The following is a 55,597-nucleotide window of genomic DNA, read 5'->3' as shown; positions in this document are numbered from 1 at the left end:
CCCCAGACCGAGGCCGATTCCGACGAGCAGCACGATCAGGGCCTGTCCGAGGGCGTCACGGACGAGGGAGGGCGTGCTGGCACCGAGCGCCTTGAGCACCGCGATGTCACCCTTGCGCTGCATGGTCCAGACCGTGAAGAACGCTCCGATCACGAGCCCCGAGATGCCGAACAGCATCGCCACCATGAGCAGCAGCGAGCCGATCTCGGAGCGGAACGCGCTCAGGGCCATGAGGGATGTGAGCGGGGATTCGGACACCGTCGTGGCGGCGGCGTCGGCGGCATCCCAGTCCGGGCTCCCGGTGACCGCGAGGACGGTCGCGTGGGCATCGGGGCTGCCGGTGGCGGCGGAGTACGCCTGCCAGTCGTGCAGGGTCATCTGCACCACCGGGGTGTGGCTGTACCAGCCGTCGCCTCCGACGGTCTCGACGGTATAGGCGGTGCCGGCGATCGTGACGTCATCGCCCGTCTCCACGCCGAGCGCCTCCGCGGCCGGGTCGGACAGCCCGAGGCGCCCGTCGGCCGTGGGCGTGGTGGCGTCGAACCCCGGCTGGACGCCGAACAGGGCGATCGCCGCGCGGGTGTCGCCGGCCTCACCACGGGTCTGGCTGATCCCGACGGGCTGCGCCGCGGTGACCCCGTCGGTCGCCGCCCACTGCGCCGCCTGGTCCTCGGTGACGGCGGAGTCGGCGAAACTCGCTCCGGATTCGCCGGCCGCCGGGGCGGAGAAGACGATCCGGTCGGCGGGGAGCCCGAGCACGGCCGAGATGTTCTGGGTGGCGAGACCGCCGGTCAGCCCGCTGAGGAAGCCGACCAGGACGGTGATGAGGGCGACGACGGAGCCGATCAGGATGAACCGGCCTCGGGCGAAGCGGAGATCGCGGAGCGCGACGAACATGGTGAGTGCCTTTCCTGCCGCCGGATGCGGCGACCGTTCCACTCTCGTCTCACACGTCCGCGGCGTCATCGGCCGGCCGGATGCCGTGTCGCGACCGGGATGACGACGCACCGATCCTCCTTTCGGACGATGACGCCCCGGCGAGCGCGGCGTAGTGTTCAGCTCATGGCGCACCGTGCATCGACCCCCGTCTTCGTGGGTCTGCGCACCGGTCTGCACGTGCTGTTCTTCGCCCTCACGGGAGTGGTCATCGCGCGCGCGATCCTCGCCCCGACCGAGGCCAGCAGTGCGGCGATCGTGCTCGCGGTGGTCCTCGCGGCGACCTATGCGCTCGGCCCCGCGCTGACGCGGGGCGCTCGGGCGCAGACCCCGTTGCGCTTCGTCTGGCTGGCCGCGCTGACCGTCGAGTGGGCGGTGCTCCTGTGGCTGATCCCGGATGCCGCCTACCTGGTGTTCCCTCTGTTCTTCCTCTTCCTCCACCTCCTCGGACGACGCTGGGGGACGGTGGCGATCCTGGCGGCGACGTCCGCGGCGATCTGCGCCCTGGGATTCCACGGCGGATGGACCGTGGGCGGAGTGGTCGGTCCCCTCGTCGGCGCCGGTGTCGCGCTGCTGATCGGGCTCGGCTACCAGGCGCTCGCCCGCGAAGCCGCACAGCGGGAGGCCCTCGTGCGAGAACTCCTCCACACGCAGAGCCAGCTCGCCGCGACCGAGCACGAATCGGGGGTCCTCGCCGAGCGTGCCCGCCTCGCCCGCGAGATCCACGACACCCTCGCGCAGGGGCTCTCCAGCATCCAGATGCTGCTCCATGCGGCCGAGCGGGCCGATCTCGGAAGACCGGGCATCGAACACATCCGGCTCGCGCGCGAGACCGCCGCCGCGAACCTCGTCGAGGCGCGCCGCTTCATCCGCGAGCTCACCCCGCCCCAACTCGACGACCAGACGCTCGGCGGCGCACTCCGTCGGCTCGCGGGCACCCAGTGGGCCCGCCAGGGGCTCGACGTGCAGGTGCGGGTGTCCGACACGCTCACCCTCCCGATGCATCTGCAGACCGCGCTGCTGCGCATCGCCCAGGGCGCGATCGCGAACGTCATCCAGCACGCCGGGGCCACCACCGCGACCATCGCGATCGCGATCGAGGCGGACCGGCTGCACTTCACCGTCGCGGATGACGGCCGCGGGTTCGATCCGCAGGACTCCGCGAAGGATGCCGCGGAGAAGTCCGATTCGTTCGGTCTGCAGGCCACGGCGGAGCGCGTGGAACAGCTCGGCGGAACGCTCACGATCGACTCCCCGCCCGGACAGGGGACGACCCTCGCCGTCGATCTCCGACTGACGGAGCCCGCATGATCCGACTCGTGATCGCCGACGATCATCCCATCGTGCGCGCGGGGCTCACCGCGCTGTTCAGCCTGGAGCCGGACCTCGAGATCGTCGCGGAGGCGAGCACCCCGGCGCAGGCCGTCGCCCTCGCCGAGGAGCTGAATCCGGACGTCGTACTGATGGATCTGCAGTTCGGTGCCGCCGAAGCCGTCTCCGGTGCCGACGCCACGCGGCGCATCCGGGCGCTCGATGCCGCCCCCTATGTGCTCGTGCTCACGAACTACGACTCGGATGCCGACATCCTCAGCGCGGTCGAGGCCGGGGCCAGCGGCTACCTGCTGAAGGATGCCCCGCCCCACGAGCTGATCGCCGCGGTCCGCGCCGCCGCCGCGGGCGAGAGCGCCCTCGCCCCCGTCATCGCCTCCCGGCTCCTCGACCGTCTGCGTGCCCCGCAGATCAGCCTGAGCGGACGCGAGATCGAGGTGCTCGAGCTGGTCGCGGCGGGGAGGTCGAACACCGAGGTCGCCGACGCGCTGTTCATCAGCGAGACGACCGTGAAGTCGCACCTCGCGCACATCTTCTCCAAGCTCGACGTGAGCTCCCGCACCGCGGCCGTCTCCGCCGCCCGCCGACGCGGCATCCTCCGGTAGGACGGCGCGCCCCGCCGGTGGCGAGGCCCTCGCACCGCCCTCCGTGTCCGTGAGGTCCGCGGTGATCGCTAGAGTCGGGAGGCCGGGGCGTGCCGTGAGGCGGCCCCGCGAGAGGGGGTTCGGGTGAAGAGCGACATCGTGGGGTTCCTGCGCCGACTGGCGAAGCGGGTGTGGGCGCGCGCGGCGCTCGTCACCCTGATCTCGATCGCCTTCGTCCTCGCGGCGGGGTGGGTGAGCAGCCTGATCCCGTTCCGATTCGTGATCGACCTGGGCCAGGACTCGGTCGGCTCCATCCTGCAGATCATCGCCAGTTCGATGCTCGCCGTGACGACCTTCTCGATCACGGCGATGGTCACCGCGTACTCCTCCGCCACCACCACCGCCACGCCGCGGGCCACGCAGCTGCTGGTGGAGGATCCGACATCGCAGAATGCGCTGTCGACCTTCGTGGGCGGCTTCACGTTCTCGCTCGTGGGCATCATCGCGCTGTCCACCGGGTACTACGGCGAGCAGGGCCGCACGATCCTGTTCCTGGGCACGCTGGCGATGGTGGCGGTGCTCGTCGTGACGCTGCTGCGGTGGATCGCGCACCTCTCGACGTTCGGACGCATGGCCGACATCATCGATCGCGTCGAAGCGGCGGCGTCGACGACGTTGTGCGCGTACGCGGCCGCCCCGTCTCTGGGCGCCCGCGCCGCGACCGAGGCGTCCGCGCTCACGGGAGAGCCCATCCGCTCGCGGGAATCGGGCTACGTGACCTTCGTCGACGTCGCCGCTCTCGAACGGATCGCGGGCGAGCGCGAGATCCACGTCGCGGCCCTCGCCGGCCGATTCACCGACACGGTCGCACCGCTCGCCCTCGTGCGCGGCGGCGCGGCCGTCGACGATGCGACGCGTGAGGCGATCGTGGGCGCCTTCCGCGTCGAGCCGCACCGCACCTACGAGCAGGATCCCCGACTCGGGGTGATCGCCCTCGCCGAGATCGGGAGCCGCGCCCTGTCGCCGGCGACGAATGATCCCGGTACGGCGATCGAGATCCTCGGCTCCCTGCAGCGGGTCCTGTCCCAGGCCCTGCGTACCGAGCCGGAGCGGGAGGTGCGCTATCCGCACGTCTGGATCAGGCCCGTCGCGCTCGACGATCTCGTCGTCGACGCCTTCCGCCCGATCGCCCGCGACGCCGCGGGAGCCGTCGAGGTGCAGATCCGCCTGCAGAAGTGTCTCGCCTCGCTGGCCGGCGCGGCCCCCGAGCGTTCGGGCGTGTTCCGGAAAGCGGCCGAGCAGGCCCAGCGCCGTGCCCTTCGAGAACTCCCCGAAGAGGATGCCGCCCACCTGACCCGCGTGCACGACGGGCTCTGGGCATGAGGGCGGAGTGCCGAGCGATGAGGACACCGGCTCGATGACGCGAATCGCCGCACCTCACGACGATCGCGCGCACGCGCCGCGCCCGTTGCTCGCCCACGCGGCGGTGAACGCCCGCCCCGCGGCGCTGATCTTCCGGGTGCTCGCGGCCGCCCTGATCCTGACCGGCATCCTCCGCAACGCCGGGGTGGTGGCCGGATCGCCCGACGCCTCGACCCTGTTGTTCTACACGATGATCAGCAACATCCTCTGCCTCGCCTGGATGCTGCTCCTCGTCCTCCGCACCGCCCGTGATCTGCGGGGACTCGGCGCTCGCGGCACCTCCACGCCGAGTCCGCGAGGGAGCGGGACGGTGATGATGGCGATCACCGTGACCATGCTCATCTACCTGGTCGTCCTGGTGCCGACGCGGTTCCGCCAGGGGGACACCGATGTGTTCTCCCTCACCGACAATCTCATCCACATCGTCACGCCCTGCCTGGTGATCGCCGACTGGCTGCTCTTCGTCCCGAAGGGCACGTTCCGCGCGGTCGATCCGCTCCTGTGGACCCTGATCCCCTACGCCTACCTGGTCTTCGCCTTCGGGTACGGGGCGCTGGGCGGCGAGTTCACGCCGGGCCACACGTATCCGTATCCGTTCATGAACGTCGACGCGCTCGGGGTGAGCGGCGTCGCGCTGTGGATCGTCGCCCTGTCCGCCGCCCTCGTGGCGGTCGGGTACGTCTTCGTCCTCGTCGACCGGCTGCTCGGCGCTGTGGGAGATCGGGCCGACCGGCGGCGAGCACAGTAGTCGCCGGCCCTCGGGCCCGCCACCCCGGGCGGACGATCAGCGCTCGCCCCGTACACTCGTCCGATGCCCGAGAATCCGAGCGACCCGACCGACAGCTTCGTGCGCGTCCGCGGCGCCAACGAGAACAACCTCCGCAACGTCGATGTCGATGTGCCCCGCGACCGGATCGTCGCGTTCACCGGGGTCTCCGGATCGGGCAAGTCGTCTCTCGCGTTCGGCACCATCTTCACCGAGGCCCAGCGCCGGTACCTCGAGTCGGTCGCCCCGTACGCGCGACGGCTGATCCAGCAGGGGCACGACCCGCACGTCGACTCCATCTCGGGCCTGCCACCGGCCGTGGCGCTCCAGCAGCGTCGCGGCGCGCCCAGCTCGCGATCGAGCGTCGGCACCGTCACCACCCTGTCGAACTCCCTCCGGATGCTGTTCTCCCGCGCCGGGACCTTCCCCGAGGGCTTCACCACGCGACTGGATTCCGATGCGTTCTCGCCGAACACCGCGGCCGGCGCGTGCCCGCAGTGCCACGGCATCGGGGTCTCGCACGAGGTCACGGAGGACTCGCTCGTCCCCGACCCCTCGCTCAGCATCCGCGACGGGGCGATCGCGGCGTGGCCGGGTGCCTGGCAGGCGAAGAATCTGCGCGACATCACGATCGCACTCGGCTACGACGTGGATCGCCCCTGGCGCGAGCTCCCGCAGGCCGACCGCGACTGGATCCTCTTCACCGACGACCAGCCCGTCGTGCAGATCACGCCGCAGCGAGACCGCGTGGCCAAGCCGTACAACGGCATGTTCTGGAGCGCGAAGAAGTACGTCTTCCACACGCTCGCCGACTCGAAGAGCGCGATGATGCGCGCCAAGGTGCTGCAGTTCGTGCGCTCCGGCCCGTGCCCGCTCTGCCACGGCACCGGGCTGCGGCGGGAGGCCCTGGCGGTGACGTTCGCCGGCCGGACGATCGCCGAGCTCAACGCGCTCCCGATGACCGAGCTCGCCGACGTCATCCGCCCCACCACGCAGCTCACCGACGCCGCACCCGCCCTGCCGACCACGCTCTCCGGCGAGCGCACCGACGTCGCCGTCGCCCTCACGACGGATCTGCTGGCGCGCATCACGGTGCTCACGGACCTCGGCCTCGGCTACCTGGGGCTCGGCCGCGTCACCACGACGCTGTCTCCCGGAGAGATGCAGCGGCTGCGCCTGGCGACCCAGCTGCGGTCCGGTCTCTTCGGCGTCATCTACGTTCTCGACGAGCCTTCCGCCGGACTGCATCCCGCCGACGCGGAGCCGCTGCTCGAGGTCCTGGAGCAGCTCAAGCGTTCCGGCAACTCGGTGTTCGTGGTGGAGCACAACATGGACGTCGTGCGGCACGCCGACTGGATCGTCGATGTGGGGCCGGGCGCGGGTGAAAGCGGCGGCGACGTGCTCTACAGCGGAGCGGTGGAGGGTCTCGCGGACGTCGAGGCCTCGGTCACGCGTCCGTTCCTGTTCCCCGAGAGCGTCACATCCACGGCGGAGCGCCGCGGCATCCGACCTCCGACCGGGTGGCTGAACGTCGAGGGCATCACGCTGCACAACCTCGACGACGTCGACGCGGCCGTTCCGCTGGGCTGCTTCGTCGCCGTCACGGGAGTCTCGGGCTCGGGCAAGTCCACGCTGGTGAGCCGGGTGCTCCGCGAGGTCGTGCATGCGCATCTGCATTCCGACGGTGATGCGGGCTCCGACGATCCCGAAGACGACGCGTCGGATGCGGCGGGCGAGGATGCCGGGCCCGCCGAGGCGACGGTTCCCGACGCCCGAGCCGACGTCCTGACCTTCCGGCGCGCGACGGGGCTGGAGCAGATCGACCGGCTCGTGCGCGTGGATCAGAAGCCGATCGGCCGCACGCCGCGGTCGAACCTCGCCACCTACACGGGGCTGTTCGACGCGGTCCGCGCCGCCTTCGCGAAGACCGACCTCGCCCGCGAGCGCGGGTACTCCGCGGGCCGCTTCTCGTTCAACGTCGCCGGCGGGCGCTGCGAGACCTGCCTGGGCGAGGGGTTCGTGTCGGTGGAGCTGTTGTTCCTTCCGGGCAGCTACGGGCGGTGCCCCGCCTGCCATGGCGCGCGCTACAACGCCGAGACGCTCGACGTGACGTACGACGGCAAGACGATCGCCGACGTCCTCGCCCTCACGGTCGAGCAGGCGGCCGAGTTCCTCACCTCCGTGCCGGCGGCGGTGCGCAGTCTCCAGGCCCTGCTCGACGTCGGCCTCGGGTACCTGCGTCTCGGTCAGCCCGCCACGGAACTGTCCGGAGGCGAGGCGCAGCGCATCAAGCTGGCGACCGAGCTGCAGAGGGCGCGCCGCGGGCACACGCTCTACCTGCTCGACGAGCCGACCACGGGCCTGCACCCCGCCGATGTGCGGCGGCTCCTCGCCCAGCTGCATGCCCTCGTCGACGCCGGCGACACGGTCGTGGTGGTCGAACACGAGATGGACGTCGTCGCGGCCGCGGACTGGGTCATCGACCTCGGGCCGTCGGGAGGAGACGCCGGCGGTCGCATCGTCGCCGCCGGCACCCCCGACGACATCGCCAAGGATGCCGCGAGCCGCACCGCGCCGTATCTGGCCGCGCGTCTGTCCCGCTGACCCGGGGCGGATGCCGCCTCGCTTGTGGAGCTGCTCCGCCGCGGTCAGCTCGCCCGAAGAAGCGAGAAAGCGAAGATGCTCGGTGCCCCTTCGAGATCGAACAGCACCTCGACTCCGGTGCGCGTGGTGGTCACGTCGAACGCGATGGTCTCGTTCAGGCACGCCACGGGCTCCGAGACGGTCTCCCCGTCGGCCTCCCCGGCGGTGACCGTGATCTGCCCCTCGCCGCGGCAGGCGATCTGGGCCCGATAGGAGCCGGGTTCGAGCGACTGGTAGGTGTTCCTCTCGTGCGCCGAGGTGTTCTCGCTCAGCCACCCGGAGAGGCTGAAGGCCCACTCCGGGGTGTCGGAGTTCGGTACGGCGGTGTCCGCCCACGACGCGATGTCCTCCGCGGGAACGGGGAGCATGGCCTCATCCGCCTCCGCGGCGGCCCCGGGGGTCGCGGTCGGCGAGGCGGGGGCGCTCGAGGCCGACGGAGAGGGGGTGGCGGTGCCCTCGGAATCGGCGGGTTCGCCGCTGCATCCGGCGAGGAGAATGCCCGCCGCCAGGAGGACTCCGGCTGTCATCACTCTGTGGGTACGCATGGCTCCACGCTACGTGCCGGGCGCCGGGAGGACCACCGTGCGGCCCGATCGGGGCCGCTGCTACGCTGATGCCGCGCCGGACCGTCCGGTACGAATGCCCTCGGGCGCTCTGTCCCAAGAAGGATGCCCGTGACCGACGAATCCGCGACCCGCGCCCCTCTCTCTCGCCGCACACTCCTGCGCGCCACGGCATGGTCCGTACCCGTGATCGCCGCCACCGTCGCCGCGCCCGCCCAGGCCGCCAGCCTGCCCGCGATCGACGCGACCGGAGTGGCACTCACGTTCACCGGACCCGAGTTCAGTTCGGAATTCCGGCTGAGCGGCCAGGTCGCGCTTCCTTCTGCTCCCGCGACCGCCGTCCTCGTGTCGGCGACGATCACCTGGGAGGGCACGGGAGGCAACGCCGGCGCCGAGGGGTTGTACCTGTATCGCGGCAACATCGTCGGCGGTGACGCCGGCATCCTCGGTTGGAACCTCACGCAGGGCGCGGCGGATGATTCGCTGCACACGACCTTCGTCTTCCAGACCACCCTGCCCGCGGGGACGAGCCAGGCGACCACAGTCTCGAGCTATGACGGCAGCACGCTGTCCGGCTTCATGTACGGAGCCGAGACCCCGAACGGCGGGTCCGCGTTCTGGGACGGCATCGTCACGATCAGGTTCTCGGCGCCCGGCTACGGCGACGCCGTCCTGACCGTCCCCTACGTCCAGGCTCCCGTCGGCTGACGTCGGCTCCCCCCGCAGGGCTAGCTGAACAGAACGATCGCGTAGGCCGCGAACGCCGCCAGGTGCGCGGCACCGTGCATCGCGGTGACCCGCTGGGCGGCGAACGTCGTCACGGACAGCAGCAGGGTCACGCCCAGCAGGAGCAGGTTCGCGGGCGACTCCGCGAGGACCACGGTCTGGCCCGTGAACATCCCGATCAGCAGCACGGCCGGAATCGTCAGGCCGACCGTCGAGACCAGGGCTCCGTGGCAGAGGTTGTTGACCCGCTGCGCCTCACCCCCCAGAGCGGCGCGGACCGCCGTGATCGACTCGGGGAGGAACACGATCGCGGCGATGAGCACCCCGGCGAGCGCGGGCGGTGCGCCGAGGCGTCCGAGTCCGTCGTCGAGCAGGGCGGCCATGTCGTGCGACAGCAGCACGATGGGGATCACGGTGACCACGAGCAGGACGAGGCGGGTCACGACCTCCCTGCGGTGCGCGGCGAGGATCGCGCGGATGCCGGGAGACCGGGTCGCGGGCGCGTCGGCATCCGCTTTCCGCGGGGCGAGTCGCCGATCGACCTCGGTGAAGTCACCCGCCTGCGCGCCCATCTGCCGGAAGAGGAAGAACGCGTACAGCACGAGCGTCAGCACCACCACGGGAATCGCCTGCGCGAGCGTGAACGAGCCGTTCTCCCCGATCAGCGCGGGGAGCCCGAAGGCGAGAGCGATCAGGATCACGAGCATCGCGAGGTAGGCGGAGGTGCCGGTGCGGTTGTGCGCCATCCCCCGATGCCGGAGCCCGCCCAGCAGCAGGGCGAGTCCGATCACGAGGTTCAGGATGATCATGGCGACGGCCATCACGGAGTCACGGGCGATCGTCGCGTGCTCTCCCGGTCCGAGCATCACGGCGGAGATCAGGATGACCTCGATCAGCACGATCGACAGCGTGAGCACCAGGGAGCCGTAGGGATCGCCCAGGCGATGGGCGAGGGCTTCGGCCTGCTTCACGACGCCGAAGGCGCACACCAGGATCACGCCGATGATGACACCGAGGGCGATGATCAGGAGAGGAGCGGGCACCGGAGCCACGAGCAGGGGGTGGGCGAGCAGCAGCGCTCCGAATGCTCCCCATCCCAGGATGATCCGCACCAGGTCGGACCGCTCGATCAGGCTCTTCTGCTTCACGTGTGACATCGACGGACTCCTTCGGGGGCCGTCCCCCGCCTGAATTCGACGTCCGGGTCGTCCCGTCCGCAGCGTCACACCAGGATATCCGGCTCGCCCCGCTTGCCGACCGGCCCCTCTTCGTACGAGCGGCCCCCTTGTATGCGTTCACAGAGGGGCCGCTCGCGCACAAAGGGGCCGGTCGGCAAGGAGAGCGGCGCCGGAGCTACTCGCGCTGCAGCGCGGTCAGCGCCTGCACGACCAGCTCGTGATCCTCCGCCGAGGGCAGCCCGGACACCGTCGCGACGGCGACGACACCCACGCCGATCACACGCACCGGCACGGCTCCTCCGGCGACGGCGTACTCGGCGGCATCGAGCCAGCCCGGCTCGAACATGTCACGGCCACCGGCGGCGACGCGCGCCTCGAGGAGAGCCGTGCTCGTCTCGAAGCGCAGCGCGGTGGCCGCCTTCCGGCGCACCCACTCGTCGTTGTCGGCGGTCGCGCCGGGCATCGAGGCGTGGAAGAGGATCCCGGATGCCGTGCGCACATCGATCGCCACCGGATGCAGTTCCTCCAGCGCCCGCTCCGCGATGGCGCTGCCCAGACGCCAGGCGTCGCCTCGATCGAAGCGGGGCAGATCGAGGGCGAAGTGTTCGGCCTCCAGCCGGATCAGCCAGGCGTCAGCGCTCATCGTTCATCCCATCGTCGTGGTGGTCGGATGCCGGGGGCCTCACAGCACGTCCTCGATCGCCCCGAAGGTCCGGTCGGGATCCTCCAGGTGCATGTCGTGGTGGATGCCGGCGAGGCGGCGGATCTGCCAGCCCTCGCGTTCCAGGCCGGCGGCCATGTCATCCGGCAGCACCGCCGGGGACTCGTCGGAGAGGACGATGGTCGACGGGACCGCCGGGGGCGCCACGGCGACCGGATGGAACGCCACCTCGCGGAAGACGCCGGTCGCCATCCGCGCGTCGAACTGCTGCCGGCTGCGCGTCAGGAGTTCCCGGATACCCGGGTCGTACGCCGCTTGCTGCGCCGCACTGCGCCGCGCCTGCCGCAGCCCCATGATGCCGAGCGAGAGAGGAGGAATCGCCCAGAACACCCGGCCCTCGAAGCCGCTCGTGGGAAGCGCGAGCCCGAATCCGGGGTCGAGGTAGATCGCACGCTTCGGCTGAAGTCGGGCGACGGCGCGGACGAGGACCGCACCCCCGAGTGAGTGGCCGACGACGCTGTGCAGACCCACCGGGAGGGCCGCGGCGACGTCGTCCGCGAGATCGTCGAGTCCGTAGGAGGAGGCACGGTCGCTCTCGCCGTGCCCGCGAAGATCGACCGTGGTCACGGTGTATCGACCGCTGGCCAGCATCCTCTCGATCAGCGGCTGCCACGTCTGCCCCGACGCGCCGAGACCGTGGATCAGGCCGACGGAGAGGGTACCGGAACCGGTCGTGGTGGAGTGCAGGCGCATCTGCTCATTCTGCTCGGTTTCGACGAGCACGGCCACGGGGAACGAGAGAGAGCCGGACCCATTGGGTCCGGCTCTCTGATCTCGCTGTGCGCGAGGGGGGACTTGAACCCCCACGTCCATAAGGACACTGGCACCTGAAGCCAGCGCGTCTACCATTCCGCCACTCGCGCGAGTGTTTCGCTCCGAGGAACTCAACTTTTCGAGTTTATCACGCGTTTTCGGCCCCGCCGCACACCCGAAACCGGGGGTCGGCGGCGTTCCCCCAGGTCACCTGGCTACGATGGGCCTACCAGTCGGCATGCCAGAGGAGCCCCGTGGGACTACTTGACAGCTTCGAGAAAGGTCTCGAACGCGCAGTGAACAGCGCCTTCGCGAAGACCTTCCGCAGCGGCATCCAGCCCGTGGAGATCGCTTCGGCGCTGCGCCGTGAAGCCGATACGAAGGCCGCGGTCGTGAGCCGCGACCGCATCATCGCCCCCAACAACTTCGTCGTCCGGTTGAGCCCCGACGACGCCGAGCGCATGCGCGGACTCGGCAGCGCGCTCACCGATGAGCTGCACACCCTGCTCACGAAGCACTCCAAGGCGCAGGGCTACAGCTTCTCCGGGCCGCTGTCGATCTCGCTCGAGGCCGACGAGAAGGTCGCCACCGGCACCGTGCAGGTGAGCTCGGGTTCGGTCGAAGGCCGCGTCAGCTGGCAGGCCGTGGTGGATGTCGACGGCCGCCGCCACACCCTCACCCGCGCCCGCACCGTGATCGGCCGCGGCACGGATGCCGACATCACGATCGGGGATGCCGGTTCGAGCCGCAAGCACGCCGAGATCCTGTGGGACGGCGAGCGCGCGATGATGCGCGACATGGGCTCCACCAACGGCACCAAGGTCGACGGCCAGAAGCTCCGCGAGGCCGCCCTGCCCTCCGACACCACGATCACGATCGGTCGCACCGACCTGGTCTTCCGGATCGTCCCCGTCGCGACGCCGCCGCGGCCGACGGATGACTCGACCCGCGCGTTCGGAGCGATGCCGTGAGTGAACTCGTCCTTCTCCTGCTGCGCATCGGCTTCCTGCTGATCCTGTGGTTCTTCGTGTTCGGCGTCGTCTACTCCCTGCGGGCCGACCTGTTCGGCGTGAAGGTGCGCAAGCTGCCCGCCGAAGCCGCCGCCGGAGCCTCCGCCGGTGCGGGCTCCGCGACCGCAGCCCCCGCGGCCGCTCCCTCCCGCCCGGCATCCGCCAAGGCGTCGACGGGACCGGCGACGGTCGCCACCGCCAAGCGCCTGGTGATCACCTCGGGCCCCAAGGCCGGCCTCGACCTCCCCCTCACGGCGGATTCCCTCACGATCGGCCGTTCGAGCGAGTCGGCGCTGGTGATCCGCGACGACTACACCTCCAGCCACCACGCCCGTCTGATGCTGCGCGGCGACACCTGGGCGATCCAGGATCTCGACTCCACCAACGGCACCTTCGTCGCCGGCCAGCGCGTGACCGGTCCGCCGGTCGCCCTCGCCCTCGGCACGCCCATCAAGGTGGGCGCCACGACCTTCGAGCTGCGAGCCTGACCCCGGCATGGTCTTCGAGGGCTCGAGCGCCGCGATCTCCCACACCGGGAAGATCCGCTCCAACAACCAGGACTCCGGGTATTCCGGGGCGAACCTGTTCGCCGTCGCCGACGGCATGGGCGGTCATGCCGGCGGCGACGTCGCCTCCACCATCGCGATCGAGCGCCTCGAGCCGCTCGACCAGGGGTACGCGTCCACCGACGACGCGCAGGCCTCGCTGCAGGCCGCGGTCACCACGGCCGCCGGCGATCTGATCCGCGCCGCCAAGGAGCGCCCCGAGCTCGCCGGCCTCGGCACCACCGTCAGCGCGATCATCATGGTCGACGACTACGCGGTGATCGGCCACATCGGCGACTCGCGCATCTATCTCTTCCGCGACGATGCGCTCACGCAGATCACCGCTGACCACACGTTCGTGCAGCGCCTGGTCGACTCGGGCCGCATCACCCCGGAGGAAGCGCGGTACCACCCGCGGCGCTCGGTGCTGATGCGGGTGCTCAGCGACATGGACTCCGACCCGGAGCTCGACATGTTCGTCATGCCGACCCAGCCGGGCGATCGCTGGCTGCTGTGCTCCGACGGGCTCTCCGGCGTGGTGGACGAGATCCGCATCACGAAGGCGATGCGTCTGGGCCTGGCTCCGGGTCGCACGGCCGACAACCTGCTCAAGCAGGCGCTCGACGGCGGCGCCCCCGACAACGTGACGATCGTGCTGGTCGACGTGGGCGGGCAGCATCCGCTCTCCTCCGGCACCGCCACGATCGTCGGCGCGGCCTCGAACCCCTCCGGTCTGCTGGTGCCGTCCGCCCGCCCGCAGCGCTCCGGCTGGCTGCACCCGGTGCGCCAGGCCGCCAACGAGCCCAGCCACTTCGAACCGGCCGCCGAGTACCTCGAGGAGCTCATCGAGGAAGACCGCCGACGCGCCAAGCGCCGTCGGCTCGGCTGGATCGCCAGCATCCTGGTCGTCATCGCGATGCTCGCCTTCGCGGCCTTCGCGGCCTACAGCTGGACGCAGACGCGCTATTTCATCGGCGCCGACGACGACAGCGTGGTGATCTTCCAGGGCGTGCAGCAGAACATCGGCCCGATCACCCTGTCGACCTCGGTGCAGGACACCGACATCCTGCTGGCGAACCTCCCCGAATATCAGCGGGCGTCGGTCGAGCGCACCATCTCGGCGCGCTCGCTGTCGGATGCGATGGCCATCGTCGACCGCCTGCGTGCGGGAGCCGACGCGAACGCCGTGCCCACGCCCCTGCCGACGCCGCTCGCGACCGAGACGCCGATCCCGGTCGAGACGCCGACGCCGGCCGAGACCCCCGCGGGCGGTGAGGGATGAGCACCGACGTCTCCGCCGACACCAGCGTGATCACCGCGCTCAAGCGCCTCCGGATGCCGCAGACGCAGCGCAACCGCGAGTTCTGGCTGCTGCTGTTCGCCTGCGCCATCAGCGGCGCCTCCCTGTCGCTCGTACAGCTCGGCGCGCTCGGGCTGATCGATCCCGTGATCCTCGCGATCGGCGGCGGGCTCGCCGTGCTCGCCTTCGCCCTGCACATCGTGCTGCGGCTCGTGGCCTCGGACGCCGATCCCTTCGTGCTGCCCATCGCCACGCTGCTGAGCGGTCTCGGCATCTCGATGATCTACCGCATCGACATCGCGAAGAGCCTGACCGGGTGGGATGCCTATTCCACCAAGCAGCTCGCCTGGACCGCCCTCTCGCTGGCCGGCGCGATCGCGGTCGTCATCCTGCTGCGCAACTACCGTGTGCTGTTCCGCTACACGTACATCTTCGGTCTCCTCGGCATCGTGCTGCTGTTGCTGCCCTTCGTCCCGGGGCTGCGCATCGACGACGCGAACGCCGCGGTCTGGGTGTCACTCGGCGGCCTGTTCGCGTTCCAGCCGGGTGAGCTCGCGAAGATCAGTCTCGCGATCTTCTTCGCCGGCTACCTCGTGCGCACCCGCGAGAGCCTCACCTCGGTCGGCACCCGTTTCCTCGGCATGACCTGGCCGCGCATGCGCGAACTCGGCCCGGTGCTCGTGGTCTGGGTCATCTCGCTGGGCATCATCGTGCTGCAGCGCGACCTGGGCACCGGAACGCTGATCTTCGGCATGTTCGTCGCGATGCTGTACGTCGCGACCGGCAAGACCAGCTGGGTCGTGATCGGACTCACGCTCGTGGTCGCCGGTGTCGCCGTGGCGACGCAGATCCTCAGCTACGTGCGCGGCCGCTTCATCAACTGGCTGTTCCTGTTCGACCCCTCGCAGGTCGACCCCGACGGCGCGGGTTATCAGCCCATGCAGGGGCTCTTCGGCCTCGCGCACGGCGGTCTGATGGGAACCGGCTGGGGACAGGGCCGCCCCGAAGTGACCCCGCTCGCGCACAGCGACTACATCATCACCAGTCTCGGCGAGGAGATCGGCCTGATCGGCCTCTTCGCCATCCTGTGCCTTTACATGGTCTTCGTGAGCCGAGGCGTGCGCATCGGTCTCGCCGGTCAGGACGACTTCGGCAAGCTGCTCGCCACCGGGCTCTCGTTCACGATCGCCCTGCAGGTGTTCATCATGGTCGGCGGCGTCACCCGCGTGATCCCCCTCACCGGTCTGACGACGCCGTTCCTCGCCGCCGGCGGCTCGTCCCTGATCGCCAACTGGCTCATCGTGGCGCTGCTGCTGCGCATCTCCGACGGCGTCCGCCGCCAACCGAGGGTGGTGATCGGATGACCCGGGAACTGCGCCGACTGAGCGTCGTGATGCTCTTCATGTTCATCGCGCTGTTCGCTTCCGCGAGCTGGATCCAGGTCGTCGAGTCCGACGCCCTCGCCCAGAACAGCAACAACACCCGCACCCGTCTCGACAGCTACGAGATCCAGCGCGGCTCGATCATCGTCGACGGCGTGACCATCGCCACCTCGGTGCCGGCCGACGACCGCTTCCGGTTCCAGCGGGTGTACGAGGATGCGGCGATGTGGGCCCCGGTCACCGGCTACTTCAACGCGCCCCTCGATTCGCGCACCGGCATCGAGAAGGCCATGAACGCCGACCTCTCCGGCACAGGCTCCAACGCCTTCCTGGCCGAGATCGAGCGCATCATCTCGGGTCAGCCGCAGAGCGGCTTCAGCGTGGAGCTCTCGCTCGACTCCGCCGCGCAGCGCGCCGCGTACGAGGCGCTCGACGGCCTGAAGGGCGCGGTCCTGGCCATCGAGCCGAAGACCGGCCGCATCCTCGCGATGGTGTCGACGCCCGGCTTCGACACGAATCTGCTCGCGACGCACGATGCCGACGCCGCGAACTCGGTGTACGACCAGCTCGTCGCCGACCCCGCGAAGCCCCTGTCGAACCGCGCGATCGAGGGCGACCTGAACCCGCCCGGGTCGACCTTCAAGATCCTGGTCGCCGCCGCGGCCTTCGCCAGCGGCGACTTCACGCCCGACTCGGCGCTCCCGAACCCCGCGTCGTACACGCTGCCGGGGTCGTCCAACCGCGTCTCGAACGCCTCGGGCACCACCTGCGGCGCCGGCTCGACGGTCACGATCGCCGACGCCGTGCGGCTGAGCTGCAACATCCCGATGGCCGAGCTCGCCGTCGAGCTCGGCGACGACGCGATCCGCGAGATGGCGGAGAAGTTCGGCTTCAACCGGAGCTTCGAGACGCCGCTCGCCTCCACGCCCTCCAGCTACCCGCGTGCCCTCGACGACGCGCAGACCGCGCTCACCGGTTTCGGCCAGGGCCAGGTCACCGCGACGCCGCTGCAGATCGCCATGGTCGCCGCCGGGATCGCGAACGACGGCGTGGTCATGAACCCCCACATGGTGGATGCCGTGATCGGCGAGGACCTCTCCGTGATCCGTGCTTTCGAGAACAGCGAGTTCGGCCGCGCGATGGAGAAGGACGTGGCCGATGAGGTCACCTCGGCCATGGTGGCGAGCGTCTCAACGGGCGCCGCGCAGGGTGCAAGAATAGACGGGGTCGACGTGGCCGGGAAGACCGGTACCGCGGAGAACGGAAACAGGCCGCACACGTTGTGGTTCACCGGTTTCGCGCCGGCGGATGACCCCACGGTTGCAGTAGCAGTCGTCGTCGAAGACGGCGGCGGTCAGGGACAATCAGGATCCGGCGACACGATCGCCGCTCCGATTGCGAAGAAGGTCATTGAGGCGGTGCTAGGCAGATGAGGCCGACGCAGGGTGTGTCGTTCGGTGGTCGCTACGAGCTGCTGTCGCGTATTGCGATCGGCGGCATGGGCGAGGTGTGGGAGGCGACGGATCACGTCATCGGGCGTACCGTCGCGATCAAGATCCTCAAGGACGAATACATGGGGGACCCCGGGTTTCTCGAGCGATTCCGTGCGGAGGCGCGCCACGCGGCGCTCGTCAACCACGAGGGGATCGCCAGCGTCTTCGACTACGGCGAGGAGAACGGCAGCGCCTTCCTCGTCATGGAGCTCGTGCCGGGTGAGGCCCTGTCGACCGTGCTCGAGCGCGATGGCGCGCTGAGCGCCGACAAGACGCTCGACATCGTCGCCCAGACGGCATCCGCGCTGCAGGCCGCGCACGCCGCAGGGCTCGTCCACCGTGACATCAAGCCCGGGAACCTGCTCATCACGCCCGACGGGCGTGTGAAGATCACCGACTTCGGCATCGCCCGCATCGCCGACCAGGTGCCGCTGACGGCCACCGGTCAGGTCATGGGCACGGTGCAGTACCTGTCGCCGGAGCAGGCCTCCGGTCACCCGGCATCCCCGGCCACCGACACCTACTCGCTCGGCATCGTCGCGTACGAGTGCCTGGCGGGGAAGCGCCCGTTCACGGGCGAGTCGCAGGTCGCGATCGCGATGGCGCAGATCAACGAGCAGCCTCCGCCGCTGCCGCCGACCGTGCCGATCCCCGTGCAGAACCTGGTCATGGCGATGATCGCCAAGAAGCCGGCCGACCGGCCGTCCTCCTCCGCGACCGTCGCCCGCGCCGCGCAGGCGCTGCGCCGCGGTGACCTGAACTCCGCCGCGATCGCGGTTCCCGCGATCGCCACCGGAGGTGTCGTCGGCGACGACGACGCGACGCGCATCCTGACGGCCGGCACCGACAACGGGGCGACCCGCATCCTGCCGACCACCGCGCAGCTGCCGACGGATGCCGACGGCGACGCGGAGGAGAAGCAGAAGAAGAAGCGCAGCCCATGGACCTGGCCGCTGATCGCCCTCATCGCGCTGCTCGCGATCGCCATCGGCGGTGCCGTGTTCGCGCTGCTGAATCCCGGCGACGACCCCGCACCCGTGGAGACCACCACGCAGACCACTCCGCCGGTGGAGACGCCGACGGAGACGCCGACCCCCGAGCCCGAGCCGGTCGACGTGGACGCCCTCGGCCTGGTCGGCATGACCTGCGACGCCGCTCTCCAGGCCGCCCGTGACGCCGGACTCGTGCCGAACTGCGTCACCGGCGCGACCACCGCTCCCTCGGCAGACCTGGTCGGTGCGGTCGAGCGCGTCGAGCCGCGAGGCTCGGTCGACCCGGGCGCGGAGATCACGCTCACGCTCTACGCCGATCAGACCGCGGTGGGCAAGCCGCAGAACCCGCCGACGTTCGCGGGCCCGTTCGTCGAGGGCGGCCCGGCCACCGTGAACTGGACGGCCTTCACCTGCCCCTCGGGCACCGGCAGCCTGAGCGCCTACGAGGTCACGATCACGAACGCGACGTTCGCCGGCGGGAACACCGTGTCGAACTTCGATCCGAACACCCGCACGAGCCCGATCACGATCGATGCCGGCAAGGCCGGCCAGGTCGTCACGGCCACGTACCGGGCGTTCTGCGGTGAGCGTCCCTCCGAGATGTCGAATCAGGGTCAGTCCGAGGCGATCACCGCCGCCGACCCCGGCGACGGCGGCACCGACCCGGGCGACGGGGGCGACGGAGCGCAAGGGTAGCCTTAGTCCAGTGCAGTCGTCGGTCGTTCCAGGGGGGTAGTCAGTGTCGGAGGAGCCACGCATTCTCGCGGGCAGGTACCGCGTCGGCGAGCTCATCGGGCACGGCGGCATGGCCAAGGTGTACCGCGGCCAGGACCTGACCCTGGGCCGCGCCGTCGCGATCAAGATCCTCGACCCCGACCTCGCTCGCGACACCGCCTTCCGCACCCGGTTCCGGCTGGAAGCCCAGGCGGCGTCGCGCATGTCGCATCCCTCGATCGTGCGCGTCTACGACGCGGGCGACCCGTCCACGGCTGATGATCCCTCGGGCGAGCCGCCGTACATCGTGATGGAGCTCATCAGCGGTCGCCTGCTGAAGGACATCATCGCGGGAGGCCCCGTGCCGCTGGATGACGCGGTCCGCTACGTCGACGGCATCCTCGAAGCCCTCGACTACTCGCACCGTGCCGGGGTCGTGCACCGCGACATCAAGCCGGGCAACGTCATGGTCACCGAGAAGGGCCAGGTGAAGGTCATGGACTTCGGCATCGCGCGTGCGGTGTCCGACTCGTCCTCGACCGTGGCCGAGACCACTCAGATCATCGGCACCGCCGCCTACTTCTCGCCGGAGCAGGCGAAGGGTGAGCCGGTCGATGCCCGCGCCGATCTCTACTCGACCGGTGTGGTGCTCTACGAGCTGCTCACGGGACGTCAGCCGTTCCGCGGCGAATCCCCCGTGGCGGTCGCCTACCAGCACGTGAGCGAGACGCCGCTGGCGCCGACCGAGGTCAACGAGGATGTCCCCGGCGCTCTCGACCCCATCGTGCTGCGCGCTCTGGCGAAAGACCCGTATCAGCGGTATCCGGATGCCGCGCACTTCCGCGCGGCCCTGTCCGGCGCCGTCACCGGCAGCGCGCCGAGCCGCAAGCAGCTGGGTGCGCTCACCAGCGAGCTGTACGGGCCGAGTCCGCGACAGGCGCAGGAGACGGCCCGCTCACTGCGGCAGCTGAGCAGCGACACGACCATGACGCGCACGCAGTCCGGTCCCCCGGTCGCGTGGATCTGGGCAGGCGTCGCTCTGCTCGCGGTTCTCCTGGTGTCGGTGCTCTTCTGGGTCGTCACGATCAGCATGCGTCCGCCCGAGGTGCCGAGCACCTCGCGCGTCGTCCCGGATCTCGTGAACGTGTCGTCGGAGCGTGCGCAGACGGACCTGGCCGATCTCGACCTGTCCGCGAACCTCGTCATCGAATCGAGCACGTCCATCACCGAGGGCAATGTCATCCGCACGGATCCCGAGGGCGGCGTCACGGTCGACGAGGGGACCGCCGTCACGGTCTACGTGTCCTCGGGCGTCGAGACCGTCACGGTGCCGATGCTGGAGGGCATGTCGCTCGTCGACGCCAGGAAGGCTCTGACGAGCGCCGGGCTCGAGCTGGGCACCGTGATCCAACGCAACGACAAGGGGTTGAAGGCCGACACCGTCATCTCGGCGAGCGAGGAGGCCGACGACGAGGTCGCTCCGCAGACCGTGGTCAACCTGATCGTCGCGAGCGGCAAGGTCACGCTCACCGACCTGGTCGGATGGACCGTCGAAGCGGCCACGGAGAACCTCGGCACGCTCGGCCTCACGGCGGCCCCGGTGGAGACGACCGACTGCGCGGCCACCACACCGCCGACCGTGTCGTCGATGTCGATGGCCCCCGGCGACGTGCCGGTCGGGTCCACTGTCGAGCTGCGGTACTGCACCGGCAGTTGACGCCGGGCGCCTCTCGGCGGAACCGAGAGTGGCGACGCCGCTCAGCGTGCGAGCGGATGCAGGGCCTCGGAGCGCGCGACCGCCTGCGTGTCCCCCACGGACGCGAGCCAGTTCGCGAGCAGGCGATATCCGCCCTCGGTGAGCACGCTCTCGGGGTGGAACTGCACCCCGACGATCGGCAGATCGCGATGAGCGATGCCCATCACCGTTCCGCTCTCGGTCCGCGCGGTGACGACCAGTTGGGTGGGCAGATCGGTCTCCGCGACCGCGAGCGAGTGGTACCGGCCGACCGTGAGCGGTCGCGGAAGCCCGGTGAAGAGTCCGTCACCGGTGTGGGTCACGGTCGACACCATGCCGTGCATCAGTTCGGGGGCCTCGGTCACCGGCGCCCCGAACGCGGCGCCGATGGTCTGGTGCCCGAGGCAGACGCCGAGCAGCGGCATCCTGCTCCTCGCCGCCAGCCGGACGGCCGCGAGCGAGACACCCGCATCGGCGGGTGAACCGGGCCCCGGCGACAGCAGGACGGCGTCGACGTCGGCGACGAGCCTGGCGAGATCGTCGGCGTCGACGGCATCCGACTCGATCATCGTGACCGCCGCCCCGAGTTCCTCCAGATAGCCGACCAGCGTGTGCACGAAGCTGTCGTGGTTGTCGACCACGAGCACGCGGGTCATTCGAGGTCGACCTCGCCCGGTGTGAGGAGGGGGCTGACCCACGGGAAGACGTAGAAGAACAGCGCGTAGAGGATCGCGGTGACGAGGACCAGCACGATGAGCAGCCGGATCCACCAGGGTCCGGGCAGCAGGCGCCAGAGTGCGGAGTACATCAGTCCTCTTCCTTGCCGGTCGTCGTGGGTGTGCGGGTGATCAGGGGCGCGGGGCTGTCCACACGCTACACCGAGGGTGCGGCGGGCGGCGGCGGCGGATCGGTCAACGCCGGGGGCGGGCCCTCCGCGCGCGGCTGGAAGCTCTCGAAGACCCCGTAGGCGATGATGCGCTCGGCCAGCGAGTACAGCGGCGAGCACGCGGTGAGGGTGATGTAGCTCTCCCCCGTCTGCGCACCGGGCATCTGCGGCACATCGGCGAGCACCTCGGTCTGCGACGGCTTCACGTACTCGAGGGTGCGGAAGCGGTACGTGAACCACCCGTCGGGCGTCTCGACGACGATCGCGTCGCCGAGTTGCAGCTTGTCGAGCTGGTTGAACGGCTTGCCCCAGGTCGTCCGGTGGCCGGCCAGCGAGAAGTTGCCCGGTTCCCCCGGCATCTTCGAGTTCGCGTACACGCCGATACCCAGGGCGTCGAGCGTGCGTGCCCTGCTGGTCCCGCCGTAGATGCCGAAGTTGTAGTCGGCGCCGAAGCGGGGGATGTGCATCTGTCCGAGGTTCTCGGTGTCGGCCGGGGGCTTCGGGACCACGGGCGCGAACACGGCCGTGCCGTCGTCGGTCTCGATCAGCGGAGGGAGTTCGGGCGCCGGCGCCTGCGCCCATTCGGCGGACACCGCGGCGCCCTCCTCGTTCTTCTGCGCGGCGATGATGATGTCGCCGATCCACATCTGCCAGGCGACGAACAGCAGCACGAGCACGCCCGCCGTGAGCAGGAGCTCGCCGAGCACGCTCGCGAACGTCGCGCGGGAGCGAGGCCGGGAGCGGACGCGACGTCGCCCCCCCGGCGCGACGGATGCAGTCATGGCGGTGATCCTATCGCGCGAGGCTGAACGCCCGGCGGAGCGGATGCAGGGGATCCATCGAGGGGGCATCGAAGTCGAGCAGGTGTCGTGGGTAGACTGTCGGCATGGCCCGAGACCACAAGAGTGAAGAACCCGCTGTCGAGCGCGCAGAAGGCGAGGCGGCTCCCAACGCGGTGTGGTTCAAGCCCGTGATGGTCGGCTTCATGCTGTTGGGCCTGATCTGGATCCTCGTGTTCTACATCTCGGGCAGCACGATCCCGATCCCCGGACTCGGCAACTGGAATCTCGGGATCGGCCTGGGCATCGCCCTCATCGGCTTCCTGATGACCACCCGCTGGCGCTGACCCGCCCCCTCGTCTCGACGAAGGCCCCTCGCATCGCGAGGGGCCTTTTCTGTCGGTGGAACGTTCTCCACAGAGTTATCCACAACCTGGGGAGAATTACACCGGTGTTATTCACAGGGGTGCACAACCCTGTTAACAACGTCTGATCAGGCGAGAAGGATCAGTGGCGGGACGAAGGCGACGATGACGATCAACAGGACGACGGTCCCGGCGAGAGCGGCGATCTGCCACTTCCGCTGTTCCGGACGCTTGGTACGGGTGAGGATCAGGGCGCACAGCGCCCCCACGATCGCCCCACCGAGGTGCGCCTGCCATGCGATGCCGCCCACGAAGAACCCGAAGGCGAAGTTCACACCGAGGATCACCAGCAGGCCGGTGACGTTGGCGCCGATGTGGCGCCCGATGATCAGCAGCGCGGCCATGAGCCCGAAGATCGCGCCGGATGCCCCGACCGTGGCCGTGGTCGGGGCGAGCACCGCCACCATCACGGAGCCGCCCAGGCCGCTGATCAGGTAGAGCGAGAGATAGCGGGCGCGGCCCAGAAGTGGCTCGAGGCTCTGCCCCAGCATCCACAGCGCGAGCATGTTCAGCGCGAGGTGCACGAACCCGCCGTGCACGAACATCGCGGTGAGCAGACGCCACGGCTCGAACGGGTACAGCGAGAGGCTCGGGTAGAGATAGGGAGCGGCGAACAGGAGCTGATCGGTGATCAGCGTGCCCAGGCCGGGGATCAGCTGCAGCAGCCCGATGAACGAGGTCACCGCGAGCAGCGCGTAGGTGACGACGGGCTTGCCGCCACGCGTCGCCGTGAGGGTCGAACCGCTCCCCCAGCGCCGGGAGGCGCGCTTCTGCGCCGGGGTGCGGTTCTGGCGGTCCGCCTTCATGCACTCCGGGCAGATGACTCCGACCGCTGCCGGCGTCTGGCACTCCCCGCAGATCGTGCGCAGACAGCGCTGGCAGAGCACGAAGCTCTGCCGATCCGGATGCCGGTAACAGAAGTTGTCGCGATTCCCCGCGAACTCAGGCGTCGACATCCGGATCGGCGATGACGGGTGTCAGGCCGCGACGATGTCGATCGACTGCAGCACGACCGGCTCGATCGGGCGGTCGCCGGCAGCGGTCGGGACGGCGCCGAGCGCGTCGACGACAGCCTTCGAGGCGTCGTCCGCGACCTCGCCGAAGATCGTGTGCTTGCCCTGCAGCCACGGGGTGGGGTCGGTGGTGATGAAGAACTGCGACCCGTTGGTGCCCTCGGCCTTGCCCGTGATGGCGTTGCGGCGGAGTCCGGCGTTGGCCATCGCGAGGATGTAGGGCTTGTTGAAGTCGAGCTCGGCGTTGATCTCGTCGTCGAAGTTGTATCCGGGACCGCCGACACCCTGACCGAGCGGGTCGCCGCCCTGGATCATGAAGTTCGGGATGATGCGGTGGAAGACGACGTCCTTGTACAGGGGTCCCTCGCCGGGCTTGCCGGTGGCAGGATCCGTCCACTCCTGGGTGCCGTCGGCCAGGCCGACGAAGTTCTTGACCGTGTTCGGGGCGTGGTCGCCGAACAGGTTGATGACGATGTCACCGTGGTTGGTGTGCAGAGTTGCGACGTGGGAAGCGTGAGGCATGCGTCCATTCTCTCAGAGCTTCCGTGTGAACGCCCTGCATCTCACGCACTTCGCGCGATAAGTCAAGGGGTCAGCGATTCCCTCCCCGCATCCAGCCTCGTCTGGCAAGATGGGGAACCCGTACTCCAACCGACAGGAGAGCATCGTGAGCCTCAGCCGTAAGCGGAAGAAGCAGCTGCGCCGTCTGCAGAAGGAAGCAACCCAGCTCTGGGAGTCCCAGCAGGTGGTCGTCGGCCACGCTGCGGACGTCGCCCGCGAGGCCAGCCGTCAGCTCGGCGACCTCGGTCGCGAGCAGGTGCTTCCCGTCGTGCAGGACACCTACAACCGTCGCGTCGCCCCGGTCGTCGACCGCGGCGTGAAGATCGGCCACCACGTGGTCGACGACAAGATCGTCCCCATCGTCGGCGGTGTCGTCGGCAGCGCCCTCACGGCGTGGGACTTCGCGAACGCCAAGCGTCAGGGCATCTCGGCCCCGCCGCCCCGTGGCGCCTTCGGCAAGAAGAAGAAGACGGTGGGCCTCGGCTCGATCGTCGCGATCGTGCTCGGCGTCGCCGCCGCCGCCGGTGTGCTCTACGCCGCCTGGCAGACCCTGCGTGCCGACGACGAGCTGTGGGTCGCGGACGACCCGCTGAACGCCCCCGAGGCGTGACCGCATCAGATCTCCCCTCCACCGCCTCGCGCGATGGAGGGGATCTGCATGCCCGGGTACGCGGTGCCGCCGCTGATCGCGACCTGGCGATCGACATCATCGAGCGTCCCGAAGCACGGAGCCTGGTCGAGGCGGCCGCGCTGCTCGGCATCCCGGCATCCGGCATCGTGAAGACCCTCGTGGTCAAGCGCGCCGACGACACCTACCTGTTCGCTCTCGTCCCCGGTGGTCGGTCGATCTCCTGGCCGAAGCTGCGCGCGGTCGTCGGCGTCAACAAGCTGCGCCTCCCCGAGCCCGAGCTCGCCCTCGCGGCCACGGGCTACGAACGCGGCACGATCGTGCCCATCGGCAGCACCACCGACTGGCCCGTGTACGCCGACGAGTCGATCGTCGGGCAGCGCATCGCGATGGGTGCCGGCGCGCACGGGTACAGCCTGTTCGTCGAGGCCGACGATCTGATCGCCGCCTACGGCGCGACCGTCGCCGACATCTCGGTTCCCGAGCAGCCGCGCGACTGACGCCCGTCCGCCCCGTCGGAGCGCCGGACGAACCCCGTGCCCCTCAGCGGAGTCCGGCCATCCGCAGCGCGATGTCGACCAGCTTGACCCGCTGCAGCGCCGCGACCGACGTCAGGGGAAACCACTCGGCCATGTCGGTCGAACCCTCGGTCTCGAACGTCAGCTTCCCGCCGGTGACCTCCGCCCGGTAGACGATCCGGAGCGTGTGCAGCGGATCGTCCGCCTTCCGCACGCGCCGCGTCGCCGGGATCACCCGCGAATGGATGCCGAGCAGCTCGCCGACCTTGACCGTGTACCCGGTCTCCTCCCGCAGCTCGCGGCGGACCGCATCCTCGGGAGACTCTCCGGGCTCGATCCCTCCGCCGGGCATGGTCCACGCCACACGACGGCCTTCCGTCCAGCGCGCGAGCAGCAGCCGGTCGTCGTCATCGGTGACGACCGCGTACGCCGCGACACGCAGGTCCATGCGTCACACACTATCCGGCGGCGGAGACGGGCCCGACCGTGTGTCGGATCCTTCGGAATCGGGGCCCGCAGACGCGCCGGCATCCGTACGCTGGCCTCAGCGGACTGATCACGAGCGAGAGGACCACCACCATGGCCGACGACGGCAAGAACTTCAGCGCAGAGGAGCGCGAGGCCATGCAGGCCGCCGCGAGCGAGGCCAAGACCCGACGCTCGCGGGCGAAGAAGAGCCCCGAGGAGCAGCGCGCCGCCGGCGAAGCCGACCTTCAGGCGGCGATCGACAAGCTGTCGGACGCGGACGACCGGGCGCTCGCGACGGGTCTGCATGCGCTCGTCACGGAGGTCGCTCCCGGACTCATGCCGCGCACCTACTACGGGATGCCGGCGTGGGGGAAGGACGGCAAGGTGCTGTGCTTCTTCCAGCCCGCCGGCAAGTTCAAGGTCCGCTACGGCACGTTCGGGTTCGAGCCGATCGCGAACCTCGACGACGGCACGATGTGGCCGACCTCCTACGCGCTCCTGGAGTTGACATCGGCGAACCGGAACCTGCTCGCCGAGCGCATTCGTCTCGCGATCAGCTGAGGAACCCGGCCTTCGCTGGACGCCCCGAGACACCGGCGCCGTCGCGCAGTAGCGTGGCGTGCGTGACCACTCTCCCCTTCCCCGCATCCGTGTACGCCGCCCGCCTCGACCGGGCGACCGCCCTCGCCGCGGAGGCCGGGCTCGATGCGATCATCGTCGGCCCGGGCCCTGACCTGCAGTACCTCGTGGGAGTCGAGGGCGACACGATCGAGCGCCTCACCGCGCTCGTCCTCGGCCCGGGCCTCACGCCCACCGTCGTGGTTCCCCGGATGGAGCTCGCGAAGGTGCGCTCCGCCGCGGTCGGCGCACTCGAGCTCCCGCTCGCGGACTGGGTCGACGGCGACGACGCCTACGCCCTGGTCACGGCGGCCGTCGGCGAGGTGGCGCGGATCGGGGTGTCGGATGCGCTCCCCGCGCTGCACGTGGTTCCCCTGGGTGAGCGTCTGGGCGTGCGGCTGGAACTCGCGACGCCCGTGCTGCGCGAGAGCCGGATGATCAAGAGCGCGGAGGAGATCGCCGAACTGCGCCGCGCCGGTGCGGCCATCGACGCCGTGCACCGACGCGTACCGGAGTGGCTGCGTGCGGGACGCACCGAACGCGAGGTCGCGGGCGACATCGCCGAGGCGATCGTCGCCGAAGGACATCGGAGCGTGGAGTTCGTGATCGTCGGATCGGGGCCGAACGGCGCGGATCCGCACCACGAGGTCTCCGACCGCGTGATCGAGCGGGGCGACATCGTCGTGGTCGACATCGGCGGGGCGGTACCCAGCGGCTACAACTCCGACAGCACGCGCACCTACGTCGTCGGGGAGGCCGCACCGGAGGCCTCCGAGCGCATCGCCGTGCTGGTGCGCGCGCAGCAGGCGGCCGTCGACGCCGCGCGGCCCGGAGCGACCGCATCCGAGGTGGATGCCGCGGTACGCGGCGTCCTGATCGATGCCGGTCTGGGCGAAGCCTTCCTGCACCGCACCGGTCACGGCATCGGCGTCTCGGTGCACGAGGAGCCGTACATCGCGCCCGGCAACGACCTGGTGCTGCGCGAGGGGATGGCCTTCAGCATAGAACCCGGCATCTACTTCGCCGGATCATGGGGCGCCCGCATCGAGGACATCGTGGTGCTGACCGCCGACGGGTGCGAGCGACTCAACCTCGCCCCTCACGCCCTGACCGCGGTCTGAGCCCCCGCACGACGAACCGCCCCTCCCCGCTGATGCGAGGAGGGGCGGATCTCTCGGGAGGCCTGCCGGGGGTCAGGACTCCACGCGGCGGCGGCGGAGCACCAGCACACCGCCGGTCACGAGCAGCGCGAGCAGCAGCGCGATGAGCGTCACGGGGACGACGGCACCGGTACCGGCCAGGCCGTCACCGCCTCCGCCGCCCGCGGCCGTGACGCGCAGGGCCGCCTCGGCGCTGAGCTCGGAATCCACGCCCACCGCGATCACGGTGTGCGCGCCGACCTCGGCGGACGGGGGCACGGTGAGCTCGGTCCGGAACGCTCCGGTGCCGTCGGCCGTGACCTCGCCGAGGCGGAGCGGCTCGGAGTGCAGCGTGATCTCGACGACCTCGCCCGCCGCGAACCCGCGACCGGAGACCTCGATCGATCCTCCCTGCACCACGCTGCGGGCACCGAGCACGAGCTCGGCCTCCAGCACCGGGGTGTCGCGCACCTGGAGCGTGAGCCCGGCCGACTCGGAGCCGCGGAACGCCTCCGGATCGGAGGGCACGAACCGCGCCACGTAGGTGTGCGCACCGGAGGTCGCGATCAGCACGTCGGCCGTCGCGGTGCCGCCGGTGACGGTGGCCGATCCGACCACGGTCTCGCCCTCGACGAACTCGACCGTTCCCGCTGCCTCCGCCGGGGTGACGGTCGCGGTGAGGGCGACCGTCTCTCCGGCGACCGGGTCGTCGGTCCCCGCGGTCAGCGTGACCGCGGTGCTCTCCGGGGTCGTGGTCTCGGCGGCGACCCGGAGTGACGCCCGTGCCTCGACGTTCGAGACGTCGCCGAGCGCCACCACGGGGTGATCGCCGTCCACGGCATCCTCGGGCACCGTGATGTCGCCGCGGATCGCGCCGTCGTCATCGGCCTGCACCGTCACCGGCTCCTCATCGTCGATGCGGATCGCGACGTCCTCGCCGGGCGCGAACCCGGTGCCGGTGATCTCGACCGTGTCGCCGGGGCGTGCCTGCTCGGGAGCCGTGATGACGGGCTCGTAGGCGGGGACCGGTGCCTCGACGGTGATCTGCAGGGAGGCATCCGCGGATCGCACGCCGTCATCCGCCGTGATCGTCGCGGTGTAGGTGCCGGCCGTGGCGTAGGTGTGGCCCGATGCGACCACGCCGTCCTCCACGTCGACCGGGGACACGGCCGAGCCGTCACCCCAGTTGACCACGGCGCTGACATCTCCCGCTCCGCCGGTGACGGTCGCGAGCTCGGCGTCGAACGACTCCCCCGCGATCTGCCCGTCGACCGCGCCGGCCTCCACGCTCAACGGCGCACTGGCCGCACGGTCGCCGTCCGAGGCGATCGCGAAGATGTGCACGCGTCCGTCGTTCAGAGAACCGGGCTCGGTCGGCATCGTCAACGACTCGACGACCTTGGGGGCGCCGTCGTCATCGACATCCAGCGTGATCGGTGCCGTGGCGTAGATCGCCGTGTTCTTCGGCCCGCCCGATTCCGCGGCGGTGCCGGAGAGTCGACCCTCCGAGATCGTGAGCACGGTGTTGCCCTTGTACGGGTTGCCCGACGCCCCGACCCAGTCGCCCAGGCTGATGGTCACGGTCTGCTCGGTGCCGTCGGTGAAGTGCAGCACGGCGTCCGAGTCGCGGTTGCTCTCGGTCGCGGTGCCGATGAACGCGAGCTGCGTCGCACCGTCGCCGAGGGAGAAGCGCACGGTCTGACCCTCGCCGGTGATGTTGTCGGGCGCACCCGCGGCCACCGCCGGAAGGTCGTACGTGAGCGTGCTGCCGGGGATCGTCAGGGTCTCGCCCTGCACGAAGCCGTCGGCTGCCAGCTTGTCGCGGTAGTAGCCGTGGCCCTGCGAGTCGCAGTTCGCCGCGGTCACGCCCAGGTCGCCGATGCAGACGTTGTTGAATGCGCCGACCAGCGTCTCGTCGCGGAAGACCGTGACGGTGGTCGTGGCCTGAGCCACCGCACCGCTCGAGTCACGCGCCGTGACGACCGCCGAATACGTGCCGGGAGCCGTGAAGGTGTGCGGGGCGCTCACCTTCCAGCCGCCGAGATCATCGCGATCGAGCACCGCATCCGACACCGCGGTGCCGTCGCCGTAGTCGACCGTGACGGTGTAGCCGGCGGCATCCGTCTCGGTTCCGACGATGGTCGCGAGCTGTCCGGCGAACTCGGTGTCCACCGCCACCCGCTGCGCGGCGCCGGCCGATATCGACAGCCCGTCGGCCGCGGATGCCGAAGCGAACAGCTCGACCTCCGACAGCGACAGCGTCTCACTCGACGAGCGCAGGGTCAGCTTCACGGAGGTGAATCCGTCTGCCCCCTCGGTCGAGAACGGCCGGGTCTGGTTGTCCCACAGGAACGCCTCGCCCTCGCGGCTGTCGATCTCGGTCCACGTGGTGCCGTCGAGTGATCCCTCCAGCGTCCAGCTCGACGGAGCGTCGGCCTTGCCCGCACTCGTGAGCGTGTACTGGCCGATCGAGACGGGTCCGGACTGCGAGGTCCACACCAGTTCGGTGGAGTCGCCCGCGAACGTGACGGTCGAGTTCATGTTGTCGTCGACCAGCGATCCCACGGGAGTGCCGTCGGTCGCGGCCAGAGCACCGCGTCCGACCTTGGTCGCGTCGACCAGCGTGGTGGGAACCTCGAGCTGCTCGCCGAGGTCCTTCGCACCCCAGGTGGAGGGAGTGTCGCTCATCGTGAAGTCGAGCGTGCCGCCCGCCCGCACCAGGTCGCCGTCGAAGGTGGTCTCCGTGATCGCTTCGCCGTTGACGCTCACGCCCGCGACGTAGTCCTTGCCCTCGGATGCTCCTGGTGCGTTGATCACGAGCTCGGTGTCGCCGATCGACAGCGTCGCGCTGTCGAACAGCGGCGTGCCGATCGTGTAGTCGCCGGACCCGACCTCGAGCGGGTAGAAGCCGAGCGCCGAGAAGACGTACCAGGCCGAGAACTCGCCGTTGTCCTCATCGCCCGGGTAGCCCTGGCCGATGTCGGAGCCCACGAACAGGCGGTCCTGGATGTCGCGGATCAGTTCCTGCGCCCCGGAGGGATCGCCCGCCTCGGCGAGCACGTAGGGGATGTGGTGCGCGATCTGGTTCGACATGCCGAGCATGCCGAGACGCACGTCGCGTGCTTCGCGGGCCTCGTGGATGCCGGAGTAGTCGGCCTTCTCCCGCACCGTGAGGAACTCGTGCATCTCGTCGACCAGACCCTGACGGCCGCCGTAGAGCGCCGCGAGTCCGTCGACGTCGTGCGGTGCGTGGAACGCGAAGGTCCAGGCGCTGGCCTCGGTGAAGGCGCCGCCCCAGGCCTTGCGGTCGAACTCGGCGCCGGCTGTCCAGGTGCCGTCGGCGTTGCGCGAGGTGAACGTGCCCGCTTCGGGGTTGTACATCTCGACGTAGTGCTCGGCGCGCGCCTCGAAGTAGGTCGCCTCCTCCTGCAGCTGCGCGACGCGCTCGGCCGGGGTGTTCGGGTCTTCCGCGAGGGCCTTCGCCATCTCGGCGATGCCGAAGTCGTTGATGTATCCCTCGAGTCCCCAGGAGGCGCTCTCGTGCGTCGACGCCTCGGTGTATCCGAGGAAGATCGACTGTCCGAGACCCTTGCGCCCGACGGCGTTGGATGCCGGCAGCACGGTGGCGTTCTTGACCGCCGCGTCATAGGCCTCGAGCGCGGTGTCGGTGCTGAGGGCTCCGGCGAGGTACGCCTCGGCGAACGCGACGTCGGAGCTCGTGCCCGTCATCAGGTCGGCGTAGCCGGGGGACGACCAGCGGGCGACCCACCCGCCGTCGCGGTACTGCTGCACGAAGCCGTCGACGAGCTCCTCGGTGACCTCCGGGTACAGCATCGAGTACAGCGGCCAGGCCGTGCGATAGGTGTCCCAGAATCCGTTGTTGACGTAGATCTTGCCGTCGACGATCTTCGCGTTGGTCTGCGTGTCGCTCGCCGCGCCGCTCGTGGCCGACACCGGGCTCGCGTACTTGTACTCGGGGTCCGCCTCGGTCCCCGTGTTCTCGAACTGCGAGTTCGGGTAGAGGTTCAGGCGGTACAGGCTCGAGTACAGCGTCACCAGCTGCGTGTCGGTCGCGCCCGTGACGTCGTGCACGACGCCGAGGCGCTCGTTCCATGCGTCGCGGACCGCGGCGTGCGCCTCGTCGAACGAGACGCCGTCGAGCTCGAAGCCGTGGTTGGCCTTCGCCTGATCCTGCGAGATGAACGACGACGACAGGCGCAGCTCGACCGTGCGGTCGTCCGCGGTGTCGAACGCGGCGTAACGCGCGGAGCCGTTGCGATTCCCCTGCGTGGTCGCGCCCGATGCGGTGGGCTGGCGGTCGAAGGTGCCGTACACGAACATGCGCGTGCGACCGGGCCACCCCGACCCGCCGTCGACCCAGCCGGAGACGGTGTCGCCCGAGATCGAGAGCTTCGAGGAGTCCACGAGCTGGTCGACCAGCACGGAGCCGTCGTCGCCGGCGAACTCGAAGCGGTAGATCGCGCCGTGGTCGGTCGCGGTGACCTCGGTGCGGATGCCGTTGTCGAAGGTGACGTCGTAGATGTCCGGCCGCGCGGTCTCGTTCTCATGGTGGAACGTGAGCTTGCGGTCGTTCAGCGACGAGGTGGGGTTCGCGTTGGCGGCGGGCAGCACGGCGATCTGGTTGCGGTCTCCCATCCAGATGCTCGGCTGGTGGGAGAAGCCGATGCCGTTCAGCGCCGGCAGGTTCTGCGCGGTGTTGGCCCGCTGGTACTGGTAGATGGTCCCGACGTTGTCGGCGTTGGTCATCGGGGTGATGAAGTTGAAGCCGTTCGGCCACGCGGTCGCCGGGAGGTTGTTGCCGCGCGAGAAGCCGCCGGTCGAGTTGGTGCCGCGGCGCGTGTCGACGTACGAGACGAGGCCGTCGGAGGTGTCGAGCTCCTCCGCCGCGCCGATCGCGATGTCGTCGAGCCAGCCGCCGAATGCGGTGGCGGCGGTCGGAACCTCGACGCCCTTCACCTCGGAGCCGGGGTGGTCGTAGGAGAACAGGATGTCGCTGACCGTACGCCCGGCGAACGCGCCGAGGTCGACCGTGACCTTGTTCCACTGGTTGGGCCAGAGCACATTGGCCTGGCCCTGCTGACGCGCGTTCGCGCCGTAGCCGTAGGAGTCCACCGCGCCGCTGGTCGACAGGGCGGTGCCGTCGTCGAACGTGAGGTCGACCGCGACGAAGGTCGCGGCGTAGGTCTGCTCGCCGTCGAGCTCGGGGAAGACGAGGTACGACAGCTGGCTGTCCTCCGCGACCGCGATGTCGACGCCGTCGTAGAGCACGCTGGTCGAGGAGGCGGGGCCGGCGTCGAGGTGGCGGCCGTTGTACTGCAGCGCCTTGGTTCCCGTGAAGCCGACGCCCGTCTTGGCGGTGTCGGAGCTGGTGGGTCCGTTGCCGACCTGCAGCATCAGGTCGGCGGGCTCGGGGTCGGCACCGTCGACGGCGATGGGCTCCCACCCGGCGAGCTGCACGATGTTCGCGGTCGGGGTCCTCGTCGCCTGCACGTCGAGTCGGTAGTACAGGTGCGGTTCGCTCGGGGTGTCGAGCGTGAAGCTGCGGGTCTCCCCGCGCGCCGAGAACTGCTCGCCGGTGCGCTCGTCGATCGTCACCCAGTCGGTGCCGTTGTCGGAGGCCTGCACGCGGAAGTCGCGGGGGTCGCGCTCGGGGGCGTCGCCGCCCGAGGTGAGGGTGTAGCGCACCATCGGCTGCGGTTCGGCGAGCTCGTACTGCGCCCAGGCCGTGTTCGCGAACGCGAGCCACTTCGAGGAGGCGTTGCCGTCGGCGAGCGCGGCGGCGACCTCGTTGGGGGCGTTCTGCGCGGATGCCGTCACGGCCACGACTCCCCCGAGCACGCTGCCCGGGGTGAAGCGGCTGCCGGTGACGTTGATCGCGGCGCCGGTGCCCGTGAGCACGGGGGCGGTGTCGGCGGCCTCGAACGACGACCCGAAGGTGGTCTCGGCGGCGGCCGTCGCCGACATCGGCGTCAGCATCGCCAGGCCCACCGTGGCGGCGATACCGGCGGCGGCCCACGAGCGACGGGCGGATCGTGCGTTCCTCGGGCGGGGGACCCTCATGGTTGCTCCTCAAACTCCACTGCGGTGTGTCGTTCGTCTGCAGGAGCCGAGATCGGCCGCCGCATGACGGTATGACATCGCTGTCATATGATGAGGACGCTATCACAGAGCTGTGCGCGGGGGGAAGGATCGTCCCACAGAGCATCAGCAGACATAATGAGCTATCCCCTTCGGGGACGAGCGAGGGAACGCATGAATCGATCGGATGACGCCGCGGCGCCGCGACCGACGCTCGCACAGGTCGCCGCGCGGGCGGGCGTGAGCCTGAAGACGGCGTCGCGCGCCCTGGGCGGCGAATCGTACGTGAGCGAGAAGACCCTCGCGAGCGTGCTGGCCGCGGCGGCCGCCCTCGACTATCAGCGCAACGCCGCGGCGAGCCTGCTCGCCAGCGGACGCCTGGCCGACTCGATCGGTCTGATCACCGGCGACTTCACGAACCCGTTCTACTCCGCCCTCGCGGAGGCGATCGAAGACGAGATCCGCACCCGCGGCATGCACCTCTCGGTCGCGAACTCCCGGGAGTCCGCCGATCAGGAGCGCCGGGTCGCGCGTGATCTCGCCGATCGCCAGACCACGGCCGTCATCACGGTGTCGGCGATGGCCGATCACGCCGACTACGCGCAGCTGCAGGCCCGCGGCATCCCCGTCGTCTTCGTCGACCGCCCCCCGGAGCATCTCGACGCCGACTCGGTCGTGTTCGACAACCGGGAGGGCGGGCGCCTCGCCGCCCGGCACCTGATCGACCGGGGCCACCGCCGCATCGCCTTCATCGGCGACTACGCGTGGCTGCCGACGTACCGCCAGCGCCTGGCCGGCATGGGCGACGTGCTCGACGAAGCCGATGCGAGCTGGCGTGAGCTGCTGCGCACCGACGCGCACGATGTGGCCTCCTCACGCGCGTGCATGCGCGAGCTGCTCGCCCTCGACGAGCCTCCCACCGCCGTGGTCGCGGGGAACAACCGCATCCTGCTCGGAGTCATGGAGGAGATCTCCGGCCACGAGGAGCCGCCCGCCGTGATCGGCTTCGACGAGCCGGAGTGGGCGCGGGTGCTCGGCATCAGCGTCGTGACCGGCGACGTCGAGGCACTCGGGCGCCAGGCCGCGCGTCTCGCCGTGGCGCGTCTGGCCGACCGCACGCGCGCCTACGAGAGCGTGGTCCTCCCGATGCAGCTCCTCCCCCGCCGCTCGACCGCGGACTGACGGCCGCCTTCGGCGCTTCAGGAGGAGAACTCGCCCTCGGGCGGACGAATCCCGGCATCCGCTCCTCCCCACACGAAGACCTCCTCCCGAATCCCGTCCCGCTCCCCTAGACCAGGCTGGACTGACGCTGCTCCTGCGCGCGCAGCGCACGCTCGACCGCCTCGACGTCGCGCACCGCACCGCGATCCGCCGACGTGGCCAGGGCGGCATATGCCCGCAGCGCCAGGGACACCGGCCGCTCGCGGTGCTTCGGGCGATACCCGCCGGCGTCCAGGAGCCGGGCTCGGCGTCGGTCGAGCTCCCCGTCGTCCACCCGCAGGGCGAGGACCCGCGACGGGATGTCGATGTCGATGATGTCGCCGTCCTCCACGAGTGCGATCACTCCCCCGCCGGCCGCCTCCGGAGACACGTGACCGATCGACAGCCCCGAGGTTCCGCCCGAGAACCGGCCATCGGTGACCAGCGCGCAGACCTTGCCGAGACCGAGTCCCTTGAGGAACGACGTCGGATGCAGCATCTCCTGCATCCCCGGGCCGCCCTTCGGCCCCTCGTACCGGATCACGACCACGTCGCCCGGCTGGATCTCCTTGCCGAGGATCTTCGCGACCGCGTCCTCCTGCGACTCGCAGACCACCGCGGGGCCCGAGAACACCAGGATCGAGGGGTCGACACCGGCGGTCTTGACCACGGCACCGTCGACCGCCAGGTTGCCCCGCAGCACCGCGAGTCCGCCGTCGACCGAGTACGCGTGCTCGACCGAGCGGATGCAGCCGTGCTCGGCGTCGGTGTCGAGAGCGGCCCAGCGCTGCGACTGCGAGAACGCGGTCGAGGAGCGCACTCCTCCCGGCGCCGCGAACCAGAGGTCGTGGGCGGTCGAGGTGGCCTTCCCGCCGCGCACATCCCAGTCGTCGAGCCACGCGGCGAACGACGGGGAGTGGATGCTGCTGACCGACTCCTCGAGCAGACCGCCGCGGCGCAGCTCCCCGAGCACCGCGGGGATGCCGCCGGCCCGGTGCACGTCTTCCATGTAGTACATGCGGCCGGCTGCCGGATTCGGAGCGATCTTCGCCAGACACGGCACGCGACGGGACACGGCGTCGATCTCGTCGAGGCCGAAGTCGATGCCCGCTTCGTGCGCGGCCGCGAGCAGATGCAGGATCGTGTTGGTCGAGCCGCCCATCGCGATGTCGAGCGCCATGGCGTTCTCGAACGCGGCGAAGCTCGCGACCTCGCGGGGCAGCACGGAGGTGTCGTCCTCGTCGTAGAAGCGGTGCGTGATCTCGACGGCGACCTCCCCCGCCCGCTCGTACAGGGCACGGCGAGCGGTGTGGGTCGCGAGGACGGAGCCGTTGCCCGGCAGCGCGAGCCCGAGCGCCTCGACCAGGCAGTTCATGGAGTTCGCGGTGAACATCCCCGAGCAGGAGCCGCAGGTCGGGCAGGCGTTCTCCTCGATGCGGGCGATGTCGGCGTCGGAGATCGCGTCGTTCGCGGCCTCCGAGATCGCGTCGACCAGATCGAGCGTCCGCACGGTGCCGTCGACGAGCGTCGCCCGTCCGGCCTCCATCGGTCCCCCCGAGACGAACACGGTCGGGATGTTCAGGCGGAGCGCGGCCATCAGCATGCCCGGCGTGATCTTGTCGCAGTTCGAGATGCACACGAGAGCGTCGGCCTGATGCGCGTTGACCATGTACTCGACCGAGTCGGCGATCAGATCACGGGAGGGCAGGGAGTACAGCATCCCGCCGTGGCCCATCGCGATGCCGTCGTCGACGGCGATCGTGTTGAACTCGCGCGGGATGCCGCCCGCCGCAGAGATCGCGTCGGACACGATGCGCCCCACGGGCTGCAGGTGCGTGTGTCCGGGGACGAACTCGGTGAAGCTGTTCGCGACGGCGATGATGGGCTTGCCGAAGTCGGCGGGATCCACGCCGGCAGCGCGCAGCAGAGCGCGCGCGCCGGCCATGTTGCGGCCGTGCGTGACGGTACGGGAGCGGAGAGGCGTGGGCATCCTCCCACTCTGACCCGGTCGCGCCGCGGCCGGAAGACGGCGCTGACACTAGTAGTGGGAGCACTAGGTTTGAACGCATGGCCAGCGACGAGGAGCAGCGCAAGGAGCTGGGCGCGTTCCTCCGCGCCCGGCGCGAGCACCTCGACCGTGCGGCCTTCGGACTGCCTCCCGCGGGCCGCGGGCGCACGGTGGGGCTGCGGCGCGAGGAGATCTCGTACCTCTCCGGCGTCAGCGTCACCTGGTACACCTGGCTCGAGCAAGGGCGTGACATCAACCCCTCCCGGCAGGTGCTGGATGCCGTCGCCACCGCGTTGCACCTCACCCTCGCCGAGCACGACTATCTGCTCACGCTCGCGGGTTTCGCGCCCGCGCGCCCCGGGTCGGCATCCGCCGTGGCGACTGCTCCCGCGCACGTGCAGCGGTTCCTCGATGCGCTCGCGGACCATCCGTCCTACGCCCTCGCACCCGACTGGGGTGTGGCCGCGTGGAACCGCGCCTACGAGGCCCTGTACCCGAACATCGCCCGCATCCCGCCCGAGCAGCGCAACCTGCTGTGGCTGATCTTCACCGATCCCTCGGTGCGGATGCTGCTCGACGACTGGGATGTGACGAGTCGTCGCTTTCTGGCCGAGTTCCGCGCCGAGGTCGGTCCGCGGCTGGGTGATCCGCGCTATCGGGATCTCGTCGAGCGACTGATCGAGGCGAGCCCGGACTTCCGCGAGCGCTGGGAGAGCCACGACATCCGGGGTTTCGAGTCGCGCGAGCGGGTGTTCCAGCATCCCGAGCTCGGCCGCCTGGTCTTCGAGCACCACCAGATGCGCCCCTCGGATCAGACCGACATCCAGCTCGTGGTCTACACGCCGGACGGGGCGACCCGGGAGCGTTTCGCCCGACGGCGACGCTGACCGGATCGGCTCCGCGAGCCGTTCACGCCGCGATGAATTCCTGCCGCGCTGCCCCGCGCGTCGCGATCTCGATGGATCCGAACGTGCGGTCCGCGTTCAGGACGACGGCATCGTTCACCACGCCGTAGGCGGCGATGAGGCAGCACGCGGCGGACTCTGCCGTGCGGGCCCCGAGCGCCTGCTGGATGTCGAGGGCATCCGCTTCGGTGGGGTGGTGCCAGGCGGCGCGCAGCCCGTCCATGTCGGCGCGGAGTTCGGTGTACTCCGCCGCGGAGCGGGCGACCCGGCAGTAGTCGAGCACCTGCGGCGGACAGGTGAGGAGGAGGTCGTGAGGGCTGATCTCCCGAAGCTGGCGGGCGATCGCCGCGCTGGCTCCGGCGCGGCGCCAGATGCTGTTGTCGACGAGGTACGTGGTCATGAGGCGACGTCGACCTCGTCGCTCACCGACCCCTCCTCGCCGCCGAAGCGACGCGAGATGATGCGCTCGACCGCGACCGGCTGACGTCGCACGGCGATGAGCGTGCGCAGAGCGAGATCGACCGTCTCCCGGCTCGTCGTGCTCCCGCAGAGCTGCTTCGCCTGGCGCAGCACATCCTGATCGATGTCGATGGAGGTGACCGTCATGGCGCTTCTCATCTCTCTGATCTGTGCGGACCGCGCCCCGCGTGGAGGCACGGGCGAAGAGGCCGGCGGGGGGGACGCATGGATCGTGCTCCCACCCGCCGGCAGGGGGTCACTTCTTGAAGGCGTCCTTGACGTCTTCGCCGGCCTTCTTGACGTCGGCCTTGGCCTGGTCCGCCTGGCCCTCGGCGGCGAGCTTGTCGTTGTTCGTCACGTTGCCGATGGCCTCCTTCGCCTTGCCGGTGAGGTCCTGAGCGGCGTTCTTGATCTTGTCGTCGAGTCCCATGATGGGCTCCTTTCATGGTGGTGGTGATGGAGGGTGCGACGGCGGGATGACCCGCCGCCTTATCGCCGGGAGCTCACGCGGCCGACGATAAGTCCAGGAAGGATGTCAGCGTCGCGCCCAGGCGATCAGCCCGGCGATGCCCGCGAGTGCGGCGATGATCGCGGCCGACACGACGGCGATCGGATGACGGTCGTAGAGGTCGGCGGTGCGGCTGCCGAGCGAGCGCCCGGCGTCGGATGCGGCATCCGCGAGGTGCCCGGCGGCCGAGCCGATCCGCTCCGCTCCCGCGCCGACCTTCTCGGAGAGATCCTCCGTCAGGCTCTCGGCCTTGTCCGCCGCCTCCGACACGACGTCGTTCGCCGTGTCCAGGGCATCGTCCGCCGCGTCCTTCGCCGCGTCCCCCGCGTCGCGCGCGGTGTCGGCGAGGTTCTCGGCGGCGTCGGCGGCCTGATCCTTGAGTGTGCGATCTGCCATTTGTCAGCTCCTGTTCTTCCGTGCCTTGTCGATCGCCTTCGCGGCGGTCTTCGCGGCCTTCTCAGCGGTCTTGTGGCGGCGCTTCTTCGCCTTCGGGTCGTTCCACATCCGCACCAGCTGGTGCCGGACGGACTCCCGCTGGTCGATCTGCACCTTCGCGACCCGACTGCCCAGGATGTAGGCGGCGAACGCGACGGCACCGATGATGAGGATCTTGTTCCGCATGATGCTGCTCTCCGATCAGGGGCGACGACTCAGGAGAGTCGGCGCTGGTCGTGGGCCAGGCGGGCCCGCAGACCGGTGTGGATCGAGATGTAGGTCTCGGTGTCGCGCCCGGTCAGGGTCGCCAGGTTGGTGAGGAGGCGGTCGACGTGGTCGACGAGGACGCGCGGATCCGTGTTCTGTCGCGGGGTGACCGCGACGTGCAGCACGGGCCGACGACGGATGTCGTTCGCTGTGACGTGCGTCGAGAGGATCTCGTCCCGCGTCGCGAGCGAGTTCTTCACGGCGTCCGACACGAACGACTCGGTGACCGTGACCCGGCCGAGCGGGTTCTGCGCGCCGGAGGAGCGCAGAACGGTCTTCGACCGGCGACCCGACACGCTGGTGAGCGCGAGGATCAGCAGCACGATCACGATCACGATCGCGGCGACCGCGCCGATCCCGAGCCACGTCGCCTGGCCTCCCGCGATCTGGGTCGACGCGAAGGCCTGGTCGAACCAGGATTCGGCGCCCTTTCCCGCGGATTTCCAGATGTCGGTGGCGGTGGGCCACGACATGATCGCGATCCCCACGGCTCCCAGACCGAGGAACAGCGCGCCGATGATGAGCAACAGGATGCGGTTCAACGCACGGTTGGTGTTGTTCACAGCTCGTCTTCCTTCTCGGTCGGGGTCTCGATGCGGACGCGGGTGCGCACGGATCGGGACAGACGGTAGGTGTCCAGCGCGGCCTGAGCGGCCGACTGCACGGAACTCTTCTCCAGGGGGATGCCGGCGCCCGGGCGCACGGTGACGTCGACGCTGCGGTGACCGACGCCGACGGTGATGTTCTCCCGGGCGATCCCCGTCTCATCGGACAGGTGCTGGGCCAGCGCGCTCGCGATGACGCCGTTGTCGACGACCACGGCGCGGTCACCCGCGTCGATCACGTGCTTCGACAGGCGACCAGGGGTGATCGCCAGCACGATGAAGACCAGGCCGATCAGGGCGAGGACGACGCTGCCGGCGATGACGAGCCCGGCAGGCTGCGCGGTGGGCAGTCCGACCAGCCACCCCCATCCGGCCACGGGCCCCGCCAGGAGGGCGGGCTGCGCGGCGAGGTACAGCACGACCTCGAGCGCGATGTAGGCGAGGGCGAGGATGAGGAGGATCACGGCGACGAACACCGCGACGGTCCGGGGCGAGTGGGTCTCGCGTCGTACGACGCGACGAAGCACAGGAGTACTCATCGCACTCTTCTCCTTTCCGGGATGGTGGCGCCGGTGATGGTGAGGTTGATCCGACTGACGTCTCGTCCGAGGAGAGTCGTCAGGCGCTGCTGCAGCTGTTCCTGCAGCTGACGCGCCCGCTCGAGGACCGGCATGGTCTGCGCGATCGCGGCGGTGTCGTCGAGGTCGGGGACGGGCAGCGGGGTGGCGATCCGGACGGCGAAGCCACCCGGGTGCTCGGTGACATCGACCTTCACGTCACCACGAGGCACGCCGATCAACGTCGCGGACGCCTGCTCGGTGACCGTCCGGTACACGCGCTCTCTCACGTCGATGCGACCGGGGACGGTGGCCCCGCTGGTGGCGACCCCGGAGGGGCCGCCACCGGCGGCGAGGTGCTGGTCGGCGCGCATCAGGAGGTACGCCGCCCGGTGAAGGCGTCAGCGAGCCCGCGCACGTCGAGCTTGCCGGACGCGATGCGACCGACGATCGCCCCGATCCCCGCGAACAGGGCCATGAGGAGGAATCCCCAGAAGCCGAACAGCAGGGCGGCGAGAGCGAGGAGGGCGCCGATCAGGGCGCCGGTGGTGGTGGGACTCATGCGACTCGCGACTCCTCGTTGTCGTCGTTCTCGGCGCCGGGGACGTGCACGTCGTTGACCTCGACGTTGACCTCGACGACCTCGAGACCGACCAGGCGGCTGATGGCACCGGCGACGGCGGCGCGCACGTTTCCGGCGACCTCCTGGATGGGGGCCGGGTACTCGACCACGATGGTCAGGTCGGCCGCGGCCTGGGTCTCGCCGACCTCGACCTTGACGCCCTGCGCGAGGTCGGTGGCGTTGATGACATCGCGGATCGCACCGAAGGCACGAGCTCCGCCGCCACCGAGTGCGTACACACCGGCGACCTCGCGTGCGGCGATACCGGCGACCTTGGCGACGACGCCGTCAGCGATCGTCGTCTTGCCGGCGGCGTGCTCGTCGGCGGGGACGCGCGACGCGGAGAACGTGGAGGAACGGTCGACGCGCGATGCGGCGGGCTTCGGAGCCGCGGCCTGCTTCGGAGCGGCCTGCGCGAGCTGCGCCTCGGCGGGGGTGGAGGTGTTCTGGTCCTGGTTTGCCATGACGATTCCTATCTCGACGGAAGTGCCGGCTCGGACCCCGGAAGGGCTTCGGCCGGGAGCGTGATGTGCGCTCATGGATAGGACGTGCGTCGGCACGGATTCGTCACAAAAAAGTTCGTGAGACCCGGGACCTGTTGTTAACAGGGTTGTTAACACCTGTGGATGACGGGGAAAACACGAAGGCCCCGCCGGAGCGGGGCCTTCGTGGACTGTCTCAACACAGTGTGGAGCCTAGGAGATTCGAACTCCTGACATCCTGCTTGCAAAGCAGGCGCTCTACCAACTGAGCTAAGGCCCCGTGAGGGAATTTCTTGAATTGAAAGGGTGGGGCTACCAGGACTTGAACCTGGGACCTCTTCATTATCAGTGAAGCGCTCTAACCGCCTGAGCTATAGCCCCGTCAACCTCCGAAACTTTACCGGAAGATCGCGGATTTACCCAATCGGGTGCGGGGGCCGTCGTGGCCCCCGCACCCGACGCGGTTCAGCGGCCAGGACGGATGGTCACACTGCCCGCGGAGAGGTCGACCTCGATGGTCCGGCGCGCCCCCGCCGACTGGTCGACCTTCGCGTCGAGGGATCCGGCGCTGATGTCCTGCACGATCGTGTAGGCCACGTCCGGCACCGTCAGATCGACCGAGCCGGCGCTCACATCGAGCCGGGTCTGCGTGGGTGCCGCCCCCGTCAGCTCGACCGCGAGGTCACCGGCCGAGACGCCCAGCACCACCTCATCCACGCTGTCGAGCAGGACGTCGGCGCGACCGGCGCTCATGTCGACGGCGAGGCTCGTGGCCGCGCCCTCCACATCGAGTGCCCCCGCGCTCACGTCGATGTCGAGGGCACCGAAGTCGCCGAGCACATCGAGGCTGCCGGCGTCGAGCGTGAGCGTCGCGTCGAGCTCCGCGTCACGGAGGCTCTCGGGAAGGGTGAGCACGGCCGATTGGTCATCGCCGAACCAGCTGCCGAACCACCACCCGAAGACTCTGTCCGGGCTGCGCACTATCAGCTCGTCGCCGTCGCGGTCGAGCGTCCAGGCGGGACCGCGGTCGTTCGTGACCGACAGGCGCGCCTCCTCCACCTCGCCGAACTCGATGCGCATGTTGCCGGCATCCACGTCCAGATCGATGCCGGTGATCCCGGCCACGTCCACGCTCTGCACGGAGTCGGCCGGTTCACTCGACGACGAGATCAGGGTGCCGGTGGCCGCCGCCGCGGCCGCCCCGCCCGAGCCGAGCAGCGCGATGCCGCCGACGATCGCCGTCACGATCATGACCGCCTTCGCGCCCCCGGAGCGGGTGACGTCGCCGGAAGGGACCGGGCCGGGCACCGCGGAGGGCGGCTCCGGTACCGCGGATGCCGTCGGCGCGGGCGGCGTGTATGCCGGCGGAGGCGTGAGCGGCGTCTGTCCGCCGTTCGGGTCGTTCTGTCCGGTGGTCATCGTGCCACTCCTGTCTGTCCGTTCGGAGGCGTCGGGCCCCCGGTGTTCTCGATGTGGGCGAGAGCGGCGAGCACGCGGCGGTTGCCCGACTCGCCCTGTTCGAAGCCCAGCTTCTGGAAGATGGCGGTGATGTGCTTCTCGACACTCGCCTCCGAGAGGAACAGCAGCCCGGCGATCGCCTGATTCGACTTGCCCTCGGCGATCAGCGCGAGCACCGTGCGTTCGCGCTCGGTGAGGCGCAGCATCCGGTCGTCCCGATTGCGGCGGGTGAGCAGCTGGGCGACGACCTCGGGGTCGAGCACCGTCGCCCCCTCGGAGATGCGCTGCACCGAGACGAGGAACTCCGACACGTCGGCCACCCGGTCCTTGAGCAGGTAGCCGAGGGGCCCGCCCGGCGCCGCGATGAGGTCGGACGCGTACCGCTCCTCCACGTACTGCGAGAGGACCAGGATCGCGAGCATCGGATGCAGAGCGCGCAGGTCGAGCGCGGCGCGGATGCCCTCGTCGGTGAACGTCGGGGGCAGCCGCACGTCGAGGATGCAGAGCTCCGGTTCCGTGGCGGAGACCGCCTCGGTGAGACCGTTCGTGTCGGGCAGGGCCGCGACCACCGTGTGGCCGGCGTCCTCCAGCAGCCGCACGAGTCCCTCGCGCAGCAGGACCGAGTCCTCGCAGATCAGGATGCGCATGGCACCGTCACCTCCAGGCTGGTCGGCCCGCCGACGGGGCTGTCGAGGCGGAAGGTGCCGCCGGCGGCGAGGATGCGGTTCGTGATGCCGTCGAGTCCCCCGCCGGGTTGCACCTGCGCGCCGCCCATGCCGTTGTCCTCGACCCGCGCCCAGAGGGTGCTCCCCTCACGCAGCCGCACCGTGACCCTGGCCTCGCTGGCGCGGGAGTGCTTGGCGGCGTTGGTCAGCGATTCCGCGATCGAGAAGTAGACCGCGGCCTCCGCCTCTCGGCTGCAGCGCCCGTCCATCCGCACGTCGAGGTGCACGGGGATGTGCGAGCGTCCGGCGAGGGCCGACAGGGCCGCATCGAGTCCGCGGTCGTCGAGCACCGAGGCGTGGATGCCCCGCGCGAGCTGCCGCAGCTCGGTGATGGCCGCCTTCGTCGACGTGTGCGCCTCCGAGATCAGCTCCTTGGCGGCATCCGGGTCGCTGTCGATCTTCTGCTGCGCGAGTCCCAGGGTCATGCCGACCGACACGAGTCGCGGCTGGACACCGTCGTGCAGGTCGCGTTCGATGCGGGTGCGCTCGACGTCGGCTGCCCGCACCGCCCCTTCGCGCTGCGCGGTGCTGGTGCGCACCCGCTCGGTCAGTTCGGCCTCGCGGCTGCGGATCACGATCGCCAGCGACAGCACGCGGTGCAGGAGCGCCAGGCCGATCATGCCGGCGAGGGACGCCGCGACGCCGAGGATGCCGATCACCGGCGCCCATCCGATGGGGATCCCGTCACCCCCGAAGGGTCCGATGACGGATTCCGCGGGGGTGAGCGGAGCGAAGGAGATGAACACCGACCAGACCAGGCTGTAGGCGAGTCGGAGGACGATGAAGCCGAGCACCGCGACGATCGCGAAGTTGGCGAGCGCCCGCCACATGCGTCCGTCGATCGACTGCCGCCCCAGCGCGCGCAGCCACCCCACGAAGCCCGGGCGATCCCGCGGCCGCCAGCGCAGCGGGGCGATCGGGACACGGTACAGCGCGCCCACGCGGGCGACTTCGAACCACCCGACGCCGAACAGGGCGTACACGAGACCCACGAGCAGGATCAGGCCCACGCCGGCGACGAAGAGCAGGCCGAGACCGGTGCCCAGGAGTCCGGACAGGATGGTGAAGATGCCGCCGCCGATGATCCCGATTCCGGCGAGATGCAGCACCGTGAGGAAGAGGCGCAGGGGCGGTCTCGCGGTGGTGGCCGCGGGAGGCGTGGCAGTCTGTGTGGTCATGCCTCCACGGTACGGCGACGCGGATCGCGCCGACACCGAGTCAGCCCGACAGTGGACTTCGGGTTTTCCCTACCCTGGCGCCGTCCGCGCCCCGTGAGCCGCGAACGACGAGACCCCGCCCTGCGCGATCGGCAGGACGGGGTCTCGGTGCGGCGACGGGTGTCGCGTCGGTCAGTTCGACATGAAGCCGACGAGCAGTCCGCCCGTCACCTTCACGGCGAGGTTGTAGATGCCGGCGACCACGGCGCCGAGCACCGTGAACACGATCAGGTTCAGGATCGCGACGACGGCCGCGAACGCCATGACCTGGGGCAGTCCGACGATCTCGGACAGCGCGATGGAGCCGTCGGAGAAGCTGCGGACGAACTCGTCCGCCGTCGTCATGATGTTGGTGGCCTGCAGCACGAGGTAGATGAGGAAGAACGACACCATCGTGACAACGGCGAGCGCGACGGCGCCGAGGAAGGAGAGCTTCACGGCCGACCAGAAGTCGACGTACACGAGGCGCAGGCGGACCTGCTTCCCCCCGGTCTTGCGCGTGGACTTCTTCGCCAGCTTGTCGGCTACCGTGCTCATGCGTCTGCTTCCTCAGGGTTCTCGGTCGTCTCGGGGGTGGCGGTTGCGGGCTCCGCCTCCACCTCACCCGACTCGTCGTCCTCGGTGAGGCCCCGCTCACCGTTGCGGGCGATGGCGAGGATGCGGTCGGCTTCCGTCGTCCGTGCGAACACCACTCCCATGGTGTCGCGACCCTTGGCGGGCACCTCGGCCACGGCAGAGCGTACCACCTTGCCGCTGGAGAGAACCACCAAGACCTCGTCGTCATCCGACACGATCAGACCACCCGCGAGAGTGCCCCGATCATCGTGGAGTTTGGCCACCTTGATGCCGAATCCGCCGCGTCCCTGCACGCGGTATTCCTCGACCGCGGTGCGCTTCGCGTACCCGCCGTCGGTGACCACGAACACGAACTGACCCGCGGCGGCGACCGATGCCGAGAGCAGGCTGTCGCCGTCGCGGAACTTCATCCCCTTCACACCCGCGGTGGCACGGCCCATCGGACGGAGCGCCTCGTCGGTCGCGCTGAATCGCACCGACATGCCGCGACGGCTGATCAGGAGGATGTCATCCGTGGAGTCGACCAGCAGAGCGCTGACGAGTTCGTCGTCGTCGTTCAGACGGATCGCGATGACGCCGCCCTGACGGTTCGTGTCGTACACGTCGAGGCGCGTCTTCTTCACCAGGCCCCGGTGCGTCGCGAGCACGAGGTAGTCGGCGACCTGGTAATCGCGGATGTCCAGGACCTGCGCGATGTTCTCGTCGGGCTGCAGCGCCAGCAGGTTCGCGACGTGCGTGCCCTTCGCGTCACGGCCGGCCTCGGGCACCTCGTAGGTCTTCGCGCGGTACACGCGGCCCTTGTCGGTGAAGAACAGCAGCCAGTGGTGCGTCGTCGTCACGAAGAAGTGCTCGACGATGTCGTCCGCTCGCAGCTGCGCGCCCTTGATGCCCTTGCCGCCGCGGTGCTGCGACCGGTAGTTGTCGCTGCGCGTGCGCTTGATGTACCCCTCGCGGGTGACGGTGACGACCATCTCCTCTTCCGCGATCAGGTCTTCCATCGAGACGTCGCCGTCGAAGCCGTGCAGGATGTGCGTGCGACGGTCGTCGCCGAAGCGGTCGACGATCGCCGTGAGCTCCTCGCGGATGATCGTGCGCTGACGGGACTCGTCGGCGAGGATCTCCTTGTAGTCGGTGATCAGCGCTTCGAGCTCGTTCGCCTGCTCGATGATCTTCTGACGCTCGAGCGCGGCGAGACGACGCAGCTGCATCTGCAGGATGGCATCGGCCTGGATCTCGTCGATGTCGAGGAGCTTCTGCAGACCCTCGTTCGCCTCCTGCGTGGTCTGCGACCGGCGGATGAGGGCGATGACCTCGTCGAGCGCGTCGAGTGCCTTGAGGTACGCACGCAGGATGTGCATGCGCTTCTCCGCCTCGCGGAGCCGGTACTCGGTGCGACGGATGATGACTTCGATCTGGTGCGAGATCCAGTACGAGATGAAGCCGTCGATCGCGAGCGTCCGCGGCACGCCGTCGACGATCGCGAGCATGTTCGCGCCGAAGTTCTCCTGCAGCTGCGTGTGCTTGTACAGGTTGTTCAGCACGACCTTCGCGACCGCGTCGCGCTTGAGCACGACCACGAGGCGCTGACCCGTGCGGTCGGAGGACTCGTCCCGGATGTCGGCGATGCCGCTGATCTTGCCGTCGCGGACGAGGTCGCCGATCTTCACCGCGACGTTGTCGGGGTTGACCTGGTACGGCAGCTCGGTGATGACCAGGCACGTGCGACCCTGGACCTCCTCGACGTTCACGACGGCACGCATCGTGATCGAGCCGCGGCCCGTGCGGTACGCCTCGTGGATGCCCTTGGTGCCCAGGATCTGCGCGCCGGTCGGGAAGTCCGGCCCCGGGATGCGCTGGATCAGGCCGTCGAGCATCTCCTCGCGGGTGACGTCGGGGTTGTCCAGCGCCCACAGAGCCGCATCGGAGACCTCGCGGAGGTTGTGCGGCGGGATGTTGGTGGCCATGCCGACCGCGATGCCGACCGAACCGTTGACGAGCAGGTTCGGGAACCGGGCGGGCAGGACCGTCGGCTCCTGCGTCTGGCCGTCGTAGTTGTCCTGGAAGTCGACGGTCTCCTCTTCGATGTCGCGCACCATCTCGAGCGCGAGCGGAGCCATCTTCGTCTCGGTGTACCGGGGGGCCGCGGCGCCCATGTTGCCGGGAGAGCCGAAGTTGCCCTGCCCGAGAGCGAGCGGATACCGCAGCGACCACGGCTGCACGAGGCGGACCAGGGCGTCGTAGATCGCCGAGTCGCCGTGCGGGTGGTACTGACCCATGACCTCGCCGACCACGCGGGCGCACTTCGAGAACGACTTGTCGGGGCGGAAGCCGCCGTCGTACATGCCGTAGATCACACGGCGGTGCACGGGCTTGAGCCCGTCGCGCACATCCGGGAGGGCGCGACCGACGATCACGGCCATCGCGTAGTCGAGATAGCTGCGCTGCATCTCGAACTGCAGGTCGACCTGGTCGATCTTGCCGTGTTCGTGTGCCAGCTCGGGGCGTTCTTCGTCAGTCATGTGTCAATCTCTCTGCGTCGCTGCCTGATCTGTCCTCGGGGGCTCGGAGCCCACCGGGTCAGATGTCGAGGAAGCGCACGTCCTTGGCGTTGCGCTGGATGAAGCTGCGGCGGGACTCGACGTCCTCGCCCATCAGCACACTGAAGATCTCATCCGCGGCCGCGGCATCCTCGATCGTGATCTGCTGGAGGGTGCGCGTGCTGTGATCCATCGTGGTCTCCCACAGCTCCTTCGGGTTCATCTCACCGAGACCCTTGTAGCGCTGGATGCCGGCATCCTTCGGGATCCGCTTGCCGTTGTCGAGGCCGAACTTCAGCAGCGCATCGCGCTCGGCGTCGCTGAAGACGTACTCGTGGGCGGAGTTCGACCACTTCAGGCGGTACAGCGGCGGCATCGCGAGGTAGACGAAGCCCGCCTCGATGAGTCCGCGCATGTAGCGGAACAGCAGCGTCAGCAGCAGCGTCGTGATGTGCTGGCCGTCGACGTCGGCATCCGCCATCAGGACGATCTTGTGATACCGGGCCTTCTCGATGTCGAAGTCCTCGCCGATGCCCGTGCCGAAGGCCTGGATCATCGCCTGGACCTCGCGGTTGCCGAGGGCCTTGTCGAGACGCGCGCGCTCGACGTTGAGGATCTTGCCGCGGAGAGCCAGGATCGCCTGCGTGTGCGGGTCGCGTCCCTGCACGGCGGAGCCACCGGCGGAGTCTCCCTCCACCAGGAAGATCTCGCTGATCGAGGGGTCCTTGCTCGTGCAGTCCTTGAGCTTGTCGGGCATCGCGGCCGACTCGAACACGCTCTTGCGCCGGGCGGTCTCGCGAGCCTTGCGCGCCGCGAGGCGTGCGGTCGCGGCATCGAGCGCCTTGCGGATGATGTTCCTGGCCTGCGCGGGGTTGCGATCGAACCAGTCGCCGAGCTGATCGCCCACGACCTTCTGCACGAAGGCCTTCGCCTCGGTGTTGCCGAGCTTCGTCTTCGTCTGGCCCTCGAACTGCGGTTCGCCGAGCTTGATCGAGATGACCGCGGTCAGCCCTTCGCGGACGTCGTCGCCGGAGAGGTTGTCGTCCTTCTCCTTGAGGATGTTGTTCGCGCGGGCGTACTTGTTGACCAGCGTGGTCAGCGCCGCACGGAATCCCTCCTCGTGCGTTCCGCCCTCGTGGGTGTTGATGGTGTTCGCGTAGGTGAACACGTTCTCGGTGTACGAGGTGGTCCACTGCATCGCGACCTCGAGCGAGATCTTGCGCGTCGTGTCCTCCGACTCGAACGCGATGATCTCCTCGTTCACGACCTCCGCGTGACGCACCTTGTTGAGGTACTCGACGTAGTCGACCAGCCCGCGCTCGTAGAAGAAGACGTCACCCGGCTGCTTGGTGATCGCCTGGCCCTCTTCCTCGACCTCGTAGGCGGAGGACTCGCGCTCGTCGAGCAGCTCGATGCGCAGTCCCTTGTTGAGGAACGCCATCTGCTGGAAGCGCGTGCGCAGGATGTCGTAGTCGAAGTCGGTGGTCTCAGTGAAGATCGAGGCGTCCGGCCAGAACGTGATGCTGGTTCCGGTCTCGTCGGTGGCCTCGCCCTTCTCGAGCTGCTGCTGCGGCACACCGCCGTCGGCGAAGCTGTGGTGCCAGACGAAGCCCTTCTGCTTGACGTGTACCTCGAAGCGCGTCGACAGCGCGTTCACGACCGAGGAGCCGACGCCGTGCAGACCGCCGGAGACGGCGTAGGCGCCGCCGCCGAACTTGCCACCCGCGTGCAGGATGGTCAGCACGACCTCGACCGTCGACTTCGACGGGTCGGAGGAGTGCGGGTCGACCGGGATCCCTCGACCGTTGTCGATCACGCGGACGCCGCCGTCTTCGAGCAGCGTCACGTGGATCGTGTCGGCGTACCCGGCGAGGGCCTCGTCGACGGAGTTGTCGACGATCTCGTAGACCAGGTGGTGCAGACCACGCGGGCCGGTCGAGCCGATGTACATGCCGGGGCGCTTGCGCACGGCCTCGAGGCCTTCGAGGATCTGGATCGAGTCCGCCCCGTACTCACCCGGCTGCTTCACCTTGGGGGAGATCGATGTGGACGTCTTCTCCGAGCCGGTCTCCGGTTCGGGGGTTCCCTCGGTGTGGGATTCTGGCTCGTCAGCAGGTGATTCAGGCGTCATCAGAGGGCATTCTCCACATCGATATCACGAACCTCCATTCTAGCGGGATTTCGAAGCGAAATCCCGCTGAACGGCCGTGTGTGGCCCTCTGAGCCTCTCGGACCCTCCCGATGGTGCCCTACCCGTAGGTATCGCGCGGACCCCGCCCTGGGACGACTCTGGGACCCCATTTCCAGGAGGGAACGTCGGGTCCGATGAAGCGGATGTTGTCCACGCCGGCGTCCGGATACCGTCGACCGATCTCCGTCACGATCGTGGCGCGCATGTACTGCAGGTTCTTCGCCCAGGCCGTGGAGTCGCACTTCACCGTGAGCAGGCCGCGCTCGAGCGAGACCGGCTCCGAGTGCTTGGCGGTGTCGGCCCCGGCGAGATCGGCCCACTGCCGAACGAGATCCTCCCGCGCGAGCGGCACCTGCCAGCCGGAGTCGCGCGTGAGCTTGTCGAGCACCGCACCGAGGGAGCCCGGGTCGCGACCGGGAGTGAACGGGGCGTTGTCATCGTCGACGACCACGCGCCGCTTGCGCTTCCATGATTTGGAGCTCGGGTTCAACCCTCGCAGACGCAGGTAGGTCGCGACCGTCTCGGGAGCGTCGGGGGCAGCAGGGACCGCGGGAACCGCGGGATTCTCAGTCATCTGCCACCTCCTCGCCGTCCGATGCTTCCGGAACGTCCGACGTCACGTCGCGCTCGTCGCTGATGCTGCCGGCGTTGATGCGCACCACATGGGAGTGCAGCACCGCAGGAATATCCTCCTCCACGGCCGCCGTCACCACCACCTGCTCGTACCCGGCGGTCAGGGCCGCCAGCCGCTGACGGCGGTCGGCGTCGAGCTCCGCGAACACGTCGTCGAGGATCAGCACGGGGTCTCCCGCGGGTGATTCGCTGCGCAGCAGCTCCGCCGACGCCAGTCGCAGGGCGAGCGCGACCGACCACGACTCTCCGTGCGAGGCGTAGCCCTTCACCGGAAGCCCGCGCACCCGCAGGATCAGGTCATCGCGATGGGGGCCGGTGAGCGTGAGTCCGCGTTCGAGCTCGTTCGCGCGCTTCGCGAGCAGCGCCGCCTGGAACATCTCGGCGATGTCGCCTGAGGTCTCGGCCGGTGCTTCCACGCCGTCTTCCGGGTCGGCGCCGCGCACGGACAGCGCCCAGTCGAGCTGAGGACGATGGTCCTCCCCCGCGATCGCCGCATAAGCCTCGGCCACCGGGGTCTGCAGGTCGGCGGCCAACCGCTGGCGGGCCAGGATGATCTCGGAACCGAGGGCGACGAGCTTGTCGTCCCACACATCGAGCGTGCTGAGACCTTCGCCCTTGATCCCCCGCGCCCGGGCGGATTTCAGCAGGGCGTTGCGCTGCTTGAGCACGCGGTCGTAGTCGGCGAGCACCGCCGACAGGCGCGGCGTGCGCTGGACGAGCAGCTGATCCATGAATCGACGGCGTGCGGAGGGATCGCCGCGCACGATCTGCAGGTCTTCCGGAGCGAAGAGCACCACATGCGCGTAGCGAGGAAGCTCGTTCGGCTTGGACAGCGAGCCGTTGATGCGAGCCTTGTTCGATCCCTGCTTGTTCAGCTGGACTTCCACGAGAACCCGGCGCTCCCCATGCGCGAGCCGCGCACGGATGATGGCGAACTCCTGCCCTTCGCGCACCATCGGGGCGTCGGAGGAGACGCGATGCGACCCGAGCGTCGCGAGGAACACGACCGCTTCCGCGAGATTCGTCTTTCCCTGACCGTTGCGGCCCACGAGCACGTTGGGCCCGCGGTGGAGCGCGAGATCGGCCGTCGCGTAATTGCGGAAATCGACCAGGCTCAGGTGTTCCACGATCACGGATTCACACTACCTTCGCCCTCGGACATCGGATTCCGGCAGCACTCCCCCGTCTGATCCGCCGTGACCGGGCGAACACCCGACGGATCCGTGCGGAAGAACCTCAGCGCAGGAGGAGGTTGGGCTGCAGCAGGTACTTGAACGAGTCCAGACCTGCCTGGTCGACCGAGGTCTGACTCGTGATCAGCACGGGGCTGAGCTTGTTGGCGTTGTCGCTCGAGGTGAACGTGACGCGCACGAACTCGCTCTTGACCGCGCCCAGCGCCTCGATCAGGTACTGCGGGTTGAGTCCGAGCGTCACGTCGTCGCCACCGTGCAGGATCGCATCCACCGACTCCGAGGCACGCGCGTGCTCGCTGCCGGAGGCGTCCATGGTGACGCTGTCCTGCGAGAACGTGAACCGCAGCGGAGCGGCCCGGTCGAGCACGAGCGCCACGCGCCGCACGGCCTCGACCAGATCGGCGGTGTTGACGACCGCGTAGTGATCGGTCTGCTCCGGGAACAACCGGCGGACGGGCGGGAAGTTGCCCTTGATCAGCAGCGATGTCACGGTCTTGTTGCCCGAGGTGAACGCGATGATCTCGCGATCACCGGCACCCGAGAAGGCGATCTGGATGTTCCCGGCGTGACCGAAGGTCTTGCCGACCTCGAGCAGCGTGCGTGCGGGGACCAGAGCGGACTGATCCACGGCCTCGCCGTCCCAGGGCACGTCGCGCAGCGACACCCGGTAACGGTCGGTGGCGACGAGGCTCAGGCTCTGTCCGGAGACCTCGAGCTGCACACCGGTGAGGACGGGGGTGACGTCGTCGCGGGAGGCAGCGAAGCCGACCTGCGAGATCGCGGTGCCGAAATCATCAGCCGGAACGACGCCGGAGGAGCCGGAGACCTCGGGGATCGAGGGATATTCCTCGACCGGCATGGCTGCCAGCGTGAATCGTGCGGATCCGCAGGTGACCGCGATCCCGCCGTCATCCTCGACGGCGATCTCGATCGGAGCGTTCGGCAGACGGTTGGCGATGTCGGAGAGGAGACGGCCGTGGACCAGGATCGTGCCCGGTGTGTCCACGGTGGCTTCGATGGTGGTGCGCGCGGAGGCCTCGTAGTCGAATGCCGAGAGGGTGAGACCGGAGCCGTCGGCTTCGATCAGGACACCGGCCAGGATCGGCTGCGGGTTTCGTTGGGGGAGCAGCTTGACGACGAATGAGACGGCCTCGCTGAAGACATCGCGGTTTACCTGAAACCTCACTGGTGCTCCCTTGTCGTCATGCGGCGACGTGTTCGTCGTCGGTCCCTGTGCAGGGCTTCCCATGCTAGCCCCACAGTCCGGCTGATCCCTACGCTCCGACGCGAGGTGATCCGGATCGGCTCTCCCCACCTTCTGGTGATCGGATCGCGCTCTCTTCAGGGTTAACTCCTTAACGGTGTTAACAGCTGTGGAATCTGTGGATAACTCGGTGGATAGTAGTCGCGAGTAGGGAACTACACGATTGTCAGTTGTGGAATCCCTGAGGAATACGCGGGTGGACAGCCATCGGGTGCTTTCCCCCGTCCCCGGAGTTATCCACAGGTTTCACCATTTCGTGCACATTCCGGGCACCCGGTTTCACGCTCATCCACAAGTTATCCACATGTGCATAGAGGCATCTACGGATCCCGCGTCAGGCGTGTCGCGAAGACGCAGAAGGGGATGCGGCACCCGTGTGGATGCCGCATCCCCTCCTCTCGAGGCGGTTCGAGCCGTCAGCGACGCCCGAGCTGCGTGGTGATCTCGGTGACCTGGTTGTAGATCGAGCGGCGCTCCTTCATGAGCTCGCTGATCTTCTTGTACGCGTACATGACCGTGGTGTGGTCGCGGTTGCCGAACAGCTGGCCGATCTTCGGCAGAGACAGGCTCGTGCGCTCGCGGCACAGGTACATGGCGATCTGGCGTGAGGTCGCGATCTGCTGCGAGCGGCTGGATCCGTACAGGTCGTCGACCGTGAGCTTGAAGTACTGTGCCGTCGCCGTGATGATGTCGGTCGGGGAGATGATGTTGTCCTCGGCCGTGTCCACGATGTCCCGGAGCACGGTCTGCGCGAGTGAGATGTCGAGCGCCGATCGGTTGAGGCTCGCGAATGCAGAGACCCGGATGAGAGCGCCCTCCAGCTCGCGGATGTTGGAGGACACCACGGTCGCGATGTACTCGAGCACCTCGTCGGGGATGTGCATCGCCTCGCTCTGCGCCTTCTTGCGGAGAATGGCGATGCGGGTCTCGAGGTCAGGCGCCTGCACGTCGGTGATCAGGCCCCACTCGAAGCGGCTGCGCATGCGGTCCTCGAAGCCGGTCAGGTGCTTCGGCGCGACATCGCTGGTGATCACGACCTGCTTGTTGTGATCGTGCAGCGTGTTGAAGGTGTGGAAGAAGGCCTCCTGTGTCTCGGCGCGACCCTGGAGGAACTGGATGTCGTCGATCAGGAGGATGTCGACCTCGCGGTAGCGCGCCTGGAAGGCGGCGCCGCGGTTGTTGGCGATCGAGTTGATGAAGTCGTTGGTGAACTCCTCGCTCGAGACGTAGCGCACCTTCACACCCGGATAGAGGGATTGCGCATAGTCGCCGATCGCGTGCAGGAGGTGGGTCTTGCCCAGACCGGAGTCGCCGTAGATGAAGAGCGGGTTGTACGCCTTCGCCGGTGCCTCGGCTACCGCGACCGCTGCGGCGTGGGCGAAACGGTTGGACTGGCCGATCACGAAGTTGTCGAAGGTGTACTTCGGGTTCAGACGCGATTCGTGGCGCATCTGCGTCGGCTGCTCCATCGGCGACTCGACGCGCAGGTGATCCTGACGCGCGAAATCGCCGTCGCTGCGACCGAAGTCGCCGACGGAGATCGGCGCGGTCTGCTGTTCGGCCAGCTCGTGGTTGACCACGACGCGGAACGAGGTGACCTCGTCGCCGATGTGGGAGAGGGCCTCCATGATCGGCAGTCGCAACCGCTTGTTGATCTGCGCCGCGGTGAGGTCGTTGGGAACGTCGAGGTAGAGCGTCGCGGCCATCACGCCGGCGGGGACGGCCAGGCTGAGGAAGCCCTGCAGCTGCGGCGTGACGCGGTCATCGTCGACGAGCAGCTCCTGCACCGTGGTCCAGATCGGAACGTCGGGCTGGGCAGGTGATGACAT

The 55,597-nt window shown here is 69.3% G+C and carries 53 protein-coding genes and 3 tRNA genes (1 of these 56 cut by a window edge); 20 read left to right on the top strand and 36 right to left on the bottom strand.

Going from position 1 to position 55,597, the window contains the following annotated elements:
* Positions 1-897: the 5' portion of an FtsX-like permease family protein gene (locus ACWA14_RS00280; protein ID WP_463795444.1), read on the bottom strand. Its footprint begins 174 nt before the window's first position; only the first 897 of its 1,071 coding nucleotides appear in the window; it begins with the start codon at positions 895-897; its stop codon lies off the left edge, out of view.
* Between the two features lie 165 nt (positions 898-1,062).
* Here ACWA14_RS00280 and ACWA14_RS00275 point away from each other — a divergent pair, with 165 nt between their 5' ends.
* The 5 genes from ACWA14_RS00275 (at position 1,063) to ACWA14_RS00255 (ending at position 7,641) form a co-directional block, all read left to right on the top strand.
* Positions 1,063-2,247, top strand: coding sequence for a sensor histidine kinase (locus tag ACWA14_RS00275; RefSeq protein ID WP_463795443.1), 1,185 nt, complete (start codon positions 1,063-1,065; stop codon positions 2,245-2,247).
* Positions 2,244-2,870 carry a response regulator gene (locus ACWA14_RS00270; RefSeq protein WP_463795442.1) on the top strand — a complete coding sequence of 209 codons (627 nt, stop codon included), beginning with the start codon at positions 2,244-2,246 and terminating at the stop codon, positions 2,868-2,870. The genes ACWA14_RS00275 and ACWA14_RS00270 overlap by 4 nt, the downstream gene beginning before the upstream one ends.
* Before the next feature lie 123 nt (positions 2,871-2,993).
* Positions 2,994-4,232 carry a DUF2254 domain-containing protein gene (locus tag ACWA14_RS00265; protein ID WP_463795441.1) on the top strand — a complete coding sequence of 413 codons (1,239 nt, stop codon included), beginning with the start codon at positions 2,994-2,996 and terminating at the stop codon, positions 4,230-4,232.
* Positions 4,233-4,266: 34 nt separating this feature from the next.
* Positions 4,267-5,019 carry a Pr6Pr family membrane protein gene (locus tag ACWA14_RS00260; protein ID WP_463795440.1) on the top strand — a complete coding sequence of 251 codons (753 nt, stop codon included), beginning with the start codon at positions 4,267-4,269 and terminating at the stop codon, positions 5,017-5,019.
* Positions 5,020-5,082: 63 nt separating this feature from the next.
* A complete protein-coding gene (locus ACWA14_RS00255; RefSeq protein WP_463795439.1) occupies positions 5,083-7,641 on the top strand; it encodes an excinuclease ABC subunit UvrA in 2,559 nt (852 codons plus the stop codon).
* A gap of 44 nt (positions 7,642-7,685) precedes the next feature.
* Here ACWA14_RS00255 and ACWA14_RS00250 read toward each other — a convergent pair whose 3' ends face one another.
* Complete coding sequence (locus tag ACWA14_RS00250; protein ID WP_463795438.1) at positions 7,686-8,225, bottom strand: hypothetical protein; 540 nt, start codon at positions 8,223-8,225, stop codon at positions 7,686-7,688.
* A gap of 129 nt (positions 8,226-8,354) precedes the next feature.
* Between ACWA14_RS00250 and ACWA14_RS00245 the strand changes: the two genes are divergently transcribed.
* A complete protein-coding gene (locus tag ACWA14_RS00245) occupies positions 8,355-8,951 on the top strand; it encodes a hypothetical protein (RefSeq protein ID WP_463795437.1) in 597 nt (198 codons plus the stop codon).
* A 20-nt stretch (positions 8,952-8,971) separates the two neighbouring features.
* Here ACWA14_RS00245 and ACWA14_RS00240 read toward each other — a convergent pair whose 3' ends face one another.
* The 4 genes from ACWA14_RS00240 to ACWA14_RS00225 all read right to left on the bottom strand — a co-directional run bounded on the left by ACWA14_RS00240 (position 8,972) and on the right by ACWA14_RS00225 (position 11,731).
* Entirely contained in the window at positions 8,972-10,126 is a 1,155-nt protein-coding gene (locus tag ACWA14_RS00240; protein ID WP_463795436.1) for a calcium:cation antiporter, read from the bottom strand.
* 196 nt (positions 10,127-10,322) lie between these two features.
* On the bottom strand, positions 10,323-10,790 hold the full coding sequence (locus ACWA14_RS00235) for a heme-degrading domain-containing protein (protein WP_463795435.1): 468 nt from the start codon (positions 10,788-10,790) through the stop codon (positions 10,323-10,325).
* A gap of 39 nt (positions 10,791-10,829) precedes the next feature.
* Positions 10,830-11,561, bottom strand: coding sequence for an alpha/beta hydrolase (locus tag ACWA14_RS00230; RefSeq protein WP_463795434.1), 732 nt, complete (start codon positions 11,559-11,561; stop codon positions 10,830-10,832).
* Between the two features lie 87 nt (positions 11,562-11,648).
* Positions 11,649-11,731: transfer RNA gene (locus ACWA14_RS00225), tRNA-Leu, on the bottom strand.
* Between the two features lie 144 nt (positions 11,732-11,875).
* Here ACWA14_RS00225 and ACWA14_RS00220 point away from each other — a divergent pair.
* The 7 genes from ACWA14_RS00220 to pknB are packed head-to-tail and all read left to right on the top strand — an operon-like array spanning position 11,876 to position 20,774.
* Positions 11,876-12,592: an FhaA domain-containing protein gene (locus ACWA14_RS00220; RefSeq protein WP_463795433.1), complete on the top strand. Its 717-nt coding sequence runs from the start codon at positions 11,876-11,878 to the stop codon at positions 12,590-12,592.
* On the top strand, positions 12,589-13,119 hold the full coding sequence (locus ACWA14_RS00215) for an FHA domain-containing protein FhaB/FipA (RefSeq protein WP_463795432.1): 531 nt from the start codon (positions 12,589-12,591) through the stop codon (positions 13,117-13,119). Before ACWA14_RS00220 ends, ACWA14_RS00215 begins: the two co-directional genes overlap by 4 nt.
* A 7-nt stretch (positions 13,120-13,126) precedes the next feature.
* The gene (locus tag ACWA14_RS00210) at positions 13,127-14,458 is read left to right on the top strand and encodes a PP2C family protein-serine/threonine phosphatase (protein WP_463795431.1); all 1,332 of its coding nucleotides are present in this window, start codon (positions 13,127-13,129) and stop codon (positions 14,456-14,458) included.
* Positions 14,455-15,840, top strand: coding sequence for an FtsW/RodA/SpoVE family cell cycle protein (locus ACWA14_RS00205; protein WP_463795430.1), 1,386 nt, complete (start codon positions 14,455-14,457; stop codon positions 15,838-15,840). The genes ACWA14_RS00210 and ACWA14_RS00205 overlap by 4 nt, the downstream gene beginning before the upstream one ends.
* On the top strand, positions 15,837-17,291 hold the full coding sequence (locus tag ACWA14_RS00200) for a peptidoglycan D,D-transpeptidase FtsI family protein (RefSeq protein ID WP_463795429.1): 1,455 nt from the start codon (positions 15,837-15,839) through the stop codon (positions 17,289-17,291). Before ACWA14_RS00205 ends, ACWA14_RS00200 begins: the two co-directional genes overlap by 4 nt.
* Positions 17,288-19,039 carry a protein kinase domain-containing protein gene (locus ACWA14_RS00195; protein WP_463795428.1) on the top strand — a complete coding sequence of 584 codons (1,752 nt, stop codon included), beginning with the start codon at positions 17,288-17,290 and terminating at the stop codon, positions 19,037-19,039. The genes ACWA14_RS00200 and ACWA14_RS00195 overlap by 4 nt, the downstream gene beginning before the upstream one ends.
* 43 nt (positions 19,040-19,082) lie before the next feature.
* The gene (gene pknB, locus ACWA14_RS00190) at positions 19,083-20,774 is read left to right on the top strand and encodes a Stk1 family PASTA domain-containing Ser/Thr kinase (RefSeq protein ID WP_463795427.1); all 1,692 of its coding nucleotides are present in this window, start codon (positions 19,083-19,085) and stop codon (positions 20,772-20,774) included.
* A gap of 41 nt (positions 20,775-20,815) precedes the next feature.
* Here the strand turns inward: pknB and ACWA14_RS00185 are convergent, their stop codons facing one another.
* From ACWA14_RS00185 to ACWA14_RS00175, 3 genes are all read right to left on the bottom strand, one after another.
* The gene (locus ACWA14_RS00185) at positions 20,816-21,448 is read right to left on the bottom strand and encodes an anthranilate synthase component II (protein ID WP_463795426.1); all 633 of its coding nucleotides are present in this window, start codon (positions 21,446-21,448) and stop codon (positions 20,816-20,818) included.
* Positions 21,445-21,600 carry a hypothetical protein gene (locus ACWA14_RS00180; RefSeq protein WP_463795425.1) on the bottom strand — a complete coding sequence of 52 codons (156 nt, stop codon included), beginning with the start codon at positions 21,598-21,600 and terminating at the stop codon, positions 21,445-21,447. Before ACWA14_RS00180 ends, ACWA14_RS00185 begins: the two co-directional genes overlap by 4 nt.
* A gap of 65 nt (positions 21,601-21,665) precedes the next feature.
* Positions 21,666-22,460: a class E sortase gene (locus ACWA14_RS00175; RefSeq protein WP_463795424.1), complete on the bottom strand. Its 795-nt coding sequence runs from the start codon at positions 22,458-22,460 to the stop codon at positions 21,666-21,668.
* Between the two features lie 104 nt (positions 22,461-22,564).
* Here ACWA14_RS00175 and ACWA14_RS00170 point away from each other — a divergent pair, with 104 nt between their 5' ends.
* On the top strand, positions 22,565-22,804 hold the full coding sequence (locus tag ACWA14_RS00170; protein WP_463795423.1) for a cell division protein CrgA: 240 nt from the start codon (positions 22,565-22,567) through the stop codon (positions 22,802-22,804).
* Between the two features lie 146 nt (positions 22,805-22,950).
* Here the strand turns inward: ACWA14_RS00170 and ACWA14_RS00165 are convergent, their stop codons facing one another.
* Together ACWA14_RS00165 and ACWA14_RS00160 are read right to left on the bottom strand one after the other, a co-directional pair.
* On the bottom strand, positions 22,951-23,838 hold the full coding sequence (locus ACWA14_RS00165; protein ID WP_463795422.1) for a rhomboid family intramembrane serine protease: 888 nt from the start codon (positions 23,836-23,838) through the stop codon (positions 22,951-22,953).
* 21 nt (positions 23,839-23,859) lie between these two features.
* Positions 23,860-24,417: a peptidylprolyl isomerase gene (locus ACWA14_RS00160; RefSeq protein ID WP_463795421.1), complete on the bottom strand. Its 558-nt coding sequence runs from the start codon at positions 24,415-24,417 to the stop codon at positions 23,860-23,862.
* Positions 24,418-24,562: 145 nt separating this feature from the next.
* On the opposite strand from ACWA14_RS00160, the gene ACWA14_RS00155 reads away from it, so the two are divergent.
* Positions 24,563-25,066, top strand: coding sequence for a DNA helicase (locus tag ACWA14_RS00155; RefSeq protein WP_463795420.1), 504 nt, complete (start codon positions 24,563-24,565; stop codon positions 25,064-25,066).
* Between the two features lie 44 nt (positions 25,067-25,110).
* Positions 25,111-25,584 carry an aminoacyl-tRNA deacylase gene (locus ACWA14_RS00150; RefSeq protein ID WP_463797467.1) on the top strand — a complete coding sequence of 158 codons (474 nt, stop codon included), beginning with the start codon at positions 25,111-25,113 and terminating at the stop codon, positions 25,582-25,584.
* 43 nt (positions 25,585-25,627) lie between these two features.
* On the opposite strand, the gene ACWA14_RS00145 is transcribed toward ACWA14_RS00150, so the two are convergent.
* Complete coding sequence (locus ACWA14_RS00145; RefSeq protein WP_463795419.1) at positions 25,628-26,050, bottom strand: NUDIX hydrolase; 423 nt, start codon at positions 26,048-26,050, stop codon at positions 25,628-25,630.
* Positions 26,051-26,181: 131 nt separating this feature from the next.
* On the opposite strand from ACWA14_RS00145, the gene ACWA14_RS00140 reads away from it, so the two are divergent.
* Positions 26,182-26,631, top strand: coding sequence for a hypothetical protein (locus ACWA14_RS00140; protein WP_463795418.1), 450 nt, complete (start codon positions 26,182-26,184; stop codon positions 26,629-26,631).
* Between the two features lie 62 nt (positions 26,632-26,693).
* The gene (locus ACWA14_RS00135; protein ID WP_463795417.1) at positions 26,694-27,809 is read left to right on the top strand and encodes a M24 family metallopeptidase; all 1,116 of its coding nucleotides are present in this window, start codon (positions 26,694-26,696) and stop codon (positions 27,807-27,809) included.
* 72 nt (positions 27,810-27,881) lie between these two features.
* Here ACWA14_RS00135 and ACWA14_RS00130 read toward each other — a convergent pair whose 3' ends face one another.
* Positions 27,882-33,908, bottom strand: coding sequence for a GH92 family glycosyl hydrolase (locus tag ACWA14_RS00130; RefSeq protein WP_463795416.1), 6,027 nt, complete (start codon positions 33,906-33,908; stop codon positions 27,882-27,884).
* A 192-nt stretch (positions 33,909-34,100) separates the two neighbouring features.
* Between ACWA14_RS00130 and ACWA14_RS00125 the strand changes: the two genes are divergently transcribed.
* Positions 34,101-35,108, top strand: coding sequence for a LacI family DNA-binding transcriptional regulator (locus ACWA14_RS00125; protein ID WP_463795415.1), 1,008 nt, complete (start codon positions 34,101-34,103; stop codon positions 35,106-35,108).
* A 106-nt stretch (positions 35,109-35,214) separates the two neighbouring features.
* On the opposite strand, the gene ilvD is transcribed toward ACWA14_RS00125, so the two are convergent.
* Positions 35,215-37,116 carry a dihydroxy-acid dehydratase gene (gene ilvD / locus ACWA14_RS00120; RefSeq protein WP_463795414.1) on the bottom strand — a complete coding sequence of 634 codons (1,902 nt, stop codon included), beginning with the start codon at positions 37,114-37,116 and terminating at the stop codon, positions 35,215-35,217.
* 77 nt (positions 37,117-37,193) lie between these two features.
* Here ilvD and ACWA14_RS00115 point away from each other — a divergent pair, with 77 nt between their 5' ends.
* Positions 37,194-38,021 carry a helix-turn-helix transcriptional regulator gene (locus ACWA14_RS00115; RefSeq protein WP_463795413.1) on the top strand — a complete coding sequence of 276 codons (828 nt, stop codon included), beginning with the start codon at positions 37,194-37,196 and terminating at the stop codon, positions 38,019-38,021.
* A 22-nt stretch (positions 38,022-38,043) separates the two neighbouring features.
* Here the strand turns inward: ACWA14_RS00115 and ACWA14_RS00110 are convergent, their stop codons facing one another.
* From ACWA14_RS00110 to dnaA, 22 genes are all read right to left on the bottom strand, one after another.
* Positions 38,044-38,439, bottom strand: coding sequence for a PIN domain-containing protein (locus ACWA14_RS00110; RefSeq protein ID WP_463795412.1), 396 nt, complete (start codon positions 38,437-38,439; stop codon positions 38,044-38,046).
* The gene (locus ACWA14_RS00105; RefSeq protein WP_463795411.1) at positions 38,436-38,645 is read right to left on the bottom strand and encodes a type II toxin-antitoxin system VapB family antitoxin; all 210 of its coding nucleotides are present in this window, start codon (positions 38,643-38,645) and stop codon (positions 38,436-38,438) included. Before ACWA14_RS00105 ends, ACWA14_RS00110 begins: the two co-directional genes overlap by 4 nt.
* A gap of 109 nt (positions 38,646-38,754) precedes the next feature.
* Entirely contained in the window at positions 38,755-38,928 is a 174-nt protein-coding gene (locus tag ACWA14_RS00100; RefSeq protein WP_463795410.1) for a CsbD family protein, read from the bottom strand.
* Positions 38,929-39,033: 105 nt separating this feature from the next.
* Complete coding sequence (locus tag ACWA14_RS00095) at positions 39,034-39,402, bottom strand: hypothetical protein (RefSeq protein ID WP_463795409.1); 369 nt, start codon at positions 39,400-39,402, stop codon at positions 39,034-39,036.
* Between the two features lie 3 nt (positions 39,403-39,405).
* A complete protein-coding gene (locus ACWA14_RS00090; RefSeq protein ID WP_463795408.1) occupies positions 39,406-39,627 on the bottom strand; it encodes a hypothetical protein in 222 nt (73 codons plus the stop codon).
* Positions 39,628-39,656: 29 nt separating this feature from the next.
* Complete coding sequence (locus tag ACWA14_RS00085; protein WP_463795407.1) at positions 39,657-40,271, bottom strand: hypothetical protein; 615 nt, start codon at positions 40,269-40,271, stop codon at positions 39,657-39,659.
* Complete coding sequence (locus ACWA14_RS00080; protein WP_463795406.1) at positions 40,268-40,852, bottom strand: DUF6286 domain-containing protein; 585 nt, start codon at positions 40,850-40,852, stop codon at positions 40,268-40,270. The genes ACWA14_RS00085 and ACWA14_RS00080 overlap by 4 nt, the downstream gene beginning before the upstream one ends.
* Positions 40,849-41,244: a hypothetical protein gene (locus ACWA14_RS00075; RefSeq protein WP_463795405.1), complete on the bottom strand. Its 396-nt coding sequence runs from the start codon at positions 41,242-41,244 to the stop codon at positions 40,849-40,851. The genes ACWA14_RS00080 and ACWA14_RS00075 overlap by 4 nt, the downstream gene beginning before the upstream one ends.
* Positions 41,244-41,432, bottom strand: a complete 189-nt coding sequence (locus tag ACWA14_RS00070; protein ID WP_463795404.1) for a DUF2273 domain-containing protein — start codon at positions 41,430-41,432, stop codon at positions 41,244-41,246. The genes ACWA14_RS00075 and ACWA14_RS00070 overlap by 1 nt, the downstream gene beginning before the upstream one ends.
* Positions 41,429-41,956, bottom strand: a complete 528-nt coding sequence (locus tag ACWA14_RS00065; protein WP_463795403.1) for an Asp23/Gls24 family envelope stress response protein — start codon at positions 41,954-41,956, stop codon at positions 41,429-41,431. The genes ACWA14_RS00070 and ACWA14_RS00065 overlap by 4 nt, the downstream gene beginning before the upstream one ends.
* A 225-nt stretch (positions 41,957-42,181) precedes the next feature.
* Positions 42,182-42,254 (bottom strand) — tRNA-Ala (locus tag ACWA14_RS00060).
* Positions 42,255-42,281: 27 nt separating this feature from the next.
* Positions 42,282-42,355 (bottom strand) — tRNA-Ile (locus ACWA14_RS00055).
* An 84-nt stretch (positions 42,356-42,439) separates the two neighbouring features.
* Positions 42,440-43,393: a DUF4097 family beta strand repeat-containing protein gene (locus ACWA14_RS00050; protein WP_463795402.1), complete on the bottom strand. Its 954-nt coding sequence runs from the start codon at positions 43,391-43,393 to the stop codon at positions 42,440-42,442.
* On the bottom strand, positions 43,390-44,079 hold the full coding sequence (locus ACWA14_RS00045) for a LuxR C-terminal-related transcriptional regulator (RefSeq protein ID WP_463795401.1): 690 nt from the start codon (positions 44,077-44,079) through the stop codon (positions 43,390-43,392). Before ACWA14_RS00045 ends, ACWA14_RS00050 begins: the two co-directional genes overlap by 4 nt.
* Positions 44,067-45,335, bottom strand: a complete 1,269-nt coding sequence (locus ACWA14_RS00040; protein WP_463795400.1) for a sensor histidine kinase — start codon at positions 45,333-45,335, stop codon at positions 44,067-44,069. The genes ACWA14_RS00045 and ACWA14_RS00040 overlap by 13 nt, the downstream gene beginning before the upstream one ends.
* A gap of 171 nt (positions 45,336-45,506) precedes the next feature.
* The gene (locus tag ACWA14_RS00035; protein ID WP_463795399.1) at positions 45,507-45,911 is read right to left on the bottom strand and encodes a DUF3566 domain-containing protein; all 405 of its coding nucleotides are present in this window, start codon (positions 45,909-45,911) and stop codon (positions 45,507-45,509) included.
* On the bottom strand, positions 45,908-48,469 hold the full coding sequence (gyrA, locus tag ACWA14_RS00030) for a DNA gyrase subunit A (RefSeq protein ID WP_463795398.1): 2,562 nt from the start codon (positions 48,467-48,469) through the stop codon (positions 45,908-45,910). The genes ACWA14_RS00035 and gyrA overlap by 4 nt, the downstream gene beginning before the upstream one ends.
* 58 nt (positions 48,470-48,527) lie before the next feature.
* On the bottom strand, positions 48,528-50,618 hold the full coding sequence (gyrB, locus tag ACWA14_RS00025; protein ID WP_463795397.1) for a DNA topoisomerase (ATP-hydrolyzing) subunit B: 2,091 nt from the start codon (positions 50,616-50,618) through the stop codon (positions 48,528-48,530).
* 118 nt (positions 50,619-50,736) lie between these two features.
* Complete coding sequence (locus ACWA14_RS00020) at positions 50,737-51,252, bottom strand: DciA family protein (RefSeq protein WP_463795396.1); 516 nt, start codon at positions 51,250-51,252, stop codon at positions 50,737-50,739.
* The gene (recF, locus tag ACWA14_RS00015) at positions 51,245-52,444 is read right to left on the bottom strand and encodes a DNA replication/repair protein RecF (RefSeq protein ID WP_463795395.1); all 1,200 of its coding nucleotides are present in this window, start codon (positions 52,442-52,444) and stop codon (positions 51,245-51,247) included. Before recF ends, ACWA14_RS00020 begins: the two co-directional genes overlap by 8 nt.
* Before the next feature lie 103 nt (positions 52,445-52,547).
* A complete protein-coding gene (dnaN, locus tag ACWA14_RS00010) occupies positions 52,548-53,690 on the bottom strand; it encodes a DNA polymerase III subunit beta (protein WP_463795394.1) in 1,143 nt (380 codons plus the stop codon).
* Between the two features lie 494 nt (positions 53,691-54,184).
* Positions 54,185-55,474 carry a chromosomal replication initiator protein DnaA gene (dnaA, locus tag ACWA14_RS00005; protein WP_463797465.1) on the bottom strand — a complete coding sequence of 430 codons (1,290 nt, stop codon included), beginning with the start codon at positions 55,472-55,474 and terminating at the stop codon, positions 54,185-54,187.
* Positions 55,475-55,597: the final 123 nt, after the last annotated feature.

The sequence above is a fragment of the Microbacterium sp. TW_SC_2 genome (assembly GCF_055361165.1).
The sequence above is the reverse complement of the archived record's forward strand: the minus strand, read 5'-3'. Positions and strand labels throughout refer to the sequence as shown.

What these genes read in the sequence shown, in the direction of transcription:
- ACWA14_RS00170 (WP_463795423.1), top strand. Translation starts at nt 22,565, where the DNA reads ATGGCCCGAGACCACAAGAGTGAAGAACCCGCTGTCGAGCGCGCAGAA.
- ACWA14_RS00075 (WP_463795405.1), bottom strand. Translation starts at nt 41,244, where the DNA reads ATGCGCGCCGACCAGCACCTCGCCGCCGGTGGCGGCCCCTCCGGGGTC.
- ACWA14_RS00115 (WP_463795413.1), top strand. Translation starts at nt 37,194, where the DNA reads ATGGCCAGCGACGAGGAGCAGCGCAAGGAGCTGGGCGCGTTCCTCCGC.
- ACWA14_RS00175 (WP_463795424.1), bottom strand. Translation starts at nt 22,460, where the DNA reads ATGACTGCATCCGTCGCGCCGGGGGGGCGACGTCGCGTCCGCTCCCGG.
- ACWA14_RS00270 (WP_463795442.1), top strand. Translation starts at nt 2,244, where the DNA reads ATGATCCGACTCGTGATCGCCGACGATCATCCCATCGTGCGCGCGGGG.
- ACWA14_RS00090 (WP_463795408.1), bottom strand. Translation starts at nt 39,627, where the DNA reads ATGCGGAACAAGATCCTCATCATCGGTGCCGTCGCGTTCGCCGCCTAC.
- ACWA14_RS00235 (WP_463795435.1), bottom strand. Translation starts at nt 10,790, where the DNA reads ATGAGCGCTGACGCCTGGCTGATCCGGCTGGAGGCCGAACACTTCGCC.
- ACWA14_RS00105 (WP_463795411.1), bottom strand. Translation starts at nt 38,645, where the DNA reads ATGACGGTCACCTCCATCGACATCGATCAGGATGTGCTGCGCCAGGCG.
- ACWA14_RS00070 (WP_463795404.1), bottom strand. Translation starts at nt 41,432, where the DNA reads ATGAGTCCCACCACCACCGGCGCCCTGATCGGCGCCCTCCTCGCTCTC.
- ACWA14_RS00140 (WP_463795418.1), top strand. Translation starts at nt 26,182, where the DNA reads ATGGCCGACGACGGCAAGAACTTCAGCGCAGAGGAGCGCGAGGCCATG.
- ACWA14_RS00230 (WP_463795434.1), bottom strand. Translation starts at nt 11,561, where the DNA reads ATGCGCCTGCACTCCACCACGACCGGTTCCGGTACCCTCTCCGTCGGC.
- ilvD (WP_463795414.1), bottom strand. Translation starts at nt 37,116, where the DNA reads ATGCCCACGCCTCTCCGCTCCCGTACCGTCACGCACGGCCGCAACATG.
- dnaA (WP_463797465.1), bottom strand. Translation starts at nt 55,474, where the DNA reads ATGGCCGCGACGCTCTACCTCGACGTTCCCAACGACCTCACCGCGGCG.
- ACWA14_RS00210 (WP_463795431.1), top strand. Translation starts at nt 13,127, where the DNA reads ATGGTCTTCGAGGGCTCGAGCGCCGCGATCTCCCACACCGGGAAGATC.
- ACWA14_RS00160 (WP_463795421.1), bottom strand. Translation starts at nt 24,417, where the DNA reads ATGCCTCACGCTTCCCACGTCGCAACTCTGCACACCAACCACGGTGAC.
- ACWA14_RS00250 (WP_463795438.1), bottom strand. Translation starts at nt 8,225, where the DNA reads ATGCGTACCCACAGAGTGATGACAGCCGGAGTCCTCCTGGCGGCGGGC.
- gyrA (WP_463795398.1), bottom strand. Translation starts at nt 48,469, where the DNA reads ATGACTGACGAAGAACGCCCCGAGCTGGCACACGAACACGGCAAGATC.
- ACWA14_RS00095 (WP_463795409.1), bottom strand. Translation starts at nt 39,402, where the DNA reads ATGGCAGATCGCACACTCAAGGATCAGGCCGCCGACGCCGCCGAGAAC.
- ACWA14_RS00180 (WP_463795425.1), bottom strand. Translation starts at nt 21,600, where the DNA reads ATGTACTCCGCACTCTGGCGCCTGCTGCCCGGACCCTGGTGGATCCGG.
- ACWA14_RS00125 (WP_463795415.1), top strand. Translation starts at nt 34,101, where the DNA reads ATGAATCGATCGGATGACGCCGCGGCGCCGCGACCGACGCTCGCACAG.
- ACWA14_RS00165 (WP_463795422.1), bottom strand. Translation starts at nt 23,838, where the DNA reads ATGTCGACGCCTGAGTTCGCGGGGAATCGCGACAACTTCTGTTACCGG.
- ACWA14_RS00260 (WP_463795440.1), top strand. Translation starts at nt 4,267, where the DNA reads ATGACGCGAATCGCCGCACCTCACGACGATCGCGCGCACGCGCCGCGC.
- ACWA14_RS00205 (WP_463795430.1), top strand. Translation starts at nt 14,455, where the DNA reads ATGAGCACCGACGTCTCCGCCGACACCAGCGTGATCACCGCGCTCAAG.
- ACWA14_RS00040 (WP_463795400.1), bottom strand. Translation starts at nt 45,335, where the DNA reads ATGACCACACAGACTGCCACGCCTCCCGCGGCCACCACCGCGAGACCG.
- ACWA14_RS00035 (WP_463795399.1), bottom strand. Translation starts at nt 45,911, where the DNA reads ATGAGCACGGTAGCCGACAAGCTGGCGAAGAAGTCCACGCGCAAGACC.
- ACWA14_RS00110 (WP_463795412.1), bottom strand. Translation starts at nt 38,439, where the DNA reads ATGACCACGTACCTCGTCGACAACAGCATCTGGCGCCGCGCCGGAGCC.
- gyrB (WP_463795397.1), bottom strand. Translation starts at nt 50,618, where the DNA reads ATGACGCCTGAATCACCTGCTGACGAGCCAGAATCCCACACCGAGGGA.
- ACWA14_RS00185 (WP_463795426.1), bottom strand. Translation starts at nt 21,448, where the DNA reads ATGACCCGCGTGCTCGTGGTCGACAACCACGACAGCTTCGTGCACACG.
- ACWA14_RS00100 (WP_463795410.1), bottom strand. Translation starts at nt 38,928, where the DNA reads ATGGGACTCGACGACAAGATCAAGAACGCCGCTCAGGACCTCACCGGC.
- ACWA14_RS00020 (WP_463795396.1), bottom strand. Translation starts at nt 51,252, where the DNA reads ATGACTGAGAATCCCGCGGTTCCCGCGGTCCCTGCTGCCCCCGACGCT.
- ACWA14_RS00065 (WP_463795403.1), bottom strand. Translation starts at nt 41,956, where the DNA reads ATGGCAAACCAGGACCAGAACACCTCCACCCCCGCCGAGGCGCAGCTC.
- ACWA14_RS00080 (WP_463795406.1), bottom strand. Translation starts at nt 40,852, where the DNA reads ATGAGTACTCCTGTGCTTCGTCGCGTCGTACGACGCGAGACCCACTCG.
- ACWA14_RS00045 (WP_463795401.1), bottom strand. Translation starts at nt 44,079, where the DNA reads ATGCGCATCCTGATCTGCGAGGACTCGGTCCTGCTGCGCGAGGGACTC.
- ACWA14_RS00130 (WP_463795416.1), bottom strand. Translation starts at nt 33,908, where the DNA reads ATGAGGGTCCCCCGCCCGAGGAACGCACGATCCGCCCGTCGCTCGTGG.
- ACWA14_RS00275 (WP_463795443.1), top strand. Translation starts at nt 1,063, where the DNA reads ATGGCGCACCGTGCATCGACCCCCGTCTTCGTGGGTCTGCGCACCGGT.
- ACWA14_RS00255 (WP_463795439.1), top strand. Translation starts at nt 5,083, where the DNA reads ATGCCCGAGAATCCGAGCGACCCGACCGACAGCTTCGTGCGCGTCCGC.
- ACWA14_RS00195 (WP_463795428.1), top strand. Translation starts at nt 17,288, where the DNA reads ATGAGGCCGACGCAGGGTGTGTCGTTCGGTGGTCGCTACGAGCTGCTG.
- ACWA14_RS00145 (WP_463795419.1), bottom strand. Translation starts at nt 26,050, where the DNA reads ATGGACCTGCGTGTCGCGGCGTACGCGGTCGTCACCGATGACGACGAC.
- ACWA14_RS00200 (WP_463795429.1), top strand. Translation starts at nt 15,837, where the DNA reads ATGACCCGGGAACTGCGCCGACTGAGCGTCGTGATGCTCTTCATGTTC.
- ACWA14_RS00240 (WP_463795436.1), bottom strand. Translation starts at nt 10,126, where the DNA reads ATGTCACACGTGAAGCAGAAGAGCCTGATCGAGCGGTCCGACCTGGTG.
- ACWA14_RS00050 (WP_463795402.1), bottom strand. Translation starts at nt 43,393, where the DNA reads ATGACCACCGGACAGAACGACCCGAACGGCGGACAGACGCCGCTCACG.